Raw genomic sequence first — 54,677 nt, forward strand, 5'->3', positions numbered from 1 at the left:
GTACCCACCGAACCGCTTATCGCTCTGCTGACGACCAGACTGTCGCCGCCCTCAAGCGATACCGCGCCCACGCGCAGCCGAACGTACCGCTGCAGGCGATGCGTGGACCGAGACCGGGCTGCTGTTCGTCAACCCGGACGGCACCACACTGCACCCATCTCGCATCACCGACGCGTTCGCCATCTACCTGCGCCGAGCCGGACTCCCGCCGATCCAACTCCGCGACTTGCGGCACGGCACCGCAACCCTCACGCTCGCCGCCGGCATCGAGATTCGAACCGTCTCCGCGATGCTGCGACACTCCTCGATCGCGGTGACCGGCCTCTACTCCAGCGTGACCACCGGGCTCGCCCACGAGGCAGCGCCAACCATCAACGATGCGCCCCGGGCCCGCTGGAGAGGCCGTCACGGCCGGCGAACCGCGCCACAACAGCAACGCTGACCACTTCTCGGCGACGCCGCCTCCCACCGGTGGTGGTGGTTGACGGCTGCACGCTGCGCGTGCTGTACTGAAGCTGGTTCACGGTTTTTGTGGTCGTTTCATGAGGCGCTCGCAAAGATTGACAGCGGGCGCGGTCTCTTCTCTTTCCTGTTGAGTCGTGTGCGTTGGCCGGCGTATCCAAATGGCTGCGCCGGAGGCTCGATGAGGAAAAGAGGCAACATGGCGCAAGGCACCGTGAAATGGTTCAACGCCGACAAGGGATTCGGGTTTATCAGCCCGGACAACAGCGGTGAGGACCTGTTCGTTCACTTCTCCTCCATCCAGAGCTCTGGATTCCGCAGCTTGGATGAGAACGCTCGGGTGCAGTTCGAAATCGAGACCACCGGCCGTGGCCCGCAGGCGATGAACGTCTCGACGTTGTAAAGACCCAGGGAACGGGTGCCCGATGCTTCGGGCACCCGTTCTTGCTATCTATCAGCCGGAGCGATGGCCACATCGGCCGATCGGGCCGGATCATTCTGGCAAGGGAGTTGCTATTACAGCTATGGGTTTGCGCTCGACGCAGGTCGACCAGCGTCGAGCGGCTCAGGCGGATCAGTTCGCCGGGTCGTACAAAGCGGTCGCGCAGGTTGTTCGGGAGCTGGGGCTACTGCGTCGGGCCCGCTGGTTCTACGGGTTGCTGTTCGGCGGGCTGTGTCTCGCGCTCGCCGGCGCGGTCACCGGATTCGTTCTGCTCGGTGACTCGTGGTGGCAGCTTCTGATCGCCGCAACACTGGGCGTGATTTGCACGCAGTTCGCGTTCCTCGCGCACGAGGCATCGCACCGCCAGATCTTCTCGGGCGGGCCGGCCAACGACCGCGCCGGGCGCTTGCTGGGCACTCTGCTGGTGGGTATCAGCTACTCGTGGTGGATGGGTAAGCACACCCGTCACCACGCCAACCCGAACCGGGTCGGCAAGGATCCCGACATCGAAATCGACACGATCTCGTTCCTGGCCGAGGACGCCGCTACCCGCCGCGGCCTGCTGGCGGCGCTGACCCGCCGCCAGGGCTACGCCTTCTTCCCGCTGCTGATGCTGGAAGGGATCAATCTGCACGTCAGCTCGATCCGATTCTTGGCCGGCCGGCGCCGTATCACGGGCCGCTGGACGGAGTTGGGGCTGATCGCCGCGCATCTCGCCCTGATCGCTACGCCGGCATTCGTCTTCCTGTCGCCCCGGATCGCCGGAGCATTCTGTGGCGTCCAGCTGGCGGTGTTCGGCGTGTACATGGGCGCCTCGTTCGCGCCCAACCATAAGGGAATGCCGATCGTCGGTGCCGACGAGAAACTCGACTTTTTCACCAAACAGGTCCGCACCTCCCGCAACATTCGAGGGCGTTTCTGGGCGAGCGCGTTGATGGGTGGACTCAACTACCAGGTCGAGCATCATCTGTTCCCCAGCATGCCGCGCCCACACCTGGCGAAGGCCCGCAGCGTCGTACGCGACTACTGCCATTCCCGGGGAATTCCTTACACCGAGACGTCACTGCCGCGCTCGTACGCGATCGTGATCGCCTACCTCAACGAAGTCGGCTTGGCCGCGCGCGATCCCTTCGAGTGCCCCATGCTCGCCTTGCGTCGCTGACAGCCACACGCGCAGCAGCTTCCGATCGCAGCCCAGGCTGGGCAATCGTTGAGGGCGAACACCATTCGCCGCGCGCCGCCAAGCCGAGTGAGCGCCCGCGTTCGTGACGGTAACCGAGACCGAGCAGTGTGCCGGCGACGCCGGCGGCGACGGGCCGACGGCCCGGGTACGGGCCCTGGCGAAGGCCACTGCCGGTGACCATGCGGCGGCCCGGGCGGCCGTGATCGAGTCGCTGCTGCCGCTGGCCGACCGGCTGGCCCGCCGCTACCGCGGGCTGGGCGTGCAGCTGGAGGACCTGCGCCAGGTCGCCGCGACCGGGCTGATCAAGTCGGTCGACGGCTACCGGCCACAGCTGGGCCGGTTCATCGCCTACGCGGTGCCGACCATCACCGGCGAGCTGCGCCGGTACCTGCGGGACCGGGCCTGGGCCGTGCGGCCGCCGCGGCGGCTGCAGGAGCTCGCGCTGCGCACCCACCACGCCGCCGAGACGCTCTGCGCCCGGCTCGGCCGCTCGCCGAGCGTCACCGAACTGGCCGACAGCGTCGGCGAGCCGGTCGAGCGGGTCGGCCACGCGATGGCGGCGTTTCGGGCGTACATGGCCGTCTCGCTGGACGGCGCGGCCGGGGAGGCCCAGTCGCCGCTGGTCGAGCAGCTGCCCGGCGCCGACCCCGGCATCGACGCGGTCGTCGACCGGTTGGCACTGGCCGAAGCGCTGACCACGCTGCCCGGCCGGGAACAGGCCATCATCCGCATGCGGTTCCTCGACGAGCTCACCCAGCAGGAGATCGCCGCGAGGCTCGGCATCTCGCAGGCACACGTGTCCGGCATCCTGTCCCGTACCCTGCGCGAACTGCGCGATCTGCTATCGGCCGAAGACCCCGCAGCAATGCCGGCCAGCGGTGCACCGGGCCGACCGATCAACCGCTAAGGCTGCGCAGGCTTGAACAACGATTGCCTCGCCTTCCGCTGGACGCGAACCGCGGGACAGCCAACAGATGGACGGGTGCCATCCCGAGGCGTCCGCTGGCGCCGCAGTGCAACGCCAGCAGCACGCCCCCCGGCACCTGTCAGGTTTCGTCGTCAGGCTGGGGATCGTCGGAGTCCCGGTGAGGGGCCCCGTTGTCTTGCTGGTATTGGCGGTTGAGGCGTTGAGCCTCGGCGAGTTGGTCTTCGAGGATGATGATGCGACACGCGGCGTCGATCGCGGTGCCCTCGTCGACCAGAGTGCGGGCTCGGGCGGCCAGACGCAGCTGGTAGCGGGAGTAGCGGCGGTGCCCGCCGGCGGAGCGGTGCGGGTTGAGTAGTTTCGTTTCCAGGCTGCGCAGAAAGTCCTGGGACACTCCGACCAGCTCGGCTGCCTGCCCCATGGTGTAGGCGGGATAGTTGTCGTCGTCGAACATGTCTTCGAGCTGTTGGCCCATGCACCCTCCTGCCGGCCTCGGCCAGACGCACGTCGAGGGCCCCCGGCGCGGATACGCCGGGGGCCCGGGTTCGGGATCAATAACACCACCTGCCGACATGCGGTCGGCGTCTTGGTTCCGCACCTACCTTGACAGGGTTACAAGGTGCGGGGATCGCGTAAACGTGACCGGAGACCACCACCTCAGACTCGATGGGACCCTCAACGGTGTCCGCCCCGGCGTCAACCTCACCGCCTGGCGGGCGATCCAACGGTGTGTATCACCCTCCCTTTCCTGCGAACTTCCACTTCCTCCAGTACCGGCCGTGTCGGTGGGCGCCGGCTTCCCAACGCCCACCGCGCGGCGGCGAACTATCCACTCGGCGGACCCGCGGCGGTCTGCCGGCCGCACTCGGATGATGCGGCTGCTGCGTCAGCGTCTGTCCTGGTCTTCCTTGTCGACCCGCAGAACGCTAGCCGACGCTCCCCTGAATGTCTAGTACCGTGAGCCTAGATTTCTACGTGTCCTCGACCAGGGTCCGGCCGCGTAGGTCGCAGCGACCCGGTTGGATCAGGTGGGCCGGCGGCCGAGGTCCGACCGGGCGCGCGTGCCGGCGGATTCACTTGACGTCGCGGCCCAGTGGGATAAAATTGGTCTCGCCACTACAGATTAGCCCTGGTGGCTGGGGCAGGTTGTTTGCTGTGGAGGTGAGTGATCGATGTCGGCCACCATCGATCGGACGGCCCGCGGCCGGAGGTGGCCGCGTCGTCGAGGCCGTCGGGTTTGGTACGGGCGCGGCCCGTGGCGGCCGTGGCCCGGCGGGCCGATGCGGCTGGCCTGAGGGCCCGTCCTACAGGTTGTTTGTTGATCGTTGCGGGAGTGATGGTTGATGAGCATGGTGCGGTTCGATCCGTTCCGGGAGATCGAGCAGTTCGCCAACGGCTGGGCGAACGAGCCGGCGTGGCGTAGCCGCTGGGCGGCGATGGACGCGTTCAAGTCCGGCGACGCGTACCAGGTGCGGTTGGATCTGCCCGGCATCGACGAGGACTCGTTGGAAGTCACGGCCGAGAACAACACGTTGACGGTGCGGGCGCGACGCGACGTCGATGCACCGAAGGGTGCCGAGTTCGTGACACGGGAGCGCCCGGTGGGCACGTTCACCCGGCAGATGGTGCTGGGCGACGGGCTGGATGTGGAGAAGGTGTCGGCGGACTACCGCAACGGAGTGTTGACGGTGACGATCCCGGTCGCCGAGCACGCCAAGCCGCGCCGGATCCCGATCGCCCGCGCTGCAGGCGGTGACCGCAAGGTGATCGAAGCCAGCTGACCTCATCCCCGCCCCCTCAGCAAAGGTGGACAGGGGCGATCGGGGCTGGTTCGTTCGATCACTGTGCGGGGAGGTGATGCCCTGGCGCGATGTTGTCGCAGGCTCCCCTCGTGGCTGGGGTGCTCACCCTGCTGACCATCCCACAGCAGGGTGAGCACTCCGACAGGTGCATCAGGAAGGTGGCGGTCCGGTGATCGCAGACCAGAACGGGTCCGGAGCAGACCTGTCGGGACTGGTCGGGGCGCGGACACCGGCGTTCACGATCGGCACCGCCGCACAGCTGCTGGGTGTCAGCCAGGCGTTCCTGCGTCAGCTGGGCGTCAACGGGCTGCTCGACCCACAGCGCTCCGCCGGCGGGCATCGCCGCTACAGCCAGCACGACCTGGGCCTGGCCAGCCAAGCGCGGGTACTGGTCGACGAGGGCCTGTCGATGGACGCCGCGTGCCGCATCGTGACCCTCCAGGTCGAACTCGCCTATGCCCGCGCCGAGATCGCCCAGCTGCACCAGCAACTCGACGCCATCACCGACGAGCGGAAACCGGCTGCCGATCCCGACACCTCTGCCGACCCGGACACCGGCGACCGCTGAGACCCGGCTGCACAAGGGCCCCGCAGCCGCCGAATGCGACGGCTGGAACCCCGCCACCGCCGGCACGGCCGGGCCACACCACTGCCCGACCTGCGTACGCACCGGCCCACCCACCGGCGACGTTGCCGCACAACCGATCTCAGCGCGGCTGCGCCCCGTGTGCGAGCAACACCCCGCCGCCGTTGCCGGAGCGGATGGCAGTGGAATCCAGTGGATCTGCGGTGGGAAACGGGTGGGCGTCGTTCGCCGGACTGCCATGACGGCGTCCTTCCAGCCGGCCCGCTGTGGGCTGGCCCTGTATCGATCACCCAGGACGACGTCAACTCTGGCACCATCTGCATGGCGGTCGACGCCTCGACAAGTCTTTCGTAACCCCACGACAGTCCGCGGGCGCCCCGCGCCGAACATCGACTCCCGGCGGCGGCCGGTCAGGCGCCTGCTGTTGGCGGCAGGGTTCGGAGTGAGGCTGCGTAGTGTCAGCATCAGGCGACCAGGGGTTGCGGCAGACTCTGTGCTAGGGGATAGTGGCCAGAACCCCGCCGTGGCCGAGACCCCGCTGCTGGACGGTGACGGTGGAGGGATGTGTCCGGAGCACGCTTGGGGGAAGCGTCCGGAATCCCGGGGGATCCGCCGTTTTCGATCGGCCTCGTTCTGGCCACGGCGGGTTGTCATCCCTGGTCCATGTGCGGGAACGACAGCGGTCAAGCCGGCGCTGCCGAGGTCCGTGTCGCCGCGTACAGACCAGCCGCCATGCCGGTGGTGGACGTGCGTGCACGGCCATCGCCGGTCCAGGCTCGCTCGGCTCAGACCCCGCCGAAGCCATCCGCCGACGGGGCGCACTGCGCCCTGCGAACGGATGGCAAGACGCCGCCCCGCGGTGTGCGAGTGGATTGTCCAACGGATCCGACAGCACTCCCCAGGATGGAGAAACCACGATGAACTCGATGTCGCCGCGTCGTTCGGCCGACCCGAGCGGGTGGCGTGGAAAAGAGGTGCTGCTTCGCGACGGCGACAGGCTCGGCAAGCTGGTCGATGTCTACTACGACGCCGACAGCGACGACCCGGTGTTCCTGTGCGTGAAGCCGCGTCTGTTCTCCAGCAAGCAGCTGCTCGTCCCGGCCGACAAGGTGCACGAGACGCCGGCCGGCCTGACGGTGGACTGGTCCGAAGACGACGTCAGGGGCGCCCCGACCACCAAGCCGGGCGTGGGCTTGTCCGGCGTCGAGGAACTGCGCGTCTTCCGCCATTACGGCATGGAGTTCACGCTGTCCACCGCCGACAACGGGCGGCGCCTGGTGCGGCACTGACGAGCACCGCTCTATCGGGTTCCGTCGTGCAGGCGCTCGCCGGAGGGCCGGCTGCCCAGCGCCCCGCCCGACCGGGGCGGTTACTTCGGTGCCCGCAGCTGCACGGCAAGCGGGCAGGAGAACTGGGTGCGTCCGGCCAGTCCGACGTCGTTGAGGTAGCGCAGCACGATCGTGTACGCGGTGCCGAGAGGCTTCTCGGTGTACGCGACGTTGTTGTCCGCGCAGGCCCGACGCACCAGCGGCTGGACCCGACGAAGGTTCGGCCGCGGCATGCTCGGGAACAGATGGTGCTCGATCTGGTAGTTCAGCCCGCCCAGCAGGAAGTGGATGAACCAGCCGCCGGTGACGTTGCGCGACATCAGTACCTGCCTCTGCAGGAAGTCGATGCGCAGGTCCGCCGGCACGATCGGCATGCCGGTGTGGTTAGGGGCAAACGCGGCTCCGAGGTAGAGCCCGTACACAGCGAGCTGGATGCCAACGAACGCGACCACGATCTCCGGTGACATCAGTATCAGCAGGAGGACGAGGTAGCCGACCAGCCGCACGGTCAGGAACGCGATCTCCCAGCCGCGGCGCTTCATCGGCGCCCGCCCCACCACGCGTTGGACGCTGCCGACGTGCAGGTTGAGCCCCTCCACCAGCAGCAGCGGGAAAAAGAACCAGCCCTGCCGATCGGCGAGGTACCTGCCGATCGGGCCGCGTTGTGCCCTCGCATCGGCCGTGAAGGCGATCACGCTGGTCGCAATATCCGGGTCTGCACCCAGTTTGTTGGGGTTGGCATGGTGCCGGGTGTGCTTGTTCTGCCACCAGCCGGCGCTCAACCCGCCGAGCAGCGTGCCGTGCACGAGCCCGGCCCACTCGTTGGCCGTACCCGAGCGGAAGATCTGCCGATGCGCGGCGTCGTGGCCGAGGAACGCGAGCTGGGCGAACACGACCGCGAGCACCCCGGCGAGGATGAGCTGGAACCACGAGTCGCCGACCAGCACCATCGCCAGGCCGGTGCCGGCCAGTGCGAGCACGGTCAGCGACATCTTCGTCCAGTAGTAGCAGTAGCGCCGGCGCAGCAGCCCGGATTGCTTCACCTGCCGCATCAGCTGCGTGTACTGCTGGGTATATCGATCCTGCTGCTGCCTGGGTCCGGCGGGTTCGGCTGGACGACCGGCTGCCGTTGTGGCGCCGGTGACGGATCTGCTGCTCATGCCCACTCCCTCGACTCACCGCTGTCGGTGCGCGCCTGGGTCTGGGGCACGTTGGTTCGGGTCGGCAACACCTGGGACGGGCTCAAACGGCCGTCCGTCGGCACTCGCTACGACCACTACCTCTTGTCTGAGACGATACCCGTCCCAGGTCGGTGGAAACCCCGCCGGCCGCACGGCGCCGACCAGCGACGGTGCCGCCGATCTCGCCGAGGACTAGGCTTGGTCGTGACGGGGCGGAGGCCGGATGGCTGACAGGCGACAGCGGCTACAGGCTCTGTTGTCGGACGACCGTGCGGCCCGGCCCGGCCCGGCGGTCGGACTGGTGTGCGCTCGTTGCGTCGTGGAACTGTCGATCACCGGCGCCGGGGCAACCGTGTTGGCCACCTTCGGTCAGCGCGATGGGCACGCCCGCGACGGCCATCCCGCTCGCGGGCTGGTGCACGCGACCAACGCCACGAGTGCGGCGCTGGAAGACCTGCAACTCACCGTCGGAGAGGGTCCCTGTCTGGACGCGTTCGAGTCCGGCGGACCGGTGTTGGTGGCAGACCTGACCGCGGAGCTGTCCCGATGGCCGGTGTTCGCTGCCGAGGCCGTCAAGCTTGGCGTGGCCGCGGTCTTCTCGTTCCCGCTGCAGATCGGGGTCGTGCGGTTGGGGTCGCTGGACCTCTACCGTGCCAGCCCCGGTCGGTTGACCCCGGTGGAAGTGACAGACGCGCTGATCCTGACCGATCTCGCCGGCGAACGCATCCTCCAGGAGATCGACGGGCACGCGATCGCCGATCTGAGCTGGCTCGCAAACCCGCACATCGAAGTGCATCAGGCGACCGGCATGGTGCAGGCGCAGCTGGGCGTGACGACCGAGCACGCCCTGATGCGGCTGCGCGGGTACGCGTTCACCCACGACCTGACGATGGCCGAGGTGGCGCGAAAGGTCGTGCGGAAGGTCCTGCGCTTCGAGCCGGAGTCGGAGCCGAAATGACGCATGGTGAGGAAGGTCGTCTGCGATGAGCAACACCCGGGACCAGCGGCTGGCGGCCACGTTCGTGTCGCTCGCCGACACCCTGGTCGCCGACTTCGACGTGCTCGATTTCCTCGGCATGTTGACCGAGCGGGCCGTCGAGCTGCTGGAGGTCGACGCCGCCGGGGTGATTCTTGCCGACCAGCGCGGCGGCTGGAGGCCCGCGGCGGGATCGTCGGAGAACTCTGGCCTGGTCGAGGTCTTCGCCGCGCAGACCCAGCAAGGGCCCTGTCTGGACTGCGTGCGCACCGGCGAGCTGGTGCTCAGCATGGATCTGGCCGCCGACGTCGAACGATGGCCGCAGTTCGCTCCGTTCGCGACCAGCGCCGGCTTCCGTGCAGCGTGTGCGGTCCCGATGCGGCTGCGCGACGATATCATCGGTGCCCTGACCCTGCTCCGTGCGGCTGCGGGGCCGGTCGATCGAGACAGCATCGCGCTCGGCCAGGCGCTGGCGGACGTGGCGACCATCGGAATCCTGCAGCAGCGCGCCGTGAGCCGGCAGGAGATTCTGTCCGAGCAGCTGCAGGCCACGCTGTACCGACGCACCGTCATCGAGCAGGCCAAGGGGGTGCTTGCCGAACGGGGCGACATTGACATGCACGCCGCGTACACGCTGTTGCGCGACTATGCCCGGGGGAGTCGGCGACGGCTGTCCGACGTGGCCAGGGATCTGGCCAACGGCGACCTCGACGCCGCTCAGTTGCTGGCGTCCGACGTGTCCCGAGGAGACTGACCACACCTGCTGAGGAGCGCCGGATGTCGCCCACATCGGATCAGACCACTGAGGGCCGTGAACACCGGGTCTCGCGTGCGTTCGTCGCCCTGGCCGACACGCTGGTCGCCGACTTCGACATCGCCGATTTCCTGGCTATGCTCACCCAGCGGTGCACCGAACTGCTCTCCGTCGATGCGGCTGGCGTCATTCTCCGCAGCCCCCACGGCGAGTTCCAGGTCGTCGCGAGCTCCGGTCGGGGGGCTCAGCTGTTGGAGCGGTTCGCGGTGGAGACCGGCGACGGCCCGTGCATCGACTGCGTCCACAGCGGGCAGCCGGTGATCTGCACGGACCTCTCCGTCGGGCGCGCCCGCTGGCCACGGTTCAGCGTCGCGGCCGGCAAATGCGGTTTCCGCGCCGTGCACGCCCTACCGATGCGCTACCACCACCAGTCCATCGGCGTGCTCACCCTGCTCAACGCCGCGGCTCACGGGGTCGCTATCGACGCGTCTCGGCTGGGACAGTCGTTCGCCGACGTCGCCACGATCGGGATCCTCCAGCAACGCACCATCGACCAGGGAGAGCGCCTCTCCCAGCAGCTTCAGGCAGCGCTGACCAGCCGCATCGCGATCGAGCAGGCGAAGGGCGTGCTCTCCCAGCACGGCGGCGTGTCGATGGACGAGGCCTTCGACAGACTCCGCGGGTACGCCCGGGCGCACCAGCTGCGGCTCACCGCGCTGGCCGGCACGGTCGCCGACGGCAAGGCCGATCTTCGCGCGATCCTCGCCCACCCACGCGGATAGCTCTCCATCCATGCACCGCACCCGGTGAGCCGGTTCGTTCCAGATACGGTGACCACGGCTTGTCAGCTTTCTCAACCGGCTCAAGCCGTTCCATGAGCTGCCTACCTGCCCCGTCCAACGCGTCGACGATTGATGCGACATGAACGGGCCCGACTGCCAGCACCGGCAGATCCGGCCCGGCAGATCCGGCAATGCGCAAAGGGGCCGGTCCGCGGCTCGGCGCCCTTGCTGGCCCTCGATGGGCGACTTTTCGCACCGACGAGGGCTGCTCGCGACGATACCCAACCCATCCCGGGCCAAACGGCGTGCCTGGCGAGACCAGCGCGGCGGTCATGCCTGCGAAGCGGACGGGTAGCACCGACAACTGAGATGATCACCAGGCGGGTCAAAAGAGACGGCAGGTGCGCTGGTCGACACCGGTCCGGGGGCCGTCCTGGCGGTGGGCCGCCGCCGATCGACAAGCGCCCGGACCGACGTCACGGGCCCGCCGGATCGCTTGCGTGCGGGGGTATGCCACTCCCGGCGCCGAGACACTTGCTGCCGGCCCACCCCGGGTCGGTGATCGCCTCGCGGTGCAAGGTGATCGCCTCCTGGTCAGCGGTTCTGATGCTCGACGGTCGCCTTGCCGGCCGCTCCTGCCGTCAACGCCGCGGCTGCCGTGTCGTCGGGGGCGTCCACCGGCACCACGATGAGCCTGATGCGGTCACCGTCGAGGAAGTTGATGGTCAACAACTGGCCGTCGAGCATACCGAGCAACCGCATCCGTACCCAGACGCCGCCGATGCGGATCCGCACCGGGCAGCGGTCCCATCCCGCGCGGCCAGCCGAGACCCAGCTTGCCCCATCGATCCCCGATGCCGCATGCAGCCCGGCCATCAGCGGCGGCAGCTCGACACCAAGATCCCGCGAGTACGGCCACCAGGCACCATCGACGGAGCCGTCAGAGGGCCGATCGGCCAGCGCGAGCCGCAGCCTCGGGCCAAAACCATCGGCCGAAGTCGGTTGGTGTCGAGCATCGCTCCACATCGCCACCATCTCCCTCGCCTCAACTCACTCATCGTTCGACCAGCTGGCAGCGCGTCGAATCAGGCAGACCAGCCGAGGCGCAACACCCCCAACGCGTCGCGGCGACGAGATCACCACCCGCAAGAGCGACCCGCGCGTGCCACCTCGGGCCAGCCGCCGAACATGAGCCGGCCGGGACCGGCTCGCACCACAGTGGCCGGATCGGTGGTGCCGGCAGCAGATCACGCTCAGCCGAAGCAGCGGGGCCGGCGCCAATCTCCCAATCAGAGCGTTGACCCGCGACGGGGTCAGGATCGTGCCAGGCATCCACCGGCAGTGAACCAGAATCGTATCGGCCCGCCTGTTGCAGCAAGATCTCACTGCCGCCCAACTCATTTCGGGCGTCCGCCGCCCTGGTCATCACCGACGCTGCCGCGTCATTGAGTGAGTCCGGCGGCACGACGAGCAGGTCATAGTGGCTGCCGTTGGGGCAGGAGACGCTGACGGTGTGCACGTCGATGTTGCTGAACCAGCCGACCTGGACACGTCGACCGCCGATCTCGGTGCGATCGGGTATCTGGTTCCAGGCGTGCCAGCCCACCGCGACCCGACTGACGTGTTCGCTGCGGCCGGGATCGCGGCCGGCCAGCCATGCGTCGACACCGGCGATCAGCGCAGGCAGTTCGGCCGCCAAGTCATTGGTGTAGGGCCACCACGCCCCATCCAAGGCGCCGTGTTGGCCGCTGGTCGGATCCATCCGCAGCCGCACACCGCCAGCGTCGGTGGCGCGCTGGACCCGGGGATCGAGTGGTCGGCTGGTAGGAAACGTCGCGGCATTCCTGATCTGGACGGCCATCGCAGAGGCCCCTTCGACCGGCCCGCTGTGGGCGGTCAAGCAATCGTTCGCCCAGGGCGACGCCAACACTGGCACCATCTGCATGGCGGCCGACGCTTCGACAAGTCCTCGGTAGACCAACCCTATCCCGTACTCCGCCACGCGACGACATCCGCGCCGCTGCGATCTGCGCAGATGGTTACTGTTGCAGACCGGCCGAACGAGGGTTGCCCGAGTACAGTCGGAGACGTTCCCCGTCCAGTGTCGGCTGGAGACCAGACAGGATGAGGGGCGGCGGCAGCAGCGCGCACCGGTCTCAGCGGCGTGCGATCCAACGACCGTCGGTGATGCAGACGCGTGCTCGTCGCACGCCCGTCACCATTCCCTGACTCGCTTGGTTCAGGCGGCTTGGCACGACCCGCTCGCGGTGCGCGCACGAACGCTCCAACACTCCTCTTCCGACAACGCCGCCCCGGCATCGGTCTACACGACGCCGCTACGGACACGACGGTCCGAGAAGTCGATGTCGCCGCCGCCGTGGCGGCCGCATGGCCGCAGAAACATCTGGCAGCACTGCTGCCGAGGACGGAGACCGCGATGACCAATTCAACGTCCACCAACTCGACCGACCCGAGCCAGTGGCTCGGTCAGAACGTGCTACTCAGCGGCGGCGACAAAATCGGCAAGCTGGTAGACATCTACTACGACGCGGAGACCGACACCGCAGTGTTCCTGTGCGTCAAACCACGCCGCTTCTCCAGCACCCAACTGCTCGTCCCCGCCGGCAAAGTCCACAGCGCCCCGAACGGCCTGACCGCCGACTGGTCGGACGAGGACATGAAGCAAGCACCCATCACCAAACCCGGAGTGAGCCTCAGCGCCGACGCCGAACAGCGCGCCTTCCACCACTACGGCATGAGCTACACCCCGCCGTCCACCGACAACGGGCGACGACTGATCCGCCACTGAGCGCCCAACCTGCCACCCGCTCGCGGAGGTCGCCGGCGACGTCGACACGCCGGCCGACCCATGGTCCGGGTCGGGCGGGCTCGGCAGGTGCATCGGGCCCGCCATCAGCGGAGGCTTAGCCGGAGTGGCGCTCGACCAGCTCGTACGTCTCGATGATGCCGGTGCGCTCGCTGACGGTGACTCGCGTTTGCACCAGGCCTCGGTCGGTAGTGCTGGCCCGGGCGACGCCATCCTCGTCGCAAGGGAGACGTTCTCACGGCGGGCGATGACGTCATCTTGCGCATCAGACGGCGCCCCGAATGGTCGCTGTTCATCATCTCCGCAGGCTCGCAATCCTCGGCGCGCTCATCGTGGCCGGCGCCTTGGCTGCGGTCTTGCTGGGATCGCAGAGCGAACCAGTCTTTTACACGGGAGGCGCCGGTGTCTTCCTCATGATCGTCTCCGTCATTTCTTTCGGTACAGTTATCGTCGGAGTGATCAATCCGATGACCGACGGTGTCGATTCGGTGAACAACATGACTGACATGTCAGTGTAAACAGACTTCTTTGCCGCGCTACTCGAAGACGTCCCGAGCTCGAGAAGATGGAAGTCTTTCGACCCGGACGCTTCCCGAGACTGAACCGGGCGCGTCGATATTGTGGCCGAACATCCATGCGACGCCCCGAAAACATGCGGCGGCCACCGCATCGGCTCGGCGGCTCGGCCGTACGGAGCGACAGCTGGCCTCCATACCCGCCGGTCCGAGCGCGAAGGGAGTCAGCCGAGTACGTGGTCGGCTGATCGACCGTCGACGGGTGCTCTACCGGGGAGCTCGACCCTTCTACGGGAACGAGCTGGAAACCGGGATCGGCTGCGATGGGGGCGGGCACCCGGAACCATGGGGGCATGCGCTGCGTCGTGTTCGGTGCCAGCGGGTACATCGGGGGCCGGCTGGTGCCGGACCTGCTCGAGGCTGGGCACCGGGTACGGGTGGTCGCGCGCAACCCGGCGAAGCTGAGCGACCGTCCCTGGCACGACGACGTCGAGATCGTACGGGGCGACGTGCTGGATGCCGGCAGCACCGAGGCCGCGGTGGCGGATCAGCAGGTCGCCTTCTACCTGGTGCATTCGTTGCACAGTACCGACTTCGCCGACCGGGACCGGCGGGGCGCCGAGAACCTGGCCGCGGCGGCAGGGCATGCCGGCCTGACGCGCATCGTCTATCTCGGCGGGCTGCACCCGGACACCGACGAGCTGTCGCCGCATCTCGCGTCCCGCAAGGAGGTCGGGGACATCTTCCTCGCCGGGCCCACCGATGCGGTGGTGTTGCAGGCCGCGGTGATCCTCGGGTCCGGGTCGGCGAGCTTCGAGATGCTGCGACACCTCACCGAACGGTTGCCGGCGATGGTGACGCCGCAGTGGGTGCACAACCGGATCCAGCCGATCGCGATCCGCGACCTGCTGCGGTACCTGGTGGCGGCGGCGACGTTCCCGGAGGGGCTCAACCGCACGTACGACGTCGGCGGGCCGGACGTGCTGAGCTACCTGGACATGATGCGTCGGTACGCCGTGGTCGCCAAGCTGCCGCAGCGCATCATCCTCCCGGTCCCGGTGCTGACGCCGTGGCTCTCGGCGCAGTGGGTCAATCTGGTGACCCCGGTGCCAAAATCGATTGCGGTACCGCTGATCGCCTCGCTGATCCACGAGGTGATCTGCCAGGAGGACGACATCCTGCAGTTGGTGCCCGACCCACCGGAAGGGCGGCTGCACTTCGAGCAGGCCGTGGAGCTGGCGCTGAGCCGGACCAGCCAGTACCAGGTGGCCACCCGCTGGTCGGATGCCAGCTGGCCGGAGGATCCGTCCCAGCCGTCGGCCGCCGATCCCGGCTGGTCCGGGGGCACCGTGTACGAGGACGTGCGCGAGCAGCACAGCAGCGCGGCGCCGGACCGGGTGTGGCAGGTGGTGGAGGGCATCGGCGGCGAGCACGGCTGGTACTCGTTTCCGCTGGCCTGGGTGGTGCGGGGCTGGGCGGACCGGCTGTCCGGCGGGGTGGGCCTGCGGCGCGGCCGGCGTGACCCGTACCGGCTGCACACCGGCGAGGCGCTCGACTGGTGGCGCGTCGAGGAGATCGAGCGGGGCAGCCGGCTGCTGCTGCGCGCCGAGATGATGGTGCCGGGCCGCGCCTGGCTGGAACTGTCGGTCTCGCCCGCGGCCGACGGCGGCACCTGCTACCGGCAGCGTGCGGTGTTCCAGCCGCACGGCTTCGCCGGGCACGCGTACTGGAAGCTCATCGTCCCGTTCCACCACGTGGTGTTCGGGGGCATGGTGGCGAACATCCTGGGCGAGGCCGAGCGCGGCAGGTGACCGCGCCGGCGCCGCGCAGCTTTCGGGGAGGAGTAGGCCGGGCGCAGCGCAGACGCTGCCCGGCGCGGGCGCGGGTGACGATGGCCGCCGCGGGCGTGGGTGGCGTTGCCGTTGCGGCCGGGCGGGGCCTCACCAGCGGATTCCGGCCGCCACCGGTAGGTGGTCACTGCCGGTGGCCGGGAGGTTCCACGCGCGGGTCGGTTCCACGCCGCGTACCAGGATCTGGTCGATCCGCGCCACCGGGAACGTCGCCGGCCAGCTGAAGCCGAAGCCCTGCCCTGCAACGTCCTGCGCCGACCGCAGCCGCGCGGTGAGGCCGGCGAACGCGCGGTCGTCCAGCGTGCCGTTCAGGTCGCCGAGCACCACCACGCGCTCGGCCGGGTCGGCGGCGACCGCCCGGTCCAGCCGCTCCGCGCCGGCATCCCGCACGTCGGCCGAGAAGCTCGCGCCGGGGCTGACCCGTACCGACCACAGGTGGACCACGTACACCGCGAGCCGGCCACGGTCGGTGGCCACCGTCGCGCGCATCGCCCGGGACGGGTCCATCGCGCCGGCGGGCCCCGCGTCCGACAGCGGCAGCCTGCTCCACAGCCCGACCGTGCCCCGCACCGCGTGGTACGGGTACGCCCGCGCCAGCCCCGCCTGGTACGTGCCCGTGGCCTGCGGGGTCAGCTCCTCCAGCGCGACGAGGTCCGCGCCGGACGCGACCAGGTCGCGCGCCGTACCGGCCGGGTCGGGATTGGCGGCACCGACGTTGTGGCTGACCACGGTGAGCCGGGCGCCCGGCCCGGACCTGTCGACGAGCTGCCCGCCGAACAGGCTCAACCACGCCACCACCGGCACCAGCAACGCCGCCGCCGCGGCGACGGAGCGGCGACACAGCGCCCCGGCGAGCAGGACCGGTACGGCCAGCCCGTACCACGGCAGGAACGTCTCCACCAGGCTGCCGAGATGCCCGGCCCCGTTCGGGATCCACCCATGCCCCCACAGGAGCAGGCCGAGCAGCAGCGCCATCGCCGCGAGCGCCAGGCCGCGCCGGGAGCGGCGGGTACGCCGGTACGCGCGCGGCGGCGCGGGTGATGTCAGCGGGGGCACGGTCGACGTCATGCGACCAGTCAAGGCGCCGCGATGTTGCCAGGACGTACGCGCTGGCCGATACGCCGACGATAGGTCCGGCGATCCCAGCGGGTGCGACGGAGACTCGCGTCACGGTCCACACCCCCGACGGCGCGGCCGGCCGGCGAGCCAACACGACCCACTGCCAGCACGACCCGTTACCAGCACGACCGGATACCAGCGCGACCCGGTGCCTGTGAGACCCGGCGCCACGACCCGATACCGGCAGGGTCCGGTGCCACGGCCCGGTGCCGGCGGGGCACGGTGCCGGCGGGGCACGGTGCCGGCCGCGGCACGGCGGTACCGATCCGGTGGTGGTGCGGCGATCCGTCGTTGCGGGTGTCGTTGCGGTGGGACGGTGGGAGATGTTCGGCCCTGCAGCAACCCTGTGCCCCGGGCGCACCGTGTCGGGCGAGGGGTGTGCCAGGCCGGCGACGGCCGGGCGGCGCGGGAGGTCGCAGTGGCCAGGCGAAATCGGAAACCGAAGCGCCGGAGTCCACTCTGGACCAGGCTGTGCCTGATCATCGGGATCGTCCTGACCCTCGGCAGCGGCAGTGCCTACGCCGGCACCGTGGTCCTCTCGAACCGGCTCGATCACGCGGTGCAGCAGCGGGATCTCCTCGGCGACGGCAGCGCGCACCGCTCCCGCACCGTGACCGGCCCGCTGGACATCCTGCTGGCGGGCTCGGATCTGCGCAGCAGCTGGAAGAGGACGGGCGAGCTGCCGCGCGCCGACACCATCATGTGGCTGCACGTCTCCGCGTCGCTGGACCGTGCGTACCTGCTGTCGATCCCGCGCGACCTGGAGGTGCACATCCCGGCCGACGCCCGTACCGGCAAGGGTGACAGCACGACGAAGATCAACGCGGCGTTCCCGTACGGGATGCGCGACGTCGACGACACCACCGGCGGGATGCGGCTGCTGACCACGACCGTGCAACAGGTGACCGGCGCGCACTTCGGGCTGGCCGCGCTGGCGGACTGGGACGGGTTCAAGGACATCACGAGCGAACTGGGCGGGGTCCGCCTCTGCGTGGACAAGACGTTCGTATCCCGCCAACCCGGCCTGCCCAGGGAGAAGTTCACCGCCGGCTGCCACCACTACGACGCGACCCGGGCGCTGCAACTCGTCCGGCAACGCTACGCCTACGCCGACTCCGACTACGGGCGGCAACGCATGCAGCAGCAGTACCTCAGGCAGATCCTGACCCGTGCCACCAGTACCGGGGTGCTGACCAACCCGGTGAAGCTGAACCGCCTGCTCGACGCCACCAGCCGCGCGCTGACCATGGACCTCAACGGCTACCGCCTGGCCGATCTCGCCCTGGCGCTTCGCCGGCTCACCCCGGCCAAGGTGATCGGCCTGCAGATCGCGCACCGTACCCTGCCGGACGGCAACGAGAGCCTCGTCCAGCCGGTCGACGACCAGCTGTTCGCCGCGCTGCGCGACGACACCATCGGCCGGTACCTCGCCCGGCACCCCACCCTGGTCTCGCACGGCCCGGGCGCCGGCGACTGAGCCGGTGACGCGAGCGTCGCGCCGGCCCCGGCGGTACCGACGGTGGCGTGCGCCATCGTGCTGCGCCCGAGAGGGACGTAACCTGCGGTCATGACCGAGACCCGGGCCCTGACCCCCACCGAAGCGTTCGAGCTGCTGCTGGCCGGTAACCAGCGTTTCGTGGGGGGTACGCCGGAACATCCCAATCAGGACGCCGCGCGCCGGGCCCAGACCGCCGAGAGCCAGCACCCGTGCGCCGTGGTGTTCGGGTGTTCGGACTCCCGACTGGCCGCCGAGATCATCTTCGATCGCGGCCTGGGCGACCTGTTCGTGGTGCGCACGGCGGGCCAGGTCATCAGCCCCGAGGTGCTGGGCAGCATCGAGTACGGGGTCGAGCTGCTCGACTGCCCGCTGGTCGTGGTGCTGGGCCACGACGCGTGCGGCGCGGTCGGTGCCGCGCGCGCCACGCTCGAGGACGGTGCGGTGGCCCCCGGGTACATCCGCGACGTCGTCGAGCAGGTGACGCCCAGCGTGCTGGCGGCCCGGGCCGCGGGGCGCACCGGCGCCGACGAGATCCTCGCCGAGCACGTGAGCCGCACCGTCGATCTGCTGCTCGACCGGTCCCGGCTGCTCGCCGAGAAGGTCGAGGCCGGCCAGGCCGGTGTGGTCGGGCTCTGCTACCGCCTGGCCGACGGCCGGGTGGACGTGGCCGCGGCCCGCGGTCTCGCTGCCGCGAGCAACACCGTGTCGTGACCACGTCCCGGCCGTACGCGGTCAGGGCCTGCTGCGCGCCCGCTGGATGCCGAGTCCGATGAAGCCCACCCACATCAGGGTGATCAGCCCGACGAGCGCGTCCGCGCCCCACCCGTTGACGGCGTAGAAGTTGCTGGCGTCCATACCGAAGTAGAGCGACGGCACGGCGAGCAGGTTGATCACCGCGACGACGACACTGCCGCGGAGGGTCCAGCGGGGGACGATGCGCGGTGCCGCCGATCGGCTCACCGCGACCACGAACCCGAGGAAGAACATGGCGATCCACAGGTGCGCGATCGGTCCGTGTGCCAGCGCCATCGCCGCCGCCAGCGGGCCGTCGGTGGTCGGATCCATCGCCTTGCCGGGGTAGCCGAGCGGGGTGCCCGCCTCGAGCGAGGTCGCGAAGAGGATGACCCCGCCGTACGTCAGCAGCGACACGATCGACAGCTGCCCGGCGACGGTTCGCCGACCCTTCCCGTCGCTGGGTAGCAGCCGGCCCAGCGCGACGCCGAACAGCGTCAGGGCGGCGATGATGACGAGCGTCAGCAGGCTGCGGGTCAGCACGTTCCATTCCGGTGGCGGGCCGGAGTAGACGAAGTACAGGCCAACCAGCAGCACGGACAGCGCACCGACGGTGAGGCCGGCCGGGCCGGCGAGCCGGGCGGGCGAGGTTTTCGGCGCCGCGGGCCGTGCGGGGGACGAGCCGGGGGCGATCGATGGTGTCGTCACAGTGACCCCCGAGTGGTCCCGGTCGGGGCGGCCGTGTTCGACCAGTGCCGGCGGACGTGGTCGAGGCCCAGCAACGCGGCGTTGATCGCCAGCGCGCTGGCCGGTGTCCAGAGCCACCACGGGCCGTCCAGGTGGGTCCCGAAGATGGCCACCATCAGCCAGACGATGACCTGCACCGCGGTCGCGAAGCCCGCGACCATGGTGATGGCGTAGCGCATCCGGGTGGTGGAGTGCGGCTCGGCGGGATTCGTCCCGAGCAGCAGGGTCAGGCGGTGCCGTGTCGTGTTCATGCCGTCAACGATGTCGGTCGCGGCCTCCCCGCGTCGTCTGCCGTTCGGGACGAACGGGTCAGCCAACGGCCAGTACCGGCTGCCACTTTCGTTGACGCCGGCATGCCGGCGACCGGCGGGTGAAACGGTAGCGGCCAGCTCCGCCGGCGCCCTTGCCGGAATCTCCTAGGCTGACCCGGTGCCGCCCTCTGCCACCGAGTCGTCCAGCAGCCGGAAGCGGTGGGAGTCGCGGGTGCGGTCGGCGCTGGTGGTTCTCGCCTCGTTCGCCGGCGGCCTCGCCTTGCTGTTCCTCGTTCTCGAACAGCGGCCGGGTGGCGGTTGGCGCGCCCTCGACGTCGCGGTGGGCGCGCTGGCGTGCCTCGCCCTGCTGCTGCGCCGGCGCGCCCCGGTCGCCATCGGGCTGGTGCTCGCGGCTGCTGCCGCCGGCTGCGCGACGGCCGGCGTCGCCAACTACGTGGCGCTGTTCGCGGTGGCCCGCACCCGGCGGATCGAGCTCGCCTTCGCGGTGGCGTTCGCCGATGTGGCCGGTGCGCTCGGTTTCTGGCTGCTCTACCCGGCCAACTCCGAGCTGAGCCTGACCGTCGTGGTCAACACGGCGATCGCGCTCGCGGTCGTGGCCTGGGGCGCGCTGCACCAGAAGCAGCAGGACCTGGTGGCCGTGTACCGGGACCGGGCGGCGCGCATCGAGCGCGAGCGCGAGCTGCGCGCCGAACAGCTCCAGCTGGCCGAGCGGGCCCGGATCGCCCGGGACATGCACGACTCGGTCGCGCACTACATGTCGCTGATCGCGCTCTACGCCGGCGGGCTCGAGGTCGCCGGCGCGAACGCGAAGGACGTCGGCGGCACCGCCACGACGATCCGTACGACCGCGACCAAGGCGCTCGACGAGCTGCGCACCGTGATCGGCGTGCTGCGGGACGGCACCCTGGCGGTACCGCAGAAGACGCCGCACGAGCGGACCGTCCGGGGCCTGGTCGACGAGGCCCGGCAGGCCGGCCAGCTCGTCGTCGCACACCTCGACGACGAAGCCCTGCGGGCAGCGAACCCGGCCACCGAGGAGGCGTACCGCCTGGTCCAGGAGGGGCTGACCAACGCGCGCAAGCACGCCGCCGGTTCGCTGGTGACCGTGCGGGTACGGCGGGACGGCCCGGACCTGCTGGTGACCGTCACGAACCCGGTCGACCCGAACGCGCCGACGCTTCCCGGCGGCGGCGCCGGGCTGCTCGGGCTCGCCGAGCGCGTCACCGCCCTCGGTGGCACGGTGGAGCACGACCTCATCGGACGTGGCGACGGCGGCGCCGGCGAGTTCCGGATGCATGGCAGAGTGCCGTACCGATGAACACCACCACTTCGGTCCTCGTCGTCGACGACGACGCGATGGTCCGCGCCGGGCTGTCGATGGTCCTGTCGGCCGACCCCACGATCACGATCGTCGCCGAGGCGCCGAGCGGGGCCGACGCCGTCGTCGCGGCGACGCGGCACCGGCCCGACGTCGTACTGATGGACCTGCAGATGCGGGAGATGAACGGCGTGGAGGCCACCCGGCGGATCCACGCCGCGGTGCCGTCGGCTGCCGTACTGATGCTCACGACGTTCCACCTGGACACCCACGTGCTCGATGCCCTGCAGGCCGGCGCCAGCGGGTACCTGCTGAAAGACGTTGCGCCGCAGGAACTCTGCCACGCGATCCACCTCACCGCCTCCGGCGAGTCGGCGTTCTCCGCGACGATCACCCGGCAGCTGGTGGCTCGGCAGGCCCGGTCGCGCGGCGGCGACGACGGCGCGGCCGCCGCCCGCGCGCTGGCGGTGCTCACCGAACGGGAACGGGCGGTGGCCGACGCCGTGGCGGAGGGCGCGTCCAACGCCACGATCGCCACGGCGCTGTTCATGAGCGAGGGCACCGTCAAGACCCACGTCTCGCGGGCCCTGGCCAAGCTGGGCCTGGACAACCGGGTGCAGCTGGCGCTGCTGGTGTTCCGGGCGCAGCAGGGTTCCTGAGCGGCGTCGGGGGTCAGGAAGGCTCAGGGTTTGCGGGCGAGGACGCCGTAGGTGCGCAGGATCGGCTCGGCGGTCCGGTCCGGGTGCCACTCGTTGACCGGGACGATTCCGGGCGGCTCGATGTCGAGCCCGTGCAGCCAGCCGGCAATGGTCTCGGCGGAGCGGTTGATGAACTCGGCGCCCGTCGTGCGCCGGTAGTCCGCAACCATCGCCTCCTGCTCGCGCGGGTGGTCCGGGTCGGGCGCGGCGTGCGAGATGGCCAGGTAACTTCCCGGTACGAGGTGTTCGAGGTAGCCGCCGACGATCCCGCCCGGGTTCTGCTCGTCCGGGACGAAGTGCAGGACCGCATTCATCAGCACCGCGACCGGGCGGTCGAGGTCGAGCAGGCGGGTCAGGGTCGGGTGGCCCAGAACCGATTCCGGGTCGCGGAAATCGCACTGGATGGTCTCGGCAAGCGGGGTGTCGGACAGGATGTGCCGGGCGTGCGCCACCGCCACCGGATCGATGTCGACGTAGAGCACCCGGCTGTCCCGGTTCTGGTTCTGGGCGATCTCGTGCACGTTGCCGACGGTCGGGATGCCCGACCCGAGATCCAGGAACTGGGTGATGCCATGCTGGCCGGCGAGCCGGACCACGACCCGGCGCAGGAAGCCGCGATTGGCCCGGATTGCGGGGACCAGCGTGGGCATGGTCGCCGCGGCGCGCTCGCCGGCGGACCGGTCGGAGGCGAAGTTGTGCGCGCCGCCGAGCAGGTAGTCGTAGATGCGGGCCGGGCTCGGCCGGTCGAGGTCGGCGCTGTCCAGGCCGGGACCGGGTTCGGGTTGCTCCATCTCACCGCACCGCCTCGTCGTCGATCGCACTCACCCAGAGTGTCCTCTGCCGGGTACCGAGTTCGCTACCGGCACCGGCATCGCCCTCCAGCTGGGACGGGCGCCACCGCAGGGGCTGCTGCGCCCGGTGATCCGGGGGCGACGCTGCGAAGTAGCCGGCCACGCGCACGCGAGCCGACGTCCTGCCACTGGCCCGCCGTCCCACGGGGCAGCAGAAGGGGCATCCTCCCCGAATCCGCCGCTCGTGGGCGTCGAGGCTGGTCGACGCGCACGAGCGGCGGCGGGTCAGCCGGCGGCCGCCAGCTGCCGGTCAGCCGGCGGCCGTCGGCTGCGGGTCGGGCGCGGGCACCGGTCGCCGGGTACGAAACACCAGCAGGACCAGGATCGCGCCGAGCACGGCGATGCCGGCGGCACCGAGGAACGCGGCCGAGAAGCCGGCGGTCAGTTCGGCCGGGTGGCCGATCCGATCGGCGCCGAAGGAGACGCCGACGGCCGTCATCGCGGCCAACCCCAGCGCGGAGCCGACCTGGTACGAGGTGTTGACCAGCCCGGCGGCGAGCCCACCCTCCTCGGGCCGGGCGCTACCGATCGCGGTACCCAGGGACGGGATGAACGCCAGCGCCTGGCCCAGCGCGGCGAGCAGCGACGCGGGCAGGACGTCGAGGAGGAAGGTACCGGTCGGGCGGGCGAACGACAGCCACACCAGCCCCGCGGACAGCGCCACGAGTCCGCCGACGATCAGCGGCTTGGCGCCGAGCCGGGCGATCAGCCGGGGTGCGACGGCGACCATCAGGATCACGATCAGCAGCGTCATCGGCAGCAGCGCCGCGCCGCTGGCGAAGGCACCGTAGCCGAGGACCTGCTGCAGGTACAGGTTCAGGAAGTACCACATCGGGATCCAGGCCGCGCCGAGCAACGCCTGCGCCAGGTTGGCGGGGCCCAGCAGTCGGGTGCGGAAGATGCCCAGTCGTACCAGCGGTTCGCGCCGCACCCGCTGCACCGCAACGAATCCCGCGAGCAGGACGATCGCGCCGGCCAGGATCGCCAGCGTCGACGGCGAGCCCCAGCCGGCCTGCGGTGCCCGAACGATGGCGAGTACGGCCAGGGCGAGGCCGCCGGTGACCGCGGCGGCGCCGGTGACGTCCACCGAACCGCGGCGCCGGCCGGCCGCCGGCATCAGCAGCGGCGTGGCGACGATCGCGACCGCGGCGATCGGCACGTACAGCCAGAAGACCCACGGCCAGGACAGCCACTGGGTGATGACGCCGCCGAGAAACACCCCGGCGGTCCCGCCGGCCGGCGCCGCGGCACCGTAGATCGCCAGCGCCCGGCCCAGCTCGCCGGGCCGCGGGCCGAACACCGTCATCAGCAGTGTCAGGGCCGAGGGGGCGATCAGCGCCGATCCGGCACCCTGCACCACCCGGCCGATCAGTTCGACGCCCGCCGTGCCGGCGAGCGCCGCGAGCACCGATCCGATCGCGAGGATGACCCAGCCGGCGCCGAACACGCGCCGCGCACCCAGCAGGTCGGACAGCCGGCCGCCGAGCAGCAGCAGTCCGGCCAGCGCGATCACGTACGCGTTGAACACCCAGGACAGTCCGCCCGGGGAGAACCCGAGGTCGACCCGCATCCTCGGTAACGCCACTCCGATGATCGAGGTGTCCATGATCACCATGAACTGCGCCAGCGCGATGAACCCCAGCGCCCACCACCGGCGCGAGCCCGTTGCCAGGTCCGACATGACGTCCTCCCGAACGCTCACATGTACCCCTAGGGGGTATCGAGGAACGTCACGCTAGCGCCCGCCACCGGCGCAACGCAAGTACCCCCCTGGGGTATCTTGGTGTGACTCGACCCGGCGAACGCGGTACCGGCGACAGCCAGGATGTGGCGACCGCGACGGTTTCGAGCGGCCTGGGGGTGGTGTCCGTTCGGACGCGGCTGGCGGTGACCCGTAGGTCACCTCGGGCCGGCCGTGGTTGGCGGTGGCCCCGGCCGAGGTGTTTGCTGGGTGGACCATCCCCGTACGAAGGAAGACACATCGTGCGCGTGAACGCGTATGCAGCACCCTCGGCGACCGAACCGCTGGTCCCGACCACCATCGAGCGGCGCGACGTCGGGCCGTCCGACGTGCTGATCGAGATCAAGTACGCCGGCATCTGCCACTCCGACATCCACCTCGTCCGCGGCGAGTGGGGTCCGGTCACCTATCCACAGGTGGTCGGGCACGAGATCGTCGGCATCGTGTCCGAGGTCGGCGCCGAGGTGAGCAAGCACCAGGTCGGTGACCGGGTCGGCGTCGGCTGCCTGGTCAACTCCTGCCGGGAGTGCGAGAACTGCCGCGCCGGCATGGAGCAGTACTGCCTGCACGGCTCCGTCGGCACGTACGCCTCGGTCGACCGGGACGGCACGATCACCCAGGGCGGCTACTCGACCCACGTGGTGGTCGACGAGAACTTCGTGCTCCGGGTACCCGAGTCGATCCCGTTCGAGAAGGCGGCGCCGCTGCTGTGCGCCGGCATCACCACCTACTCGCCGCTGGCGCACTGGAACGCCGGCCCCGGCACCCGCGTCGCGGTCGTCGGCATGGGCGGGCTGGGCCACATGGCCGTCAAGATCGCGCACGCGATGGGCGCCAACGTCACCGTGCTGTCGCAGTCGCTGAAGAAGCGGGACGACGGGCTCGCGCTGGGCGCCGACGAGTACCACGCGACCAGCGACCCGGACACGTTCGCGGCCCTGAAGAACAGCTTCGACCTGATCGTCAACACGGTCAGCGCGCCGCTGGAGATGGACGCGTACCTGGGGCTGCTGCGACTCGACGGCACCCTGGTCAACGTGGGCGCCCCGCCGGAGGCGCTGCCGGTGCACGCGTTCGCGCTGGCCAACAACCGGCGGTCGTTCGCCGGGTCGAGCATCGGCGGCATCCCCGAGACCCAGGAGATGCTCGATTTCTGCGCCGAGCACGGGATCGCGCCGGAAACCGAGCTGATCTCGGCCGACTACGTCAACGAGGCGTACGAGCGGGTGCTCGCCTCCGACGTGCGCTACCGCTTCGTGATCGACATCGCGACGCTGGCCTGACCCAGGCGCCACCGCCGGCCTCGGCCGGCGGTGGCCCGGCCGGCCGGCGCTGGTGGTCAGTCCGGGAGGTCGGCGATCCGGGTGGAGATCCGCTCCAGTACGGCGAGCTCGTCCCGGCTGAGGTGGTCCAGCAGCCGGCGCCGGACCGAGTCGAGGTGCCCGGGCGCGGCGGCGGCAAGGGTCTGGAACCCGGTGTCCGTCAGGTGGTAGATGGAACCGCGACCGTCGTCCGGGTCGGGTTCTCGTTCGATCAGCCCGCGCGCTTCCATCCGGGCGGCGTGGTGCGACAGGCGGCTGCGGCTCCACTCCATCTTCTTGGCCAGGTCCTTCAGCCCCCAGCGCCAGCCGTCCCGCTCGGACAGGGTGCTGAGCACCTCGTAGTCGGTCGACGACAGCCCCAGCGCGGTCAGGTCACGGCCCAGCCGGGCCGGCAGCGCGGTGAGCAGCCGGCGCAGTGCACGCCAGGACCGTTCCTCGTCGGCGTCGAGCCACCTCGTCTCGGTCACCCGACCAGTCTACGTTCTTTTGACACGTCACAGAATCCCGCTCGTTGCCACCCCTGCTGCTGCACCATCCGAGGCGCAGGTACCGGTCAGCCGGCGGTGGGGGCGCCGGCTGACCGGTACCGGGGGTCAGGGTTCGAGGTCGGTGAGCGCCCGGCCGGTCGGGAAGTCGAGCGGTACCGAAGCCTGATCGTGCGCGACGAGCCACTCGTCGCCGACCTTGCGGAAGCAGAACGTGCCGCGCACCCACATCCCGCTGGTGGCGGTACCGTCGGCCAGGGTTCCGCGCAGCCGGCCGAAGCAGTGCGCAAACGCCACCACGTCGCCGACCTCGATCGCCAGCTCGCGCGTGTCGTAGTGCAGCTCGTCGAGCATCGCGAACGCGCGCTCCCAGTTCTTCAGCTTCGCGTCCACGCCCACGTGCTGCAGCGGCGGTTCGACGTCGAAGGACACTACGTCGGGCGCGTAGCTGCGCCGCAGCGCGTCGAGGTCCTTCCCCTCGATTCCCGCGATCATCACGTCGATCCGCTGCCGGATCGCCGCCTGGTCCGCCTCGTATCGTGTCGACATCCTCGTCGTCCTTTCGTCCGGGTGGATCCTTGAGGTCCGAACCGCAAAGGGCTGCCGGCGCCGGGCGCGCCTTCCGTTCGGACATCGATACGGGTACGACGACGTACGGTCGCGGAACGTCAGGCCTGACATTCGGGCCGGCCGCCTCGTCGTACCTGGGGAGAGGTCCGCCCGGACCGGCGTCGAGCGTCGTCCCGCGCGGGCCGTGGCGCCGACCGAGGGAGCAGCCGAAACCATGACGACCGACCCGGTACCGGGGCAGGACGGGTCCGACCCGGACCTCAGCGCGCTCATCGGCGAGCGCCGGCAGCTGATCAGCCTTGCGTACCGGCTGCTCGGGTCGCTGGCCGAGGCGGAGGACGCGGTGCAGGAGACCTACGCCCGCTGGTACGCGATGTCCCGCGAGCAGCAGGCCGAGATCGAGTCACCGGGCGCCTGGTTGACCCGGGTCGCCAGCCGGATCTGCCTGGACCTGCTCGGCTCGGCGCGGGCCCGCCGCGAGCGGTACGTGGGCGAGTGGATCCCGGAACCGGTGCCGGACCGTACCGGCTGGGTCGGCGGGCGCGCCACCGTCGACGACGTCGACCCGGCCGACCGGGTCACCCTGGACGAGTCGATCACCATGGCGTTCCTGGTCGCGCTGGAGGCGATGACGCCCGCGCAGCGGGTCGCGCTCATCCTGCACGACGTGTTCGGCTACCCGTTCGCGGAGATCGGCGAGATCACCGGCCGTACCCCGGCCGCCTGCCGTGAACTGGCGTCGGTGGCGCGACGCCGGGTCCGGACCGGGCACCACCCCACGGCGCCGGCGGCGGCCCAGGCGGACCTCGTCCGGCACTTCCGGCAGGCGTGGCAGGCGCAGGACATCGACGGGCTGGTCCGGCTGCTCGATCCGGACGCGGTGTTCACCGCGGACGGTGGCGGCCTGGTCCGCGCAGCGCTCGAACCGGTCACGGGCGGCCAGCGGATCGCGCAGTACGTCGTCGCCCTGGCCGGCCGGCAGACCGACGGCATCACGATGACGGAGACCGCCGTCAACGGCCAGCCCGGCCTGACGATCCGGCAGCACGACGTCGTCGTGTCGGTCTTCGCGTTCGATGTCGTCGACGACCGCATCACGCACATCTGGGCGGTACGTAACCCGGACAAGCTCCGCCCGTGGGCGGTCGGCTGACCGTACCGCCGCTGGCCCGGCGACCGGTCAGCTCCGGGGCGGGGCGACCGGCTCCGACCAGCTCTACCGCCGCGCCCCGCTACCGGTCAGGCCCGCCGCGGGGCGACCGGCTCCGCCCGGCCAGTCCCAGTCGGCGATGGCGTGGCGCAGCAGGCGAGCCGCCCCGGACAGGTGGCGCTCGGCGACCCAGTAGAGCGTCACGGCGCGGCGACACTCCAGGCTGTCGACGGCGACCCAGACGGCCGGCACCCGCACCTCCGTCCGGCGAGCGAAGCCGGGTACCAGCCCGATGCCGAGACCGGCGGCGATCAGGTCGGCGATGGCGCTGGGCTCGTCGACCTCGCAGACGATCCGCGGGGTCCGGTTCCGGGCGGCGAAGAGCCGGTCGAGCAGCCGGCGCTGCCAGTGCCCCGGCCGGGCGCTGACGAACGGCTCGTCGGCGAGCTCTTCGATGCGCACGCGATCGCGGCGGGCCAGCGGATGGCTGGTCGCCATGCCCACGCCGACCGGCTCGTCGAACAGCTGCGTGGACGCCAGCCCGTTCGGCGGGATCGGCTGCGAGGCGACGCACAGGTCGACCTCCTGGGCCCGGAGCCGGCGGGCCATGTCCTCGGCCGGCGACCAGTTGAGCTCGACCTCGACGGCGGGATGGGCCCGCTTGAACGCAGCCAGCGGGGCGGTGAGGGTCAGGAACGTCTCGGACGCCAGCCGTACGGTGCCGGCTCCCTCGGCGGTCGCCTCGGCAACGGCGCGGCGCCCGGCGTCCAGCTCGCCCAGCGCGCGTTCGACATGCTCGCGGAACAGCCGGCCGGCGTCGTTGAGCGTCAGCCGGCCGCCCCGGTCGAACAGCGGGGTGCCGAGCTCGGCCTCCAACCGGGCGACGGTACGGCTCAGCGACGGCTGGGCGACCCGCAGCTCGTCGGCCGCGCGGCTGAGGTGCTGCAGCCGGGCCACGACCAGGAACTGGCGGAGCGCGTTGAGCTCCATCATGCCCTCCGCATCATAACGCCATCGCAATATTGGTCTTGGTCAAGATAACGCGTGGGCCATAGCGTCGAATCGTTCGTACCGACCACAGAGGAAGGGGACGCGGTGTCCACCGCAACGAAGACGCTCGCCACGGCCCGGGCCGTGGCGCAGCGGACCGGCCCGGCCGGGTGGGTGATGCGATCCGTCGTCAGCGCGCACGCCGCCGTGATCCTCGCCCAGCCGGTGTTCGCCGGCGTGTACCTGAGCGGTGACTTCGATGCGCTGGGCTGGCATGCGACCGGCGCCAACATCGTCACCTCGCTCGGCTACGTCCAGCTGGTGGTGGCCGTCGTGGCCTGGGTACGGCTGCGCCGGCCCGGGCTGTTCCTCGGCACGCTCGGCCTGGTCGCCGCCGAGACCGTGCAGTACGTCGCCGGCATGGACGGCGCGCTCTGGCTGCACCTGCCGCTCGGCGTGCTGACCATCACCGGGTTGATCGGGCAGTTCGTCGCGGTCTGGCTGCGCCCGCTGCCGCGCACCGCCCGCGACGCCGACGACCGGCCGGAGGCCACCGATGAGTGACCCGCGGGAACCGGCGGGCAGGACACGGTCGCCCGGGCGGCGCGCGTACGGCGTCGACCGGCGCCGGGTGCTCGGCATCGGTGGCGCGCTCGGGGCGCTCGCCGCCGGCGGCCTGACCACCTCGGCGGTACTGGCCCGCCGGCCGGCGGTCACCGGCGCCGAGCTGCGCAGCGCGGTACCGCTGCCCGACCCGTACCGGACGCCGTTGCCGGTGCCGCCGGTGCTGCGGCCGATCGACACCGCGGGCGGAACGGACCGGTACCAGGTGACCCAGCACGCGGCGCGGGTGCGGATCCTGCCCGGTGTCGACACTCCGATGTGGACGTACCAGGGGGCGTTCCCCGGGCCGACGATCGAATCCCGGCGCGGCCGGCCGGTGACCGTGACCTACCGCAACGAGCTGCCGGTGCCGACGGTGGTGCACCTGCACGGCGGGCGGACGCCGGCCGCGTCCGACGGGTACCCGACCGATCTGGTGCTGCCGCGGGGCTGGCGGGAACCGATGGACGGGATGCGGCACATGCCCGGCACGGGCGGGATGGACGATCCGCGGGCGGTGGTGACCAGGCTGACCCGCACGCACACGTTTCCGCTGGACCAGCGGCCGACGCTGCTGTGGTACCACGATCACCGGATGGACTTCACCGCGCCGGCGATCTGGCGCGGGCTGGCCGGGATGCACGTCGTCCGGGACGATGCCGAGGAGGCGCTGGGCCTGCCGGCCGGACCGCGCGAGCTGCCGCTGATGATCACCGACCGCGCGTTCGCCGCCGACGGGAGCCTCGCCTACCCGGCGCTCGATCCCACCCTGCGCGACCGGCCCGGGGTTCCGGAGCGCTACCTCGCCGGGGTGCTCGGCGACGTGATCCTGGTCAACGGTGCGCCGTGGCCGGTGCACGAGGTCGACGCGGTCCGGTACCGGCTGCGGATCCTGAACGCCTCCAACGCCCGGCACTACGAGCTGGAGGCGGTCACCGACGACGGGCGGCGGCTCGACCTGGTCCAGGTCGGCGCCGACCAGGGACTGCTCGCGGCACCGGTCACGCAGCGGGTGCTGCCGCTCGCGCCGGCCGAACGGTACGACGTGGTGGTCGACTTCGCCGCCGTACCGGTCGGTTCCCGGGTACGGCTGCGCAACCGTCTCGGTACCGGACGGACCCGCGAGGTGCTCGCGTTCCGGGTGGCGCGCAGGGCGACCGACCGCAGCCGGGTCCCTCGGGTACTCGCCCGCGACCTGCCGGCGTGGCACCGTGGCGACGCGGTCCGGGTGCGCGACTTCGCGTTCCGGGCCGGCCGGATGGGCGGCGGGCACGGCTGGCTGATCGGCGGGCGGCCGTTCGATCCGGCCCGGTCGGACGTCACCGCCCGGCTCGGCGATGTCGAGGTGTGGCGGCTGATCGCGGACGTGCACCATCCGGTGCACCTGCACCTGGTCGGTTTCCGGGTGCTGTCGCGCGGCGGCCGGGCACCGCTGCCGAGCGACGCGGGGCTCAAGGACACGATCGCGCTGCGGCCGGGCGAGTCGGCGGAGATCATCACCCGCTTCGACGGCTACCGCGGCCGGTACCTGTTCCACTGCCACAACGCCGAGCACGAGGACATGGGCATGATGGCCAACCTCGACATCGTGTGACCCCGCCGGCCGGTCCCCCTACCGCCGACGACGGTCCGGTACCGGCCAACGGGCGGGCGGCGGGCGGGCGGCGCGGGAGAATCGGCGGATGGTGCGTTCGGTGCTGGAGCAGGCCCGCGACGGCGACGCCGGCGCGTTCCGGGAGCTGGTCGAGCCGTACCGGGGCGAGCTGCACCTGCACTGCTACCGGATGCTCGGCTCGCTCGCGGACGCCGAGGATCTGGTTCAGGAGACACTGCTCGCGGCGTGGCGCGGGCTGGGCGGTTTCGCCGGCCGCTCTTCGGTCCGCACCTGGCTGTACCGGATCGCCACCAACCGCTGCCGCAACGCACTGCGCGACGCGCGCCGGCGGATCCCGGCCGAACCGGTACCGCCGTTCGTTCCGCCGGCGCCGTCCCGGCGAGCCACGGTGACCTGGCTGCAGCCGTACCCGGATGCGGCGCTGGACCGGATCGCCGAGCGCGCACCGGACCCGGCGGCCCGGTACCTGAGCCGGGAGACGGTGGAGCTGGCGTTCGTCGTCGCGGTGCAGCAACTGCCGCCCCGGCAGGCCGCGGTGCTGCTGCTGTGTGACGTCCTCGACTTCGGCCGTACCGAGGTCGCGGAGATGCTGGACACCACCCCGACCGCGGTGAAGGGTGCGCTGCAGCGCGCCCGCGCCGGCCTCACCGCGAACGAGCACCGGCCGGGCGGGCCCGATGCGGGCGAGCGGGCGGTGGCACGCCGGTTCGCGGCGGCGTTCACCGCGGACGACGTCGACGGCGTGCTGGCGCTGCTGACCGACGAGGCGTGGCTGGCGATGCCGCCGGCGCCGCACGAGTACCACGGTGCGGCGGCGATCCGCGCGTTCCTGGCGGCCAGCGCCCGGGGCCGGGGCGGCCGGCGGCTCCGACTGGTACCGGCCGGGGCGAACCGGCAACCGGCCTTCGGCTGCTACCTGGACGACCGGCCGGCCCCCGCCCGCGCGACACCGGAGGCTCCCGCCGCCGTGCGCTCGGCAACGGTCGAGGCCGCGCGGCCGGGTTCGGGGACGCGGACAGTGGCGGGGGCGGACGACCGTGCCGGGCCAGGGGCGTCCGACGCCGCGCGGTCGGGGACGGACGACCGTGCCGGGCCGGGGGCGTTCGTCGGGGTCGTGGTGCTCACGCCCGCGGCCGGGCGGATCGGGCGGATCACCCGGTTCCTGGATCCGAGCCTGGCCGCCGCGTTCGGCCTGCCGTCACATCGCGGCTGACCGTTCCGATCCCGCCCCCGCCGGTGTCTGTACCAGTGTGTCCGGGCGGCGTCGTGCCGAGTCGACGGCCTGTCCGGGCTTCTTGCCGGCACGACACGAAAGGTAGTCATGGATCGAAACAGCACGGCAATCACGGCCTACTACGAGCTGCTCGCGGGCGGCACGACGTCGTTCGATCCGGTTCGGTTGCGGCCGCTGCTGGCCGACGACCTGGTCTTCGAGGGCCCGATCGCCGGCCGGGTGGTCGGCGCGGACCGGTTCGTGCACGGGGTCACCGGGTTCGTCGAGACGATGCGGGGCATGACGATGCTGCACCGCCTGACCGGCGACGAGGAGGCGGCCACGATGTACGACGCGGAGCTGCCCGCCGGCACCGTCCGGTTCGCGGAGTTCTTTCGGCTCACCGCCGGCCGGATCACCGGCCTCCGGCTGCTGTACGACGCGGAGCGGTACCGCGCCGCCGGCGGGCGGTGAGCCGGCGGCGCGGTACCGCATCCCGGTCAGGCCGGGCGCGGATGGCGCAGGTGCGCTCGTTCCGAAAGTTCCTCGTCGGTCACGTAGGTCAGCATCTCCTTCCCAGGGGCGCAGACCATGACGGCGAGGAAGACGGTGCGGGCATCGGTGAGGTTGTTGGCGGCCTGGTAGTGGATCACGTCGCCGCCCGGCTCCCAGAACGCCTCGCCGGCCCGGACGACGCGCTCCGGTTCGCCTTCGAGTTCGAAGATCAGCTCGCCTTCGAGCAGGTAGCCGAAGACCGGGCCGGAGTGCCGGTGCGGTGGCGACCCGGCCGACCCGGGCTCCAGGTCGATCGTGACGGTGTGCACGTGGGCCGGGCCGAAGTCGTTGATCTCCGCCGAGCCCAGCGGCCGGATGTTGGACATGGGGTCGTTCATGTGGACGTTCCTTCGAACGAGGGAGAACACGGTCCGACCGGCGGCCACCTGCTTCGTTCGCTCGGGCGTTCCCCGGTCTCGTCAACCAGGACGAGGCGGCGCGCCGAGATGTCAGGCGGCCGGGACGGAGCCCCACCCCGGCTGCGCGATCGCCAGGCCCGGCCCCGGTGCGCAGCGCCCGGTGCGCGCCCCGGTGCCCGGTGCCGGACAGCGTCGACCGATTCGGCACCTGACGTTCGCGCCGGCCGCACCGTCCTGGGAGGTGGAGACGTTTCCGCTCGCAGCGCACAGAAGGGTCACCCATGCGTATCTTCCTGGCCGGAGGTTCCGGCGTCCTCGGCAGCCGGCTCGTCCCGGAACTCGTGGCGGCCGGCCACGAGGTCACCGCGACCACCCGGCACGCCGACCGGTTCGACCGCCTCCGCGGGCTCGGTGCGACCCCCGTCCAGGTCGACGTGTACGACGCGGCCCGGCTGACCGCCGTGGTGGCCGAGGCCGCACCCGAGCTGGTCATGCACGAGCTGACCGACCTGTCTGACTTCGACACGGACGCCAACGCCCGGCTCCGGCGCGAGGGCACCGCGAACCTCGTCGCCGCGGCGCTGGCCGCCGGCGTGCAGCGGATGACGGTACAGAGCATCACCTGGGCGTACCGGGACGGCGACGCACCGGCCGTCGAGGACGACCCGCTGCAGCCCGGCTCGGCCATCGAGACGATGGAGGACCTGGTCTGCCGGCTGCCCCGGGCGACCGCTCTGCGGTACGGCACCCTGTACGGCCCCGGCACCTGGTACGCGCCGGGCGGCCGCGTCGCCGCCGCGGTGCTGGCCGGCCAGCTGCCGGCCACCCCGGCGATCACGTCGTTCCTGCACGTCGACGACGCGGTCGCGGCGACCGTTCAGGCCTTGGACTGGCCGGACGGCGCCTACCACCTCGTCGACGACGAGCCGGCACCGGCGACCGAGTGGCTTCCCGTCTACGCCGATCGCCTCGGCGCACCGGCACCGGCGGTCGCCGACGTTCCGGTGGGGACGCCGCGCGGTCGCGGCGCGTCGAACGCGAAAGCGCGCGCCACCGGCTGGACGCCGATCCACCCGACCTGGCGGACCGGTTTCCGCCACCGGTAGCCGGCCGGCGAACCGCTGGTCGGCCGTCGCCCGGCCACGGGCATCGGCGAGCCGGCAGCGGGTGTCCCGCCGTGGGCGTGGCCGGTTCCGGTGACTGGCGGGTCCCGGACCGGCGGCGGCCGTAGCGTGACGGTACGGGGCCGGCGAGCCGGGGAGCGGCGGTGGACGGGGCGACGGGGTCGGCGACGGGCCGCGGCAGCGTGTCCGGCGCGGGGCTGCTGCGGTTGGTACTGCTGGGCGCCGCGATCGGCGTCCCGGCCGCGTTCGCCGCGGCCGGCTTCCTCGCCCTGGTGCACTTCCTGGAGCACTGGCTGTGGACCGACCTGCCGTCGGCATTGCACCACCGCGCCCCGCCCTGGTACCTGGTGGTCGGGTTGCCGCTGGTGGGCGCGCTGATCGTGGTCGCGGTGCGGCGGTTCCTGCCGGGCGACGGCGGGCACCGGCCGTTGCAGGGGCTCGGTGGCGAGGTGACTCCGCCCGCCGCCGCCCCGGGCGTGGCGCTCGCCGCGCTGGGCACGTTGTCGTTCGGTGCGGTACTCGGGCCGGAGGCGCCGGTGGTCGCGCTCGGCTCGGCGCTGGGGGTGGCGGCGTCCCGGCTGGTACGGCTCGATCCGAAGCGCACCCAGGTACTGGCACGGGCCGGGTCGTTCGCCTCGATCTCGGCGCTGTTCGCCGGCCCGGTGGTGGCCGGAATGCTGCTCATGGAGATCGGCCTCGCGGCCGGTACCGCGCTGCTGCCGTTGCTGCTGCCCGGCCTGGTGGCCGCCGCGATCGGGTACGTGATCTTCATCGGGTTCGGCTCCTGGGGCGGCCTGAACGCGCCCGGCCTGACCATCCCGCACCTGCCCGGCTACCACGGCCTGCACCTGTACGACCTGCTCGTCGCGGTCGTCGTCGGTGTGCTGGCGGCGCTGCTGCTCGCCGTGGTGCATCGGGCCGCGACGCGGGTGGAGCGGCTGCAGCAGCGGCTCGGGACGGCACCGGTTCTCGCCGGTGGTGGCCTGGTGGTGGGCCTGCTGGCGCTGGCCGCGACCTGGCTCGGCGCGGACTCGGCCGACGTGCTGTTCTCCGGGCAGACGTCGCTGCCGGCGGTGGTCGGCGCCAGCAGCGTCGGCCTGGTGCTGGTGCTGCTCGTCGCCAAGACGCTGGCGTACGTGGTGAGCCTGGGCTGCGGGTTTCGCGGCGGGCCGATCTTCCCGGCGCTGTTCCTCGGCGTCGCGTTGGCGGCGGTGGCCACGGTGGCGTTCGGAGTGTCGCCGACGCTCGCGATCGCGGTCGGTACGGCGGCCGGGATGGCGGCGCAGGCCCGGCTGCTGTTCTCCCCGTTGATCTTCGCGTCGCTGCTGGTCGGCCGCGCCGGTACGGACGCGATTCCGGCGGCGGTGCTCGCTTCGGCGGCCGCCTGGGTGGTGAGTCAGGCGATCGTCGCCCGGAAGCAGAATTGACAGTGCTTATATAAGTGCTGTTATATTTGCCGGCGTGACCGACGAACACGTGGACGACCCGACCGAGCGCAGCCGGTGGCGACCGGTCCGGCTGCTGCTGTCAGCGTTGGACGACGAGATCGCGACGATCTACGCCGAGGCGGCGATCGACGGGCTGCGGCCCACCTGGGTGATGGAGCTGATCCGGCTGCACCGGCGCGGCCCGATGACCATCGCCGAGCTGGCCCGGTCGGTGCAGGTGACCCACTCGGGGGAGAGCCAGAAGGTGGCCGCGATGCGCGCCGCCGGCCTGGTCCGCACCGTGCCCGGCCCCGACGCGCGCAGCAAGCGGGTGACGCTCACCGCGAAGGCGACCCGGCTGGTCGACCGGCTCGCCGCCGAGTGGGAGGCCACCGAGGCCGCGATCGCCGACCTGGAGGACGAGCTGCCGTACCCGCTGACCCGGGTCGTCACCGATATCCAGGAAGCGTTGGCGCGCAGGAGCTTCCACGACCGGATCCGGGACCGACTCGACCGGGACCCGCGATGGGTGTGAGCAACGCGCTGCTGGACGTGACGCCGCTGCGCACCTCGCCGGCATACCGGCGGCTCTGGCTCGGCGGGGTGTTCTCCGGCTTCGGCAGCCAGGCCACCATGGTCGCGGTGCCGTACCAGGTCTGGCAGCTGACCCACAGCACCGTGTGGACCGGCGCGGTCGGCATCGCCCAGGCGGTACCGCTGATCGCGGTCGGCTTCGCCGCCGGCAGCCTGGTGGACCGGGTCGACCGGCGCCGGTTGTACCTGATCGCGCTGACCGGGCAGGCGCTGTGCTCGGTGCTGCTCGCGGTGCAGGGCTTCGCCGGTGTCGTCCCGGCGATCGCGGTCCTCGCGCTCGTCGCCGTGCAGTACTGCTTCGTGTCGGCCGGCGGCCCCGCGGCCCGCACGTTCATCCCCCGGCTGCTTCCGCCGCAGCAGCTCGCCGCCGGGCTGGCGCTGAGCCGGATCTCGTTCCAGGGCACGATGCTGGTCGGGCCGGCGGTGGCCGGGCTGGTGATCGGCGCCTTCGGCGTCGGCGGCTGCTACCTGATCGACGCGATCAGCTTCCTGCTCGCCTTCTACGGCGCGGCCCGGCTGCCCGCGATGCGGCCGGACGGCGAGTCGTCTCGGCCCGGCCTGCGCGGCGTCACCGACGGGCTGGCGTTCCTGGTGCGCACCCCGATCGTGCGCGGGGCGCTGCTCACGGACCTGGCCGCGACCGTGCTCGCGATGCCGATGAGCCTGTTCCCGATCATCAACGCGGAGCGGTTCGGCGACAACCCCCGCACGTACGGCCTGTTCCTGACCTCGATCGCGGTCGGCGGCGTGGTCGCCTCGGCGCTGTCCGGTACGTTCACCCGCCGGGCCCGGCCCGGCCGCGCGATGCTCGCCGGCGCCGCCACCTGGGGGGTCGCCCTGGCGGGGTTCGCCGTCGCGCCGAACGCGTGGCTCGGCCTCGGGTTCCTGGCCGTCGCCGGCGCCGCCGACACCGTGTCGGTCGTCTCCCGCAGCACGATCGTCCAGCTCGCCACGCCGGACGCGTTGCGCGGCCGGGTCGCGGCGGCCGAGCAGGCGGTCGGCCAGGCCGGGCCGGACCTGGGCAACCTGCGCGGCGGCCTGGTCGCCGGCTGGACCTCCGGTACCGCGGCCCTGCTGTCCGGCGGTCTCGCCTGCCTGGTCGGCGTCGTCGCCGTCGCGCTGACCACCCCGGCACTGCGCCGCACCCGTACCGAGCCGGAGCCCGTCCCCGAACCGGCCCACACCTGACCGGTGGGCCGTTCGGCCGGTTCGGCACGTAGGCGTTCCGTGTCAGGGGTACCGGCTACCATGTCCGGTATGTTGCGCCTCGTCATCGGCTGGAGCGGCTGGGGCTGGCTGACCATCCCCTTCCTCGCCGCCGGCATGGCGCTCGGGTTCGGGGTCATCATCGCGTTCGAGCCGACGCTGGCCGACGCCGCCGGGACCGCGGGCATCTTCTCCGGCTGCGTGCCGACCTGGATCGTCGGCCGCCGGCTCAACCGCGACGGCCCCGACCACACCCTGTACGGGATCCAGATGCAGACGTGGGCCGTGATCTACCTGATCGCCGGGCTGTGCCTCACCGCACTGGTCGTCGCCGAGCTGACCGCCTTCACCTGACCGGCGCGGGCTCGCCGGCCGCGGCCGGATCCGCCGCGCGGACGGGCGGATCCGGGCCGCGGCGCGAGCGGGCACGGCTCCCGTGTCGACGTTGGGCGGGCGGTCAGAGGCTGCGCTGGGCCTGGTCGATGAGGCGTTGCAGGTACAGGCCGCGGTGCACGTCCAGGTCGGCGGGGCGGCCGGCGCGGACCGCGGCGGCGAACTCGCGGCGCAGCGTCGCCCAGCGTTCGGCGTCGTCGGCGGTGTCGGCGGACAGTTCGGCGAAGTCCAGCGACAGCGCGCCGGTCGGGCCGAACAGTTCGAAGGTCTCGTACCGGCCGTCGCCGGTGCGGGGCACCACGCCGGACAGCGCGAGCTGGCTGACCGCGCCGCCGGCGTGCCGGCAGGTCAGGGTCAGGTACCGGCGGGAGTCGCCGGCGGCGGTCACCTGCTCGATGGCGCCCACGGCGGCGTCCAGCAGATCGAGCGCGTGCGGGCCGATGTCGTGCAGCGCGCCGTGTTCCAGCCGCCAGCCGTGCGCGTAGTCGCCGGCGATGAACGCACCGGTCAGCTGGCGCGCCTGGGCACCGTAGGTGTCGAACGCCGCCGCCCGGGTCAGGAACTCGCGCACCCGCGGCCGGTACCGGTTGCTCAGCGTCAGCTGGCTGACCACCCCGGCCGCGTCGACCGCCTCGGTCAGCGCGGCCGCCTCGGCCAGGGTGAGCCCGATCGGCTTGTCCAGCAGCAGCGCCTTGCCCGCCCGCGCCGCCTCGACCGCCATCGTCGCCTGCACATCGGGCGGTACGGCGAACGCGACCGCCTCGCAGTGCGCGAGCAGCGCGGCGTAGTCGTCGTATGCCTCGGTGCCGTGCGCGGCGGCCAGTTCCCGTGCCGCCTCGGGCCGGCGGGCCCAGACGCCGACCAGCTCCGTCTCCGGCCCGGCGGCCAGCATCGGCGCGTGCATCCCCCGCGCCCACGGCCCCGCCCCGACCAGTCCCACCCGTACCGGCTGCGCCTCAGTCATTCCCCGACCCTACGGTCCGGCATGCCGGACCGTAGGGCGTGACACCGTTCCGGCGTACCGGGCCGAGGGCGTGACACCGGCCACCGGCGTTCGCTACCTGCGCTCGGTGAGCCGGACGCTGAGGTCCCAGAGCTGCTGCTGGATGCGCGGGTCGTACGCGTCGGGGTGCGCCCGCGCCACCGTGGTCCGGTCGTAGAACTGCCCGGTGACCCCGTCGAGCGCGGGGTCGAGGACGAGGCGCCGCGTCGCGTGCAGGCCGGTCTCGAGCGAGTCGACGCTGTGCCCGACCGTCTGCAGCACCATCTTGGTCGGCATGTACGTGGCCGGGTGCAGGCTGTTGACCGTCACCCGGCGCGGGTCGAGTTGCCGGGCGAACACCAGACCGGTGGTGATCATCGCGAGCTTGGACTGACCGTACGCGCGCATGCCGCTGTAGCCGTGCTCCAGGAACGGGTCGTCGAAGTCGATCGGGGCCTGCCCCAGGGAGGCGACGTCGACCACCCGGGCCGGCGCGCCGCGGTCGAGCAGCGGCAGCAGCCGCCGGGTCAGCGCGAACGCGGCGAGGTGGTTGACGGCGAACCGCAGCTCGTAGCCGTCGACGGTGACCCGGCGGTCGGTGCCGTCCGGTTCGCCGCCGCCGACGCCCGCGTTGTTGACCAGCACCGACACGTACGGGGTGTGCTCGGCGATCTGGTCCGCGAGCCGGTGCACCTGCGCCAGTTCGGACAGGTCGGCGCGGACGGTGCGGATCGTGGCCGGCTCGCCGGCGAGGTCGTCGGCCAGCTGGTCGAGCCGGTGCTGGTCTCGCCCGTGCAGGACGAGGGTGATGGCGGCCTCGCGGGCGAGGTCGCCGGCGAGGGCCCGGCCCAGTCCGTCCGTCGAGCCGGTGATCACGATGATCCGATCGGGCATCCGTCGCTCCCTGCCGCGTGGTGGTGCGGCCGGGGCAGGGCCCGCCGGGCGGCGTGCACACCGGCTCCGGCCGGTCCCACCACCCTATCCATTAACGAGACGTAGCGTCTAGTAATTAGTGGGCTGGTCCGGTCACCCGGTGCGGGTGGCGCCGTGCGCGGCGAAGGAGTTGCGATCACCGGCCCAGGCGCCCCGTGGTACCGCGGTCTCCAGCCGGTCGAGTTCGACGGCGGTCAGGACGATGTCGGCCGCGGCGGCGTTCTCGGCGAGCCGGTCGGCGTTGCGGGTGCCCGGGATCGGTACCACGTCGTCGCCCTGCGCCAGCAGCCAGGCGAGCGCGAGCTGGCCGGAGCTGACCCCGCGTTCCGCCGCGATCGCCTGGACCTCGCCCAGCAGGGCCAGGTTGCGCTCGCGATCGGCGCCGGCGTAGCGCGGATCGCGGTCCCGGAACGGCGCGGCGGACGTGACGCCGGCGAGGATGCCGGAACCCAGCGGCGAGTACGGCACGACGCCGATGCCGAGCCGGCGCGCGGTCGGCACCACCTCGTCCTCCAGCTCCCGCCACCACAGCGACCACTCGCTCTGTACCGCGGCGATCGGGTGCACCGCGGCGGCCGCGGCGAGCTGCGCCGGGCTCGGCTCGGAGATCCCGAGATGGCGCACCTTGCCCGCGGTCACCAGCGCCGCCATCGCGCCGATCGTGTCCTCGACCGGTACCGCCGGGTCGGGCCGGTGCAGGTAGTAGAGGTCGATGGTGTCGACGCCGAGCCGCCGCAGCGACGCGTCGCAGTACCCGGCGACCCGGTCCGGGTGGGCGTCCAGCCGGGTGCCGTCGGCGTCCCGGACGATGCCGAACTTCGTCGCCAGCGTGATCTCGTCCCGGCGGGTGGCGAGCAGCCGGGACAGCAGCCGTTCGTTGTGCCCGGCGCCGTAGCTCTGCGCGGTGTCCAGCAGCGTGACACCGAGCTCGAGCGCGCGGTGCAGGGTGGCGAGCGAGGCGTCGTCGTCGGCCGGTCCGTATCCCTGGGACATGCCCATGCAGCCGAGCCCGAGGGCGGAGACGGTCAGCGAGTCGCCGAGTGTGCGTTTCTGCATGTCCCCGACGCTAGGGCGGCCGTACAGTGGTGTCCCGCTGCCGTTGTTACCAGTACCGGGAGTACCAGGATGGCGCCGAATCCCCGCGAACTGGGCGAGATGTTGCGCTCCCGGCGAGAGCGGCTGAGCCCGGCCGAGGTGGGCCTGCCGGCCGGCAACCGGCGCCGGACCAGCGGGTTGCGCCGCGAGGAGGTGGCCGCGCTCGCCGCGATCTCCCCGACCTACTACACGTTCCTGGAGCAGGGGCGGGCGGTGACACCGTCCCGGCAGGTACTCGACGCGCTGGCGAGCGCGCTGCGACTCGACGAGGGCGAGCGCGCGCACCTGCACGAGCTGGTGCACGGCGCGCCGCCGGTCACCGAACCGCCGGCCGCGGAGACGCTGGCCCCGGGGCTCGGCGCCCTGGTCGACCGGCTCGACCCGGCCCCGGCGTACGTGACCGGGCGGCGGTTCGACGTGCTCGCCGCGAACCGCTCCGTCCGTCTACTGTGGACAGACTGGCTGGCGGTGCCGGTCGCCGACCGCAACATCGTCTGGTGGATGTTCACCGACCCGCACGCGCGCGAGGTGCTGGTCGAATGGGAGCGCGAGGCCGCCGCGCTGCTCGGCCGCTACCGGGCCACGGCCACGCGCTACCCGGACGACCCGTCGTTCACGGCGCTGACCGACCGGCTGCACGCGGCCAGCGCCGAGGTACGCGCCTGGTGGCCGCGACACCAGATCACCCGCGTCGGCAGCGGCCACAAGCTGCTCCGCCACCCCGCGCTCGGCGAGTTCCGGCTGGACCACCTGGTACTCACCGTCGCCGACGTCGCCGACCAGAAACTCGTCGCGTTCGACGCACCGGCCGAGATCCTTGCCCAACTGGCCCAGCTCCCCGACCCACCGACTCGCCACCCCCACCCATCGCGAACCTGACCCGCCCGACGATCCGCCACGGCCACCGGCCGAGCACCCGATCCGCCCGACGACCCCGCGCCCCGACCTGCCACGGCCACCGGCCGGGAACCCGACCGGTGGGTCGCGCCACGATCACCGGTCGGCGCGCCGGACGGGAACGTGACCGACCGGCGGATCTGCCCGGGCCGCCGGCGTGCCACGATCGAGCGATGAACACCGGTCCGGACCAGCCGCGCCGATGAGGGCACTGCTGGTCGCCGCGCCGCTGCTGGGGCACCTGTTCCCGCTGGTGCCGCTGGCCGACGCGCTACGCACCGCCGGTCACGAGGTACGGCTGGCGAGCGCCGGACCGGCCGCCACCGACGCCGGCGTCGCCGTCGACGACCTGCTCCCCGGCTTCCGGTACCAGCCGGTCGCGCGCCGGGTCGCGCTGCGCCACCCGCTGCTGGCCCGCGCCGAGCACGCCGGTACGGCCGGAACCCGCGCCGCCGTGGTCCGCCTCGCCGAGATCAACCGGCGGCTGCGCCAACCGCTCGCGGACCTGGTCGCGTCGTTCGCCCCGCAGATCGTGGTGTACGAACCGAGCGCGCCCATCGCCGCCACCGTCGCCGCCGAACACGCGCTGCCCGCCGTGCTGCACGAGATCTCGCTGCGCGAGGGGCGGCCGATCGCCGCCGCGATCCTCGCCCGGCTCGGCACGATGGCCGGCACCGACCCGATCGGTACGTTCACGGTCGCGCCGGCGAGCCTGGTCGGCGAGCGCCCCGGCTGGCCGATGCGGTACGTGCCGTACGCGGCGGCCGGCGAGCTGCCCGGCTGGCTGCGCGAACCGCCGCCGGACCGGCCCCGCATCCTCGTCACCCGCCCCACCGCCACCGGCCGCCGCCCGGACCGGCTGATGGCCGCCACCCTCGCGGCCGGCGCGCGGCTCGACGCGGAGATCGTGCTGGTCCGCCCGGACCGGCGACTGATGACCCGGCCGCTGCCGGACAACGCGCGCTGGGTCGAGTGGGTACCGCTGCCGTCCGCGCTGCGCACCGCCGCCGCGCTCGTACACCACGGCGGTGCCGGCACGATGCTCACCGCGCTCGCCCTCGGGGTACCGCAGCTGGTCGCGGCGGGGCCCGGCGACCGCCGCTACGACGCGAAGCTGCTCGCCGACCGCGGCGCCGGCCTCGCCGTCGACACCACCGACGAGCTCACCCCCGACGCCCTGGACCGCCTGCTCACCGATCCGGCCCTGGCCACCGCCGCCGCCGAGGTACGCGCCGAGATCGCCGCCCTCCCCGCACCCACCACTCTCGTCGACCGCCTCACCACCCTCACCACCTGACGCGACCCTCACCACCTGACGGCGGAGCCGACCGCCGGAACGCCCCCGGAGGCGCCGGATCCCGGTCACCGGCCCCCGGCGCACCGGCAGCCCTGCGGGTGCGCGGCGGCGGGCACGGCCGGCGTGAAAGATGTCTCAGCCTGTGGGTGGCTGCTTCGTGTTCGGCCGGCGATGACGTAACGTGGCCACCGATATGTACCGCGGCCTGCTTCTCCTTCGCTGCCGCGACGAGGCCCGTTAACGGCTGGCACCTCGTCGCGGAGGTGCCGCGCGCCGGTCGTTCCCGTGTGGGCCATTCGCCCTTCCTGGGCCTCTGACGACGTCTTGTCGACACGATGTCGCCGCCCGAGGATCGTCACCGTTGTCCACCCGTACCAGCATCTCGGCCCGCCGCGGCACACCCCGCCGGGCGCGTCCGAGCGCCGCACCCGCACGGCACCGGTCGGGTCTCGTAGCTTTCCCCCGCAGCACGCGAAGAAGGAGTACGCCGCGATGACCGGCGCCACGTTCAACCGCCAGCAGCCGTCCCCGATGCCGTACCACCGGTACCAGCCGTTTCACAGCTACAACAAGGTGGAGCTGCCGGACCGTACCTGGCCGGGCAACCGCATCGAGCGTGCGCCCCGCTGGCTGACCACCGACCTGCGCGACGGCAACCAGGCGCTGGTCGACCCGATGAGCCCGGAACGCAAGCGCCGCATGTTCGACCTGCTGGTACGCATGGGGTACAAGGAGATCGAGGTCGGCTTCCCGTCGGCCAGCCAGACCGACTTCGACTTCGTCCGGGAGCTGATCGACGGCGGCCGGATCCCCGACGACGTCACGATCTCGGTGCTGACCCAGGCGCGCGAGCACCTGATCGAGCGCACCGTGCAGAGCCTGGTCGGCGCCCGGCACGCCACCGTGCACATGTACAACGCGGCGGCCCCGGTGTTCCGCAAGACCGTGTTCGGCTTCCCCGGTGACGGCCGGGCGCAGACGAAGACGATCGCGGTCGAGGGCAGCCAGGCGGTCGTCAAGTTCGCCGAGCAGTACCTGACCGGCACCGAGTTCGGCTACGAGTACTCGCCGGAAATCTTCATGGACACCGAGCTCGACTTCGCGATCGAGATCTCCGAAGCGGTGATGGACGTCTGGCAGCCCGGGCCGGGCCGGGAGATCGTGCTGAACTACCCGTGCACGGTCGAACGCTCCACCCCCAACGTGTACGCCGACCAGATCGAGTACATGAGCCGCAACCTGTCCCGGCGCGAGCACGTCTGCCTGTCGGTACACACCCACAACGACCGCGGCTGCGCGGTGGCCGACGCCGAACTGGCCGTACTGGCCGGGGCGGACCGGATCGAGGGCTGCCTGTTCGGCAACGGGGAACGCACCGGCAACGTCGACCTGGTGACCCTCGGCATGAACCTGTACTCGCAGGGCATCGACCCGCAGGTCGACTTCTCCGACATCGACGAGATCCGGCGCACCGTCGAGTACTGCAACCAGATCGGCGTGCACGAGCGCCACCCGTACGCCGGGGACCTGGTGTTCACCGCGTTCTCCGGGTCGCACCAGGACGCGATCAAGAAGGGGTTCGAGGCCCGCGAGGCGGAAGCCGCGGCGCGCAACGTGCCGGTCGACGAGGTCGCCTGGGAGATCCCGTACCTGCCGATCGACCCGCACGACGTGGGCCGCAGCTACGAGGCGGTCATCCGGGTCAACTCGCAGTCCGGCAAGGGCGGCGTCGCCTACCTGCTGAAGTCCGAGTACGGGCTGGACCTGCCGCGGCGGCTGCAGATCGAGTTCTCCGGCGTGGTGCAGCGGCACACCGACGACGAGGGTGGCGAGGTCGCCGCGGCCCGCATCTGGGAGATCTTCCAGCAGGAGTACTCGGTGGACCACCAGAGCGACCGGCGGGTCGTGGTGCACGACTACGTGACCCGGTCGGCCACCGACGACAAGCTGGAACTCGGCATCGAGTTCTCCGCCGACGGCACCCGGCACGACGCCACGATCACCGGCAACGGCCCGATCGACGCGTTCGTCCGGGCACTGTCCGATGTGGACGTCACGGTGCGGGTCCGGGACTACGCCGAGCACGCGCTCACCAGCGGCGGTGACGCGGTGGCCGCTGCGTACGTCGAGTGCGAGATCGGCGACCGCACCTACTGGGGGGTCGGCATCGACGCCAACATCACGACCGCCTCGCTGCGCGCCGTCACCAGCGCCGTCAACCGCGCCCACTGATCGCCGGGTGCGGCGGCCGCGGGCCGGCCGCCGCACCGGGCCAGGGGGCCACCGCCATCCCGCTGCCGGTCAGAGACCGCCGGTGGCCAGCACGATCTGGCCGGTGATCCAGCGGGCGTCCGGCCCCACCAGCATCCCGACCACGTCGGCGATGTCGGCCGGTTCCCCCAGCCGGCGCAGCGGGGTGATCGCCGGGATGCGGGCCAGCGACTCGGCGGTGTTGCTGTGCCGCAGCAGGTCGGTGTCGGTGGCGCCCGGGCAGACCGCGTTGACGGTGATGCCGCGCGGGCCCAACTCCACCGCGGCGACCCGGGTCAGCTGCTCGACCGCACCCTTGCTGGCCGCGTAGCTGGCGATGCCCGGCACCGTCCGCACCGTGTTGAGCGTGGACAGGTTGACGATCCGGCCGTCGTCGCGCATGGTCCGCGCCGCGTGCCGCAGGGTCAGGAAGACGGTGCGCGCGTTGACCGTCATGGTGGTGTCCCACAACGCCTCGTCGGTCTCGGCGAGCGGGGTCGCGGGGATCTCCACGGCGGCGTTGTTGACGAGGATGTCCAGCCCGTCCAGCTGCTCGCCGGCGGCGGCCAGCAGCTGGTCGACGGCACCGGGTTCGGCGAGATCGGCGCGGACCGGATGCGCCCGACCGCCGGCCTGGCGTACCTCGGCGGCGACCGCGTTCGCCGCCTCGGTGTTGCTGGCGTAGTTGAAGACGACGGTCGCGCCGTCGGCGGCGAGCCGCCGCACGATCGCCCGCCCGATCCCGCGTGAGCCGCCGGTGACGACGGCGCCCTTGCCCGACAGTACGGTCATCCCGTCACGCTACCGTCCGGGCCGGTGTCCACCGGACGGTGGACACCGGCGTCGAGGATCGGTCGACGGCGGTGCCCGGCGGTCGCGGCGATGCTGACCAACATGACGCATCTCAAGGACGACGAACTGGTCCCGGCGCTGTCCCGGCAGCTGGGCGAACCGCTGCTGGCGGCGGCGTACGCGCGGGTCGACACGGTGCTGGGGCTGACCCGGCTGCTGTCCCCGCTGGGCAACTACCTGATCGCCCGGCCGGCGGCCCGGGCCGCCGCACACAAGATCACCGAACGCACCGAGGTACCGCTGGATGGCGCGATGATCCTCGGCCTCACCGCCGCCGCGCTGCACGTCTGGCGGGCCGACCCGATGCTCAACCGGGTCTGCGAGCACGTCGGCCAGGTGTCGCTGGAGCGCATCACCGAGCTGACCGTGACCCCGGGCCGCAGCTGGCACCCGATCCGGATCGTGCTGGCCGACGGCGAGAAGATCGAGGTCGAGGGGCGCGGCGCGGCGCACCTGCTGGACTCGGAGTACGCCCGGCTCCGGGCGAGTTGATCCGGTACCGCATGCTTGGCCGGTGCCGCAGCCCCCGTCAGCCCGCACGCACCCGGCCGCCCCAGCGGTGCACGCGTGGACGCGGGGAGCCGTCGTCCGAGACGCGTACTACGGGCTCGTGATGGCCGGCTCGCTCGCCGCCGTCTGGTACTCGGGGGCAGGCGCCGGTCGCACCGTCGCGCTGACCCTGCTGGTCGTCCTGGCCGGCTGGTACGGCCTGGTCGGCCGGCGGGCGGTGCGCTCCCGGCCGGTGTCGGCCCGCACCGCCTGCTACCAGCTCGTCGCGCTGGCGCTGCTGATCACCGCGCAGGCGGCGTCGCTGTCCAGCTCGTTCCTGCTGTTCGCGCTGATCCCGCAGGTGTTCATGCTGCTGCCACTGCGCTGGGCGGTACTCGCCACCCTCGCCGGCAACGTGGTCCCGGTGGCCACGCTGACCGGCGAGCACACCTACCCGGGGCTCGCCGCGACCGGGGTGGCCGTGGTCGTCCTGGTGTTCGCCGGCTACTTCGGGTGGTGGATCCAGCGGATCATCCAGCAGAGCCGGGAGCGGGCCGACCTGCTCGCCCAGCTCGCCGACGCGCGGGCCGAACTCGCCGCGGCGGAACGCGAGGCTGGCGCGTTCGCCGAGCGGCAGCGGCTGTCGGCGGAGATCCACGACACCCTGGCGCAGGGCTTCACCAGCATCCTGATGCTGCTGCAGGCGGCCGAGGCGGCCCCGCCGGAGCAGGCGAAGGTGCACCTGGACCGGGCTGCGCGAGCGGCGCGGGAGAACCTCGCCGAGGCCCGGGCCCTGGTCGGCGCCCAGCCGCCGACGAACCTGACCGGCGCGTCGCTGCCGGACGCGCTGCGCCGGCTGGCCGGCCGGCTCGGCGAGGAGACCGGCATCGACGCCGGCTGGGAGCTCGTCGGCGAACCGCGGCCGTTGCCCGCCGGTACGGAGGTGGTCGTGTTGCGGTGCGCCCAGGAGTCGCTGACCAACGTGCGCCGGCACGCCCGCGCGGCCACCGCCAGCCTGCGACTGCGGTACCTGCCGGACTCGGTGCGGCTCACGGTGGTCGACGACGGCGTCGGGTTCGAGCCCGCCGACGCGGCCGGCTTCGGCCTGCACGGGATGCGGGAACGCCTCGCGCAGGTCGGCGGCCGGCTTTCGATCAGCAGTACCGCCGGGCGGGGCACCCGGCTGACCGTGGACGTGCCGGCATGATTCGGGTGCTGCTGGTCGACGACCACCCGGTGGTCCGGGAGGGGCTGCGCGGCATGCTCGGCGCCGAGGCCGACATCGAGGTGGTCGGCGAGGCCGGGTCGGCGGCCGAGGCGGTGGTCGCCGCCCGCGCGTGCGACCCGGACGTGGTGCTGATGGACCTGCGGATGCCGAACGGGGACGGCGTCGCCGCCACCCTCGCGGTGCTCGCGCAGCAGCCGCGGTGCCGCGTCGTCGTGCTCACCACGTACGAGAACGACGCCGACATCCTGCGCGCGGTCGAGGCCGGCGCCACCGGGTACCTGCTCAAGGACGCCGGCCGGGCGGAACTCGCGCAGGCGATCCGGGCGGCGGCGCGCGGCGAGACGGTACTGGCGCCGTCGGTCGCCGCGAAGCTGGTGTCGCGGCTGCGTTCCCCGGTCGGCCTGACCTCGCGCGAGATCGAGGTGTTGCGGCTGGTCGGCGCCGGCCGGACGAACGCGGAGATCGGCCGCGCGCTGCTGATCAGCGAGGCGACGGTCAAGACGCACCTGCTGCGCACGTTCGGCAAGCTCGGCGTCTCGGACCGCACCGCCGCGGTCACCGCCGCGCTGCAGCGCGGCATCCTCCCGCCGTACTGACCCGGTAGCCGTACGACGCCGTTCGGTCAGCACTTGTTAGGTAATTGTCCCCTCCCGCTCACGGGAGAAAACGTGCATGATGCCCTCAAGGTAGGAAGTTTCATGACGGAGGAGGACAGATGCGAATCCGAACCGTGCTCGGCGCCGTCGCGGCCGCCGGCACCCTCGCGGCGATCGGGGTGGCCGGTCCCGCCCAGGCGTACCCACCGACCCCGCCGTCGGCGAGCGAATCCGCGGCGCACCTGGCCACCCTGACCGTCACGGCGCCGGGCTCGATGGACGGGTACAGCCGGGACAAGTTCCCGCACTGGATCAGCCAGGGCGACAACTGCAACACCCGCGAGGTCGTGCTCAAGCGCGACGGCGACGGCGTCACGGTCGGCAACGACTGCTACCCGACCGCCGGCTCCTGGTACAGCGTGTACGACCAGACCACCACCACCGACCCGAGCAAGGTACAGATCGACCACATCGTGCCGCTCGCGGACGCGTGGCGGTCCGGCGCCGCCGCCTGGACCACCGCGAAGCGGCAGGACTTCGCGAACGACCTGACCGACCCGCAGCTGATCGCGGTGTCGGCGTCGAGCAACGAGTCCAAGGGCGACCAGGACCCGTCGCAGTGGAAGCCGCCGAACACCGGCGAATGGTGCTACTACGCCCGCAACTGGATCCAGGTCAAGTACGTCTGGAAGCTGACGATCACCAGTGCCGAGAAGTCCGCGCTCAGCGACATGCTCACCAACCACTGCTGACCGAGCCGGCGGATGTCCGGCGGGGCCTGCGCCGGACATCCGACAAAACCTGGCGGGGGTGGCGTGCCGGCCGGCACGATCGGCGCCATGAGCCAGACGTACTCGGGAGACTTCAGCACCGGTCAGGGTGGCGTGTACACCGACGAGGTCGGGGTGATCACCGGCCCGGTCACGCTGCGTACCACGGTGGACGGCGAGCGGCGGCTGGTCGTGCAGGTGCAGTACCAGGGCGCCGACGAGTGGTACACGGTGAAGGGCGGCCGGTGCGCGCTGCACGATGCGGCCGACGCCGAGCCGGTGCACCAGCTCGTCCTCGCCGTCCTGGCCCGCGGCGGCGAGGGCGACCGCCCGCACTGAGCGGCCGGACGACCCGGCGCCGGCCGGACACGCGGGTCGGCCGAAGCGCACGCGTCCGCGGAGCGGGTCGCCCAGGGCGCGCGTCCGCGGAGCGGGTCACCCAGAGCGCGCGGGTCAGCGGCGCGGGTCGCCCGGGGTGCGCGGGTCAGCGGCGCGGGTCGGCCGGATGCGCGGGTCAGCGGCGCGGTTGGCCGTAGTGCGCGAGGCGGGTGCTGACGGCGGCGAGTTCGGTCTCGTCGAGCAGCCGCGCGGTGCGGCCGGCGCCGAGCACCCGCAGCGCCACGTCGCAGACGTACTCCAGGTAGACCGCCCGGTCGTACGCGGCGGCGAGCGTGTCGCCGAGGGTCACGGCGCCGTGGTTGGCGAGCAGGACGCCGGTGCCGTCGCCGAGCGCGGCCAGCATGTTCTCGGCGAGCTGCGGGGTGCCGTAGCTGGCGTAGCGCGCGACGGGCAGCCGGCCGCCGAACATCCCCAGGTAGTAGTGCACCGGCGGTACCTCGTCGACCAGGCAGGACAGCGCGGTGGCGGCGACCGAGTGGGTGTGCACGACCGCGCCGGTCCGGCGGGCCGCGTAGCAGGCGAGGTGCATCGGCGCCTCGCTGGTCGGCGCGAGCGGCGCCTGCACCGGCGTACCGTCCAGCCGGTGCACGCCGACCTGGTCGGCGGTCAGGGTGGCGTAGTCGACGCCGGACGGGGTCACCGCGACCAGGTCACCGACCCGCACGCTGACGTTCCCGGCGGTACCGACGACCAGTCGCTCGGCCACCAGCCGGCGGCACACCGCCACCACCTCGGCCCGCTCGTCCGCCAGCAGCATCGCGTCGTCCTTTCCGTTCGGGGTCGTCCGACCCCGAACCGAGCCACCGGGACGGTCGGTTGCCGTCCCGATCCCGGTCGGGCACGCCGCGAGCAGGGTCGCGGTCGAGCGCCGTCCGGCCCCGCGCCGGGTCGCGGTCGAACACCTCCCGGCCCCGCATCGGGGGTCAGGCGCCGTCCGAGGCCCGGCTGGGTTCGACCGGCGGCCCGGTGACCGAGCAGCTCACCCGGGAGGTCGGTGCCCGTTCGGCGGTCAACCGGTGGGTCGGCCGCAGCAGCGCCGCCGACAGCACGGCACCGACCACGAGCAGCCCGGCGCAGATCACCATCGCAATGCGGAACCCGTGGTCGAAAGCGGCCGGTTCGCGGTAGGCGGCGCCGGAGAGGCCGGCCGCGAGCGGCAGCGCGGCCACCGCGAGCAGGCCGGCGGCGCGGGCGACGGCGTTGTTGACGCCGCTGGCGATGCCGGCGTGCCGCTCGTCGGCGGCGGCCAGCACGGTCGCGGTCAGCGGCGCGACCACCACGGTCATGCCCAGCCCGACCACCACGATCGCCGGCAGCACGTCGGTCAGGTAGTTCGCGTGCGGGCCGATCCGCAGCGTCAGCAGCATCCCGACCGCGGTCAGCGCCGGCCCGACGATCAGCTGGATACGCGGGCCGATCTGCTGCGCGACCCGGCCGGAGGTGGCCGACAGCGCCAGCATGATCACCGTGAACGGCAGCAGCGAGACGCCGGCCGCGAAGGCGGAGTAGCCGGAGACCGTCTGCAGTTGCAGCACGACGAAGAACATCAGCCCGCTGAGGCCGGCGTACACGGCGAAGGTGACCGCGTTGATGGTGCTGAAGGTGCGGGAGCGGAACAGGCCGAGCGGCAGCATCGGGTTCGCCACCCGCCGCTGTCGCAGCAGGAACGCCACCAGCGCGGCGACCCCGAGGACGCCGGCGATCAGCCCGACCGGCCGGCCCGCCGCGTCGGTCGGCTCGACCAGCGCGTAGGTCAGGCCGGCCAGGCCCAGCGCGCACAACACCGCGCCGAGCACGTCGAACCGCCCGGTGTCCTGCGGGTCCCGGCTCTCCGGCACGTAGCGCAGGGTGACCGCGACGGCCACCGCGGCGAGCGGCAGGTTCAGGTAGAACACGAACCGCCAGCTGGCCGCGTCGACCAGCCAGCCACCGACGAGTGGCCCGATCGCCGTGGCGACGCCGCCCAGGCCGGACCAGGCGCCGATCGCCCGGGCCCGATCGTCCTTGCGGAACGTGGCCTGGATCAGCGCCAGCGAACCCGGGGTCAGCAGCGCGCCGCCGACGCCCTGCAACAGCCGCGCCCCGATCAGTACCTCGATCGACGGCGCCAGGCCGCACAGCGCCGAGGCGGCGGCGAACCAGATGGTGCCGATCACGAAGATCCGGCGCCGCCCGTACCGGTCGCCGAGCGAGCCGCCGAGCAGGATCAGTGCGGCCAGGGTGAGCGTGTACCCCGTGATCGTCCACTGTAGACCGGACAGTTCGGCGTGCAGATCCGCGCCGATGTGCGGCAGCGCGACGTTGACGACCGTTCCGTCCAGCATCGCCATGCCGGACGCGAGCACTGTCGCGAGCAGCACGCCGCGGCCGGTACCGGAAGAGAACGCGACGGATCCGGCGGCGCCCCGGGGCGCGGCACGGTCGGCGCGGACAGCATCGCCCATGCCGCCACCATGCCACCCCGGCGACCGGCGTGGCGGCGGGATGGCAGACGGCATCCGAACCGGAACTCTCGGTACCGGCTTACCGAATGCTGGTTGCCGGCTGGTAACGAACGCGCCGCGCGGGCCACGCAGTGTAAGAATGGTGGGCCGTACACGACTGACCGTGTGCTCGACACCGGTGCGTGAACGGCCAGCTGTCGGACCTCGGCTGGCGAATCCGTCCGACTCGACACGTGCTGCCGGCGGCTCGTCCGACGTGGCATCGCTTGGGAGGTAAGGGAATGAGCATCAGCAGGACGGTCGGCGCACGCCGGCGCGCCGCGCTGGTCGCGGTGCCGCTGCTGGGTGCGTTGCTCGCCGCGGCCGGCTGCAGCGGGAACTCCGCGACACCGAACGCCGGCAGCACGAAGGCCGGCGGCTCCGGCTCGGCCAGTACCGTCGACAAGATCATCAGCTCCGCACCGGTGGCGTCCAGCCTGCCGGACAGCCCGACGCTGAAGAAGATCAAGGCGGACGGCAAACTGGTGTACGGCGGGACCGCCTCCGCGCCGCTGTTCTCCCTGAAGGACCCGACCTCGGGCACGCTCACCGGTTTCGACGCGGACCTGGCGAAGATGCTCGCGAAGTACATCACGGGCAAACCGCAGACCGACATGAAGCAGGTTCAGGTCGAGACGCGCGAGGCGCTGCTGCAGAACCACTCGGTCAACGCGGTGTTCGCGACGTACACGATCACCCCGGAGCGGGCGCAGAAGGTGGCGTTCGCCGGGCCGTACTACTCCTCCGGTGACGCGATCCTGGTGAAGAAGGACAACACCTCGATCAAGACGGTCAAGGACCTGAACGGCAAGAAGGTCGCCACCGAATCCAGCTCGACGGCCGCGAACGACCTGAAGAAGTTCGCGCCGAAGGCGAAGGTGCAGCTGTTCGAGGAGAACAACGACTGCCTGCAGGCGGTGCAGCAGGGCCGGGTCGACGCGTACGTGCTGGACCAGGGCATTCTGGTCGGCGACGCGTCCACGAACTCCGACGTCAAGGTGGTCGGCCAGCCGTTCACCGCGGAGCCGTACGGGATCGGCCTGCCGAAGGACGACCCGGCGTACAAGAAGTTCGTCAACGACTGGCTGACCAAGATCGAGCAGGACGGCACCTGGGCGAAGCTGTGGAAGGCCACCATCGGCACGGTGGTGTCCGGCAGCGCGCCGGAGCCGCCGAAGCTCGGCTCGGTCGAGGGCTCCTGAGCCCAGGTTGCTGACCCAGCCGTAGCGGCCGGTCACCGGCAGCGGTGACCGGCCGGCCAACGCCACGGAGGCAGCGGTGGACATCTTCTCGCACGCCGGCGACCTCGGCCACGGCTTCGTGGCCACCCTGGAGATCGTGCTCGTCGGGTTCGTCGGCGCCCTGGTGATCGGCACCCTGATCGCGATCTGCCGGATCAGCCCGGTGCTGCCGTTGCGCGCGTTCGGCTGGTTCTACGTCGAGGCGTTCCGGGCGGTGCCGCTGCTGGTGCTGCTGGTGCTGTGCGTGTTCGGCCTGCCCTGGATCGGCATCGTGCTGTCGCCGTTCTGGTCGGTGTGTCTGGGCATCGCCCTCTACGCCGGAGCGGTGGTCTGCGAGACGCTGCGCTCCGGCATCCGCGGAGTGCCGTTCGGTCAGGTCGAGGCGGCCCGCGCGATCGGTTTCACGTTCGGCCAGTCGCTGCGGCACGTGGTGCTGCCGCAGGCGTTCCGGGCGATGGTGCAGCCGTTCGGCAACGTGTTCATCGGCGTGGTCCTCGGCACCTCGCTGTGTGCGGCCGTCGGCGCGCAGGAGCTCACGTACGCGACGAAGGTGCTGAGCCTGTCGGTCGGCTCGCCGCTGGTCTGGTACGGCTGCGCCGCCGTGCTGTACATCGTGGTCACGCTGGGCAGCGCGTACATCTTCGGCATGATCGAGCGGCGGGTCAGGTTCCAGCGGTGAGCGGCGTGAGGAGCGGGGCATGAGGGGCGTCGAGCCGGTTCTGTTCGACCGTCCGGGTCCGCGCGGGCGGCGCCGGATCGTGGTGGCCACCGTGCTCGCGGTGCTGGCGCTCGCCGCGCTGCTGCTGCTCGCGATCCGGCAGTTCGACGTGCACGGGCAGCTGGCCGCCGACAAGTGGCGGCCGTTCACCCAGTGGCCGATCATGAGCTTCCTGCTCAACGGCTTGAAGTACACGATCCTCGTGACGCTGCTGTGCACGGTGATCTCGATGCCCGCGGGCGCGGTCATCGC

58 protein-coding genes (1 of these 58 only partly in view) are annotated in these 54,677 nt (G+C 71.9%); 39 read left to right on the forward strand and 19 right to left on the reverse strand.

Going from position 1 to position 54,677, the window contains the following annotated elements:
- Positions 1–118 precede the first annotated feature (118 nt).
- The 4 genes from Asera_RS33855 to Asera_RS03920 all read left to right on the forward strand — a co-directional run bounded on the left by Asera_RS33855 (position 119) and on the right by Asera_RS03920 (position 2,994).
- Positions 119–442, forward strand: coding sequence for a tyrosine-type recombinase/integrase (locus tag Asera_RS33855; RefSeq protein ID WP_425305968.1), 324 nt, complete (start codon positions 119–121; stop codon positions 440–442).
- A 219-nt stretch (positions 443–661) separates the two neighbouring features.
- Entirely contained in the window at positions 662–865 is a 204-nt protein-coding gene (locus Asera_RS03910; RefSeq protein ID WP_030449661.1) for a cold-shock protein, read from the forward strand.
- A 121-nt stretch (positions 866–986) separates the two neighbouring features.
- Positions 987–2,066 (forward strand): fatty acid desaturase family protein, encoded by a 1,080-nt coding sequence (locus Asera_RS03915; protein ID WP_030449660.1) that lies wholly within the window; start codon positions 987–989, stop codon positions 2,064–2,066.
- Positions 2,067–2,169: 103 nt separating this feature from the next.
- Entirely contained in the window at positions 2,170–2,994 is an 825-nt protein-coding gene (locus tag Asera_RS03920) for a sigma-70 family RNA polymerase sigma factor (RefSeq protein ID WP_212804509.1), read from the forward strand.
- Positions 2,995–3,133: 139 nt separating this feature from the next.
- On the opposite strand, the gene Asera_RS03925 is transcribed toward Asera_RS03920, so the two are convergent.
- Complete coding sequence (locus Asera_RS03925) at positions 3,134–3,487, reverse strand: helix-turn-helix domain-containing protein (protein WP_030448310.1); 354 nt, start codon at positions 3,485–3,487, stop codon at positions 3,134–3,136.
- An 868-nt stretch (positions 3,488–4,355) separates the two neighbouring features.
- On the opposite strand from Asera_RS03925, the gene Asera_RS03930 reads away from it, so the two are divergent.
- The 3 genes from Asera_RS03930 (at position 4,356) to Asera_RS03940 (ending at position 6,689) form a co-directional block, all read left to right on the forward strand.
- Positions 4,356–4,793: an Hsp20/alpha crystallin family protein gene (locus tag Asera_RS03930; protein ID WP_030448311.1), complete on the forward strand. Its 438-nt coding sequence runs from the start codon at positions 4,356–4,358 to the stop codon at positions 4,791–4,793.
- Positions 4,794–4,983: 190 nt separating this feature from the next.
- Positions 4,984–5,382: a MerR family transcriptional regulator gene (locus Asera_RS03935; protein ID WP_084132368.1), complete on the forward strand. Its 399-nt coding sequence runs from the start codon at positions 4,984–4,986 to the stop codon at positions 5,380–5,382.
- Between the two features lie 935 nt (positions 5,383–6,317).
- Positions 6,318–6,689 (forward strand): PRC-barrel domain-containing protein, encoded by a 372-nt coding sequence (locus Asera_RS03940; protein ID WP_084132370.1) that lies wholly within the window; start codon positions 6,318–6,320, stop codon positions 6,687–6,689.
- Between the two features lie 80 nt (positions 6,690–6,769).
- Here Asera_RS03940 and Asera_RS03945 read toward each other — a convergent pair whose 3' ends face one another.
- Complete coding sequence (locus tag Asera_RS03945; RefSeq protein WP_244843727.1) at positions 6,770–7,780, reverse strand: fatty acid desaturase family protein; 1,011 nt, start codon at positions 7,778–7,780, stop codon at positions 6,770–6,772.
- Positions 7,781–8,132: 352 nt separating this feature from the next.
- Here Asera_RS03945 and Asera_RS03950 point away from each other — a divergent pair, with 352 nt between their 5' ends.
- The 3 genes from Asera_RS03950 to Asera_RS03960 are packed head-to-tail and all read left to right on the forward strand — an operon-like array spanning position 8,133 to position 10,421.
- Positions 8,133–8,867, forward strand: a complete 735-nt coding sequence (locus Asera_RS03950) for a GAF and ANTAR domain-containing protein (RefSeq protein ID WP_030448315.1) — start codon at positions 8,133–8,135, stop codon at positions 8,865–8,867.
- Positions 8,868–8,892: 25 nt separating this feature from the next.
- Complete coding sequence (locus Asera_RS03955; RefSeq protein WP_035297916.1) at positions 8,893–9,639, forward strand: GAF and ANTAR domain-containing protein; 747 nt, start codon at positions 8,893–8,895, stop codon at positions 9,637–9,639.
- Positions 9,640–9,662: 23 nt separating this feature from the next.
- On the forward strand, positions 9,663–10,421 hold the full coding sequence (locus tag Asera_RS03960) for a GAF and ANTAR domain-containing protein (protein WP_035297919.1): 759 nt from the start codon (positions 9,663–9,665) through the stop codon (positions 10,419–10,421).
- A 594-nt stretch (positions 10,422–11,015) separates the two neighbouring features.
- On the opposite strand, the gene Asera_RS03965 is transcribed toward Asera_RS03960, so the two are convergent.
- Positions 11,016–11,447: a DUF5994 family protein gene (locus Asera_RS03965; RefSeq protein WP_157035050.1), complete on the reverse strand. Its 432-nt coding sequence runs from the start codon at positions 11,445–11,447 to the stop codon at positions 11,016–11,018.
- Between the two features lie 28 nt (positions 11,448–11,475).
- The gene (locus Asera_RS03970; protein WP_157035051.1) at positions 11,476–12,282 is read right to left on the reverse strand and encodes a DUF5994 family protein; all 807 of its coding nucleotides are present in this window, start codon (positions 12,280–12,282) and stop codon (positions 11,476–11,478) included.
- A gap of 576 nt (positions 12,283–12,858) precedes the next feature.
- Here Asera_RS03970 and Asera_RS03975 point away from each other — a divergent pair.
- The 3 genes from Asera_RS03975 (at position 12,859) to Asera_RS03985 (ending at position 15,574) form a co-directional block, all read left to right on the forward strand.
- Complete coding sequence (locus Asera_RS03975; protein WP_157035052.1) at positions 12,859–13,230, forward strand: hypothetical protein; 372 nt, start codon at positions 12,859–12,861, stop codon at positions 13,228–13,230.
- 299 nt (positions 13,231–13,529) lie between these two features.
- Positions 13,530–13,766 (forward strand): hypothetical protein, encoded by a 237-nt coding sequence (locus tag Asera_RS03980; RefSeq protein WP_030448320.1) that lies wholly within the window; start codon positions 13,530–13,532, stop codon positions 13,764–13,766.
- A gap of 350 nt (positions 13,767–14,116) precedes the next feature.
- Positions 14,117–15,574 carry an SDR family oxidoreductase gene (locus Asera_RS03985; protein WP_030448321.1) on the forward strand — a complete coding sequence of 486 codons (1,458 nt, stop codon included), beginning with the start codon at positions 14,117–14,119 and terminating at the stop codon, positions 15,572–15,574.
- 129 nt (positions 15,575–15,703) lie between these two features.
- Here Asera_RS03985 and Asera_RS03990 read toward each other — a convergent pair whose 3' ends face one another.
- Positions 15,704–16,681, reverse strand: coding sequence for an endonuclease/exonuclease/phosphatase family protein (locus Asera_RS03990; RefSeq protein WP_084132372.1), 978 nt, complete (start codon positions 16,679–16,681; stop codon positions 15,704–15,706).
- Between the two features lie 469 nt (positions 16,682–17,150).
- Between Asera_RS03990 and Asera_RS03995 the strand changes: the two genes are divergently transcribed.
- Both Asera_RS03995 and Asera_RS04000 read left to right on the forward strand, forming a co-directional pair.
- Entirely contained in the window at positions 17,151–18,209 is a 1,059-nt protein-coding gene (locus Asera_RS03995) for an LCP family protein (RefSeq protein WP_169745887.1), read from the forward strand.
- Between the two features lie 90 nt (positions 18,210–18,299).
- Entirely contained in the window at positions 18,300–18,941 is a 642-nt protein-coding gene (locus Asera_RS04000; RefSeq protein ID WP_030448324.1) for a carbonic anhydrase, read from the forward strand.
- A 21-nt stretch (positions 18,942–18,962) separates the two neighbouring features.
- Here Asera_RS04000 and Asera_RS04005 read toward each other — a convergent pair whose 3' ends face one another.
- Together Asera_RS04005 and Asera_RS04010 are read right to left on the reverse strand one after the other, a co-directional pair.
- Entirely contained in the window at positions 18,963–19,670 is a 708-nt protein-coding gene (locus Asera_RS04005; protein WP_211255708.1) for a hypothetical protein, read from the reverse strand.
- On the reverse strand, positions 19,667–19,960 hold the full coding sequence (locus Asera_RS04010; RefSeq protein ID WP_051802716.1) for a hypothetical protein: 294 nt from the start codon (positions 19,958–19,960) through the stop codon (positions 19,667–19,669). The genes Asera_RS04005 and Asera_RS04010 overlap by 4 nt, the downstream gene beginning before the upstream one ends.
- A 178-nt stretch (positions 19,961–20,138) precedes the next feature.
- Here Asera_RS04010 and Asera_RS04015 point away from each other — a divergent pair, with 178 nt between their 5' ends.
- Together Asera_RS04015 and Asera_RS04020 are read left to right on the forward strand one after the other, a co-directional pair.
- The gene (locus Asera_RS04015) at positions 20,139–21,299 is read left to right on the forward strand and encodes a sensor histidine kinase (protein WP_211255709.1); all 1,161 of its coding nucleotides are present in this window, start codon (positions 20,139–20,141) and stop codon (positions 21,297–21,299) included.
- Entirely contained in the window at positions 21,296–21,958 is a 663-nt protein-coding gene (locus Asera_RS04020; protein ID WP_030448328.1) for a response regulator, read from the forward strand. The genes Asera_RS04015 and Asera_RS04020 overlap by 4 nt, the downstream gene beginning before the upstream one ends.
- 23 nt (positions 21,959–21,981) lie before the next feature.
- Here Asera_RS04020 and Asera_RS04025 read toward each other — a convergent pair whose 3' ends face one another.
- The gene (locus Asera_RS04025) at positions 21,982–22,788 is read right to left on the reverse strand and encodes an SAM-dependent methyltransferase (RefSeq protein WP_030448329.1); all 807 of its coding nucleotides are present in this window, start codon (positions 22,786–22,788) and stop codon (positions 21,982–21,984) included.
- A 310-nt stretch (positions 22,789–23,098) separates the two neighbouring features.
- Complete coding sequence (locus Asera_RS04030; RefSeq protein WP_030448330.1) at positions 23,099–24,529, reverse strand: MFS transporter; 1,431 nt, start codon at positions 24,527–24,529, stop codon at positions 23,099–23,101.
- Positions 24,530–24,828: 299 nt separating this feature from the next.
- Here Asera_RS04030 and Asera_RS04035 point away from each other — a divergent pair, with 299 nt between their 5' ends.
- Positions 24,829–25,872 carry an NAD(P)-dependent alcohol dehydrogenase gene (locus tag Asera_RS04035; RefSeq protein WP_030448331.1) on the forward strand — a complete coding sequence of 348 codons (1,044 nt, stop codon included), beginning with the start codon at positions 24,829–24,831 and terminating at the stop codon, positions 25,870–25,872.
- 56 nt (positions 25,873–25,928) lie between these two features.
- Here the strand turns inward: Asera_RS04035 and Asera_RS04040 are convergent, their stop codons facing one another.
- Both Asera_RS04040 and Asera_RS04045 read right to left on the reverse strand, forming a co-directional pair.
- Positions 25,929–26,378 (reverse strand): MarR family winged helix-turn-helix transcriptional regulator, encoded by a 450-nt coding sequence (locus Asera_RS04040; protein ID WP_030448332.1) that lies wholly within the window; start codon positions 26,376–26,378, stop codon positions 25,929–25,931.
- A 126-nt stretch (positions 26,379–26,504) separates the two neighbouring features.
- On the reverse strand, positions 26,505–26,945 hold the full coding sequence (locus tag Asera_RS04045) for a YybH family protein (protein WP_030448333.1): 441 nt from the start codon (positions 26,943–26,945) through the stop codon (positions 26,505–26,507).
- Positions 26,946–27,180: 235 nt separating this feature from the next.
- On the opposite strand from Asera_RS04045, the gene sigJ reads away from it, so the two are divergent.
- Positions 27,181–28,119, forward strand: a complete 939-nt coding sequence (gene sigJ / locus Asera_RS04050) for an RNA polymerase sigma factor SigJ (protein ID WP_030448334.1) — start codon at positions 27,181–27,183, stop codon at positions 28,117–28,119.
- 63 nt (positions 28,120–28,182) lie between these two features.
- Here the strand turns inward: sigJ and Asera_RS04055 are convergent, their stop codons facing one another.
- Complete coding sequence (locus Asera_RS04055; protein WP_211255711.1) at positions 28,183–29,109, reverse strand: LysR family transcriptional regulator; 927 nt, start codon at positions 29,107–29,109, stop codon at positions 28,183–28,185.
- A gap of 102 nt (positions 29,110–29,211) precedes the next feature.
- Between Asera_RS04055 and Asera_RS04060 the strand changes: the two genes are divergently transcribed.
- The 4 genes from Asera_RS04060 to Asera_RS04075 all read left to right on the forward strand — a co-directional run bounded on the left by Asera_RS04060 (position 29,212) and on the right by Asera_RS04075 (position 33,011).
- A complete protein-coding gene (locus Asera_RS04060; RefSeq protein ID WP_211255712.1) occupies positions 29,212–29,670 on the forward strand; it encodes a hypothetical protein in 459 nt (152 codons plus the stop codon).
- The gene (locus Asera_RS04065) at positions 29,663–31,303 is read left to right on the forward strand and encodes a multicopper oxidase family protein (protein ID WP_051802717.1); all 1,641 of its coding nucleotides are present in this window, start codon (positions 29,663–29,665) and stop codon (positions 31,301–31,303) included. Before Asera_RS04060 ends, Asera_RS04065 begins: the two co-directional genes overlap by 8 nt.
- An 88-nt stretch (positions 31,304–31,391) precedes the next feature.
- Positions 31,392–32,537 carry an RNA polymerase subunit sigma-70 gene (locus tag Asera_RS04070; protein WP_035297921.1) on the forward strand — a complete coding sequence of 382 codons (1,146 nt, stop codon included), beginning with the start codon at positions 31,392–31,394 and terminating at the stop codon, positions 32,535–32,537.
- A gap of 108 nt (positions 32,538–32,645) precedes the next feature.
- Positions 32,646–33,011, forward strand: a complete 366-nt coding sequence (locus Asera_RS04075) for a nuclear transport factor 2 family protein (protein WP_051802718.1) — start codon at positions 32,646–32,648, stop codon at positions 33,009–33,011.
- A gap of 26 nt (positions 33,012–33,037) precedes the next feature.
- On the opposite strand, the gene Asera_RS04080 is transcribed toward Asera_RS04075, so the two are convergent.
- Positions 33,038–33,430: a cupin domain-containing protein gene (locus Asera_RS04080; RefSeq protein WP_030448340.1), complete on the reverse strand. Its 393-nt coding sequence runs from the start codon at positions 33,428–33,430 to the stop codon at positions 33,038–33,040.
- Between the two features lie 302 nt (positions 33,431–33,732).
- Here Asera_RS04080 and Asera_RS04085 point away from each other — a divergent pair, with 302 nt between their 5' ends.
- The 5 genes from Asera_RS04085 (at position 33,733) to Asera_RS04105 (ending at position 38,156) form a co-directional block, all read left to right on the forward strand.
- Complete coding sequence (locus Asera_RS04085) at positions 33,733–34,557, forward strand: NAD-dependent epimerase/dehydratase family protein (protein ID WP_030448341.1); 825 nt, start codon at positions 33,733–33,735, stop codon at positions 34,555–34,557.
- Positions 34,558–34,718: 161 nt separating this feature from the next.
- On the forward strand, positions 34,719–36,002 hold the full coding sequence (locus Asera_RS04090) for a chloride channel protein (RefSeq protein WP_051802719.1): 1,284 nt from the start codon (positions 34,719–34,721) through the stop codon (positions 36,000–36,002).
- Positions 36,003–36,036: 34 nt separating this feature from the next.
- Entirely contained in the window at positions 36,037–36,537 is a 501-nt protein-coding gene (locus Asera_RS04095) for a MarR family winged helix-turn-helix transcriptional regulator (RefSeq protein ID WP_035297924.1), read from the forward strand.
- Complete coding sequence (locus Asera_RS04100; RefSeq protein WP_030448344.1) at positions 36,528–37,784, forward strand: MFS transporter; 1,257 nt, start codon at positions 36,528–36,530, stop codon at positions 37,782–37,784. Before Asera_RS04095 ends, Asera_RS04100 begins: the two co-directional genes overlap by 10 nt.
- Positions 37,785–37,853: 69 nt before the next feature.
- Positions 37,854–38,156 (forward strand): hypothetical protein, encoded by a 303-nt coding sequence (locus Asera_RS04105; RefSeq protein ID WP_030448345.1) that lies wholly within the window; start codon positions 37,854–37,856, stop codon positions 38,154–38,156.
- Between the two features lie 103 nt (positions 38,157–38,259).
- Here the strand turns inward: Asera_RS04105 and Asera_RS04110 are convergent, their stop codons facing one another.
- The 3 genes from Asera_RS04110 to Asera_RS04120 form a co-directional block, all read right to left on the reverse strand.
- The gene (locus Asera_RS04110; RefSeq protein WP_030448346.1) at positions 38,260–39,159 is read right to left on the reverse strand and encodes a Gfo/Idh/MocA family protein; all 900 of its coding nucleotides are present in this window, start codon (positions 39,157–39,159) and stop codon (positions 38,260–38,262) included.
- 93 nt (positions 39,160–39,252) lie between these two features.
- Complete coding sequence (locus Asera_RS04115; RefSeq protein ID WP_030448347.1) at positions 39,253–40,071, reverse strand: SDR family NAD(P)-dependent oxidoreductase; 819 nt, start codon at positions 40,069–40,071, stop codon at positions 39,253–39,255.
- Positions 40,072–40,203: 132 nt separating this feature from the next.
- Positions 40,204–41,166 (reverse strand): aldo/keto reductase, encoded by a 963-nt coding sequence (locus Asera_RS04120; protein ID WP_030448348.1) that lies wholly within the window; start codon positions 41,164–41,166, stop codon positions 40,204–40,206.
- A gap of 69 nt (positions 41,167–41,235) precedes the next feature.
- Between Asera_RS04120 and Asera_RS04125 the strand changes: the two genes are divergently transcribed.
- From Asera_RS04125 to leuA, 3 genes are all read left to right on the forward strand, one after another.
- Positions 41,236–42,084: a helix-turn-helix transcriptional regulator gene (locus Asera_RS04125; protein ID WP_051802720.1), complete on the forward strand. Its 849-nt coding sequence runs from the start codon at positions 41,236–41,238 to the stop codon at positions 42,082–42,084.
- Positions 42,085–42,304: 220 nt separating this feature from the next.
- Entirely contained in the window at positions 42,305–43,399 is a 1,095-nt protein-coding gene (locus Asera_RS04130) for a nucleotide disphospho-sugar-binding domain-containing protein (protein ID WP_030448350.1), read from the forward strand.
- A 492-nt stretch (positions 43,400–43,891) separates the two neighbouring features.
- Positions 43,892–45,631: a 2-isopropylmalate synthase gene (gene leuA / locus Asera_RS04135; RefSeq protein ID WP_030448351.1), complete on the forward strand. Its 1,740-nt coding sequence runs from the start codon at positions 43,892–43,894 to the stop codon at positions 45,629–45,631.
- A 69-nt stretch (positions 45,632–45,700) separates the two neighbouring features.
- Here the strand turns inward: leuA and Asera_RS04140 are convergent, their stop codons facing one another.
- A complete protein-coding gene (locus Asera_RS04140) occupies positions 45,701–46,441 on the reverse strand; it encodes an SDR family oxidoreductase (protein WP_030448352.1) in 741 nt (246 codons plus the stop codon).
- Positions 46,442–46,543: 102 nt separating this feature from the next.
- On the opposite strand from Asera_RS04140, the gene Asera_RS04145 reads away from it, so the two are divergent.
- The 5 genes from Asera_RS04145 (at position 46,544) to Asera_RS04165 (ending at position 49,923) form a co-directional block, all read left to right on the forward strand.
- Positions 46,544–46,993 carry a hypothetical protein gene (locus Asera_RS04145; protein WP_157035054.1) on the forward strand — a complete coding sequence of 150 codons (450 nt, stop codon included), beginning with the start codon at positions 46,544–46,546 and terminating at the stop codon, positions 46,991–46,993.
- 22 nt (positions 46,994–47,015) lie between these two features.
- Positions 47,016–48,197 carry a sensor histidine kinase gene (locus Asera_RS04150; RefSeq protein ID WP_157035055.1) on the forward strand — a complete coding sequence of 394 codons (1,182 nt, stop codon included), beginning with the start codon at positions 47,016–47,018 and terminating at the stop codon, positions 48,195–48,197.
- Positions 48,194–48,814 carry a response regulator gene (locus Asera_RS04155; protein ID WP_030448355.1) on the forward strand — a complete coding sequence of 207 codons (621 nt, stop codon included), beginning with the start codon at positions 48,194–48,196 and terminating at the stop codon, positions 48,812–48,814. Before Asera_RS04150 ends, Asera_RS04155 begins: the two co-directional genes overlap by 4 nt.
- 119 nt (positions 48,815–48,933) lie before the next feature.
- Positions 48,934–49,566 carry an HNH endonuclease family protein gene (locus Asera_RS04160; protein ID WP_030448356.1) on the forward strand — a complete coding sequence of 211 codons (633 nt, stop codon included), beginning with the start codon at positions 48,934–48,936 and terminating at the stop codon, positions 49,564–49,566.
- 87 nt (positions 49,567–49,653) lie between these two features.
- The gene (locus Asera_RS04165) at positions 49,654–49,923 is read left to right on the forward strand and encodes a hypothetical protein (RefSeq protein WP_030448357.1); all 270 of its coding nucleotides are present in this window, start codon (positions 49,654–49,656) and stop codon (positions 49,921–49,923) included.
- 175 nt (positions 49,924–50,098) lie between these two features.
- Here the strand turns inward: Asera_RS04165 and Asera_RS04170 are convergent, their stop codons facing one another.
- Together Asera_RS04170 and Asera_RS04175 are read right to left on the reverse strand one after the other, a co-directional pair.
- Entirely contained in the window at positions 50,099–50,740 is a 642-nt protein-coding gene (locus Asera_RS04170) for a class II aldolase/adducin family protein (RefSeq protein WP_030448358.1), read from the reverse strand.
- A gap of 166 nt (positions 50,741–50,906) precedes the next feature.
- On the reverse strand, positions 50,907–52,427 hold the full coding sequence (locus Asera_RS04175) for an MFS transporter (protein WP_030448359.1): 1,521 nt from the start codon (positions 52,425–52,427) through the stop codon (positions 50,907–50,909).
- Positions 52,428–52,708: 281 nt separating this feature from the next.
- Here Asera_RS04175 and Asera_RS04180 point away from each other — a divergent pair, with 281 nt between their 5' ends.
- The 3 genes from Asera_RS04180 to Asera_RS04190 all read left to right on the forward strand — a co-directional run.
- Positions 52,709–53,668, forward strand: a complete 960-nt coding sequence (locus Asera_RS04180; protein WP_030448360.1) for a glutamate ABC transporter substrate-binding protein — start codon at positions 52,709–52,711, stop codon at positions 53,666–53,668.
- 76 nt (positions 53,669–53,744) lie between these two features.
- Positions 53,745–54,386: an amino acid ABC transporter permease gene (locus tag Asera_RS04185; protein ID WP_051802722.1), complete on the forward strand. Its 642-nt coding sequence runs from the start codon at positions 53,745–53,747 to the stop codon at positions 54,384–54,386.
- Between the two features lie 19 nt (positions 54,387–54,405).
- Positions 54,406–54,677, forward strand: the 5' end (the start) of a protein-coding gene (locus tag Asera_RS04190; protein WP_051802723.1) for an amino acid ABC transporter permease. 589 nt of this gene lie beyond the right edge of the window; only the first 272 of its 861 coding nucleotides appear in the window; the start codon lies at positions 54,406–54,408; its stop codon lies off the right edge, out of view.

It is taken from the genome of Actinocatenispora sera (assembly GCF_018324685.1).
Classification (GTDB): domain Bacteria; phylum Actinomycetota; class Actinomycetes; order Mycobacteriales; family Micromonosporaceae; genus Actinocatenispora; species Actinocatenispora sera.

Bases quoted from the DNA above. Each gene is read 5' to 3' on its own strand.
- Asera_RS04070 (WP_035297921.1), top strand. From the start codon at position 31,392: ATGGTGCGTTCGGTGCTGGAGCAGGCCCGCGACGGCGACGCCGGCGCG.
- leuA (WP_030448351.1), top strand. From the start codon at position 43,892: ATGACCGGCGCCACGTTCAACCGCCAGCAGCCGTCCCCGATGCCGTAC.
- Asera_RS03955 (WP_035297916.1), top strand. From the start codon at position 8,893: ATGAGCAACACCCGGGACCAGCGGCTGGCGGCCACGTTCGTGTCGCTC.
- Asera_RS04170 (WP_030448358.1), bottom strand. From the start codon at position 50,740: ATGCTGCTGGCGGACGAGCGGGCCGAGGTGGTGGCGGTGTGCCGCCGG.
- sigJ (WP_030448334.1), top strand. From the start codon at position 27,181: ATGACGACCGACCCGGTACCGGGGCAGGACGGGTCCGACCCGGACCTC.
- Asera_RS04180 (WP_030448360.1), top strand. From the start codon at position 52,709: ATGAGCATCAGCAGGACGGTCGGCGCACGCCGGCGCGCCGCGCTGGTC.
- Asera_RS04110 (WP_030448346.1), bottom strand. From the start codon at position 39,159: ATGACTGAGGCGCAGCCGGTACGGGTGGGACTGGTCGGGGCGGGGCCG.
- Asera_RS04030 (WP_030448330.1), bottom strand. From the start codon at position 24,529: ATGTCGGACCTGGCAACGGGCTCGCGCCGGTGGTGGGCGCTGGGGTTC.
- Asera_RS03910 (WP_030449661.1), top strand. From the start codon at position 662: ATGGCGCAAGGCACCGTGAAATGGTTCAACGCCGACAAGGGATTCGGG.
- Asera_RS03965 (WP_157035050.1), bottom strand. From the start codon at position 11,447: ATGTGGAGCGATGCTCGACACCAACCGACTTCGGCCGATGGTTTTGGC.
- Asera_RS04155 (WP_030448355.1), top strand. From the start codon at position 48,194: ATGATTCGGGTGCTGCTGGTCGACGACCACCCGGTGGTCCGGGAGGGG.
- Asera_RS04160 (WP_030448356.1), top strand. From the start codon at position 48,934: ATGCGAATCCGAACCGTGCTCGGCGCCGTCGCGGCCGCCGGCACCCTC.
- Asera_RS03980 (WP_030448320.1), top strand. From the start codon at position 13,530: ATGGTCGCTGTTCATCATCTCCGCAGGCTCGCAATCCTCGGCGCGCTC.
- Asera_RS04145 (WP_157035054.1), top strand. From the start codon at position 46,544: ATGACGCATCTCAAGGACGACGAACTGGTCCCGGCGCTGTCCCGGCAG.
- Asera_RS04000 (WP_030448324.1), top strand. From the start codon at position 18,300: ATGACCGAGACCCGGGCCCTGACCCCCACCGAAGCGTTCGAGCTGCTG.
- Asera_RS04105 (WP_030448345.1), top strand. From the start codon at position 37,854: ATGTTGCGCCTCGTCATCGGCTGGAGCGGCTGGGGCTGGCTGACCATC.
- Asera_RS03945 (WP_244843727.1), bottom strand. From the start codon at position 7,780: ATGCGGCAGGTGAAGCAATCCGGGCTGCTGCGCCGGCGCTACTGCTAC.
- Asera_RS04065 (WP_051802717.1), top strand. From the start codon at position 29,663: ATGAGTGACCCGCGGGAACCGGCGGGCAGGACACGGTCGCCCGGGCGG.
- Asera_RS04140 (WP_030448352.1), bottom strand. From the start codon at position 46,441: ATGACCGTACTGTCGGGCAAGGGCGCCGTCGTCACCGGCGGCTCACGC.
- Asera_RS04075 (WP_051802718.1), top strand. From the start codon at position 32,646: ATGGATCGAAACAGCACGGCAATCACGGCCTACTACGAGCTGCTCGCG.
- Asera_RS04010 (WP_051802716.1), bottom strand. From the start codon at position 19,960: ATGAACACGACACGGCACCGCCTGACCCTGCTGCTCGGGACGAATCCC.
- Asera_RS04045 (WP_030448333.1), bottom strand. From the start codon at position 26,945: ATGTCGACACGATACGAGGCGGACCAGGCGGCGATCCGGCAGCGGATC.
- Asera_RS03915 (WP_030449660.1), top strand. From the start codon at position 987: ATGGGTTTGCGCTCGACGCAGGTCGACCAGCGTCGAGCGGCTCAGGCG.
- Asera_RS04020 (WP_030448328.1), top strand. From the start codon at position 21,296: ATGAACACCACCACTTCGGTCCTCGTCGTCGACGACGACGCGATGGTC.
- Asera_RS04100 (WP_030448344.1), top strand. From the start codon at position 36,528: ATGGGTGTGAGCAACGCGCTGCTGGACGTGACGCCGCTGCGCACCTCG.
- Asera_RS03960 (WP_035297919.1), top strand. From the start codon at position 9,663: ATGTCGCCCACATCGGATCAGACCACTGAGGGCCGTGAACACCGGGTC.
- Asera_RS04175 (WP_030448359.1), bottom strand. From the start codon at position 52,427: ATGGGCGATGCTGTCCGCGCCGACCGTGCCGCGCCCCGGGGCGCCGCC.
- Asera_RS04165 (WP_030448357.1), top strand. From the start codon at position 49,654: ATGAGCCAGACGTACTCGGGAGACTTCAGCACCGGTCAGGGTGGCGTG.
- Asera_RS04025 (WP_030448329.1), bottom strand. From the start codon at position 22,788: ATGGAGCAACCCGAACCCGGTCCCGGCCTGGACAGCGCCGACCTCGAC.
- Asera_RS04120 (WP_030448348.1), bottom strand. From the start codon at position 41,166: ATGCAGAAACGCACACTCGGCGACTCGCTGACCGTCTCCGCCCTCGGG.
- Asera_RS03970 (WP_157035051.1), bottom strand. From the start codon at position 12,282: ATGGCCGTCCAGATCAGGAATGCCGCGACGTTTCCTACCAGCCGACCA.
- Asera_RS03990 (WP_084132372.1), bottom strand. From the start codon at position 16,681: ATGACGTCGACCGTGCCCCCGCTGACATCACCCGCGCCGCCGCGCGCG.
- Asera_RS03950 (WP_030448315.1), top strand. From the start codon at position 8,133: ATGGCTGACAGGCGACAGCGGCTACAGGCTCTGTTGTCGGACGACCGT.
- Asera_RS04055 (WP_211255711.1), bottom strand. From the start codon at position 29,109: ATGATGGAGCTCAACGCGCTCCGCCAGTTCCTGGTCGTGGCCCGGCTG.
- Asera_RS03925 (WP_030448310.1), bottom strand. From the start codon at position 3,487: ATGGGCCAACAGCTCGAAGACATGTTCGACGACGACAACTATCCCGCC.
- Asera_RS04085 (WP_030448341.1), top strand. From the start codon at position 33,733: ATGCGTATCTTCCTGGCCGGAGGTTCCGGCGTCCTCGGCAGCCGGCTC.
- Asera_RS04115 (WP_030448347.1), bottom strand. From the start codon at position 40,071: ATGCCCGATCGGATCATCGTGATCACCGGCTCGACGGACGGACTGGGC.
- Asera_RS03940 (WP_084132370.1), top strand. From the start codon at position 6,318: ATGAACTCGATGTCGCCGCGTCGTTCGGCCGACCCGAGCGGGTGGCGT.
- Asera_RS03930 (WP_030448311.1), top strand. From the start codon at position 4,356: ATGAGCATGGTGCGGTTCGATCCGTTCCGGGAGATCGAGCAGTTCGCC.
- Asera_RS04125 (WP_051802720.1), top strand. From the start codon at position 41,236: ATGGCGCCGAATCCCCGCGAACTGGGCGAGATGTTGCGCTCCCGGCGA.
- Asera_RS04080 (WP_030448340.1), bottom strand. From the start codon at position 33,430: ATGAACGACCCCATGTCCAACATCCGGCCGCTGGGCTCGGCGGAGATC.
- Asera_RS03975 (WP_157035052.1), top strand. From the start codon at position 12,859: ATGACCAATTCAACGTCCACCAACTCGACCGACCCGAGCCAGTGGCTC.
- Asera_RS03985 (WP_030448321.1), top strand. From the start codon at position 14,117: ATGCGCTGCGTCGTGTTCGGTGCCAGCGGGTACATCGGGGGCCGGCTG.
- Asera_RS04130 (WP_030448350.1), top strand. From the start codon at position 42,305: ATGAGGGCACTGCTGGTCGCCGCGCCGCTGCTGGGGCACCTGTTCCCG.